Source organism: Xanthomonas hortorum, assembly GCF_040279205.1.
GTDB lineage: Bacteria > Pseudomonadota > Gammaproteobacteria > Xanthomonadales > Xanthomonadaceae > Xanthomonas > Xanthomonas hortorum_F.
In genome coordinates, this window is record NZ_JBEOLS010000045.1 from 1 (window position 1) to 43,370 (window position 43,370).

44 protein-coding genes, 1 tRNA gene and 2 pseudogenes are annotated in these 43,370 nt (G+C 63.0%); 25 read left to right on the forward strand and 22 right to left on the reverse strand.

Annotated elements, in window-relative coordinates; all coding sequences use genetic code 11:
* Positions 1-126 precede the first annotated feature (126 nt).
* Positions 127-246 (reverse strand): annotated as a pseudogene (locus tag ABS769_RS15980) (site-specific integrase); the annotation flags it as partial.
* An 85-nt stretch (positions 247-331) separates the two neighbouring features.
* Positions 332-407: transfer RNA gene (locus tag ABS769_RS15985), tRNA-Ile, on the reverse strand.
* Between the two features lie 539 nt (positions 408-946).
* Here ABS769_RS15985 and ABS769_RS15990 point away from each other — a divergent pair.
* The 6 genes and pseudogenes from ABS769_RS15990 (at position 947) to ABS769_RS16015 (ending at position 3,894) form a co-directional block, all read left to right on the forward strand.
* Positions 947-1,201: a type II toxin-antitoxin system Phd/YefM family antitoxin gene (locus tag ABS769_RS15990; RefSeq protein WP_317062364.1), complete on the forward strand. Its 255-nt coding sequence runs from the start codon at positions 947-949 to the stop codon at positions 1,199-1,201.
* Entirely contained in the window at positions 1,201-1,626 is a 426-nt protein-coding gene (locus tag ABS769_RS15995; protein ID WP_350498201.1) for a type II toxin-antitoxin system VapC family toxin, read from the forward strand. Before ABS769_RS15990 ends, ABS769_RS15995 begins: the two co-directional genes overlap by 1 nt.
* A gap of 185 nt (positions 1,627-1,811) precedes the next feature.
* Positions 1,812-2,972: a hypothetical protein gene (locus tag ABS769_RS16000; protein WP_317062362.1), complete on the forward strand. Its 1,161-nt coding sequence runs from the start codon at positions 1,812-1,814 to the stop codon at positions 2,970-2,972.
* Between the two features lie 99 nt (positions 2,973-3,071).
* A pseudogene (locus tag ABS769_RS16005) lies at positions 3,072-3,260 on the forward strand (hemolysin secretion protein D); the annotation flags it as partial.
* A gap of 3 nt (positions 3,261-3,263) precedes the next feature.
* Positions 3,264-3,650: a hypothetical protein gene (locus ABS769_RS16010; protein ID WP_317062360.1), complete on the forward strand. Its 387-nt coding sequence runs from the start codon at positions 3,264-3,266 to the stop codon at positions 3,648-3,650.
* A gap of 67 nt (positions 3,651-3,717) precedes the next feature.
* Positions 3,718-3,894: a hypothetical protein gene (locus ABS769_RS16015; RefSeq protein WP_317062359.1), complete on the forward strand. Its 177-nt coding sequence runs from the start codon at positions 3,718-3,720 to the stop codon at positions 3,892-3,894.
* A 286-nt stretch (positions 3,895-4,180) separates the two neighbouring features.
* On the opposite strand, the gene ABS769_RS16020 is transcribed toward ABS769_RS16015, so the two are convergent.
* From ABS769_RS16020 to ABS769_RS16035, 4 genes are all read right to left on the reverse strand, one after another.
* Positions 4,181-5,194 carry a hypothetical protein gene (locus ABS769_RS16020; protein ID WP_317062357.1) on the reverse strand — a complete coding sequence of 338 codons (1,014 nt, stop codon included), beginning with the start codon at positions 5,192-5,194 and terminating at the stop codon, positions 4,181-4,183.
* A 346-nt stretch (positions 5,195-5,540) separates the two neighbouring features.
* On the reverse strand, positions 5,541-5,819 hold the full coding sequence (locus ABS769_RS16025) for a hypothetical protein (RefSeq protein ID WP_317062356.1): 279 nt from the start codon (positions 5,817-5,819) through the stop codon (positions 5,541-5,543).
* Entirely contained in the window at positions 5,816-6,031 is a 216-nt protein-coding gene (locus tag ABS769_RS16030; protein ID WP_317062355.1) for a hypothetical protein, read from the reverse strand. The genes ABS769_RS16025 and ABS769_RS16030 overlap by 4 nt, the downstream gene beginning before the upstream one ends.
* Positions 6,032-6,765: 734 nt before the next feature.
* The gene (locus ABS769_RS16035) at positions 6,766-7,869 is read right to left on the reverse strand and encodes an alkene reductase (protein WP_317062353.1); all 1,104 of its coding nucleotides are present in this window, start codon (positions 7,867-7,869) and stop codon (positions 6,766-6,768) included.
* 68 nt (positions 7,870-7,937) lie between these two features.
* On the opposite strand from ABS769_RS16035, the gene ABS769_RS16040 reads away from it, so the two are divergent.
* Positions 7,938-8,891, forward strand: a complete 954-nt coding sequence (locus ABS769_RS16040) for a LysR family transcriptional regulator (RefSeq protein ID WP_317062352.1) — start codon at positions 7,938-7,940, stop codon at positions 8,889-8,891.
* 196 nt (positions 8,892-9,087) lie between these two features.
* On the opposite strand, the gene ABS769_RS16045 is transcribed toward ABS769_RS16040, so the two are convergent.
* On the reverse strand, positions 9,088-9,699 hold the full coding sequence (locus ABS769_RS16045) for a TetR/AcrR family transcriptional regulator (protein WP_317062351.1): 612 nt from the start codon (positions 9,697-9,699) through the stop codon (positions 9,088-9,090).
* A 296-nt stretch (positions 9,700-9,995) separates the two neighbouring features.
* Between ABS769_RS16045 and ABS769_RS16050 the strand changes: the two genes are divergently transcribed.
* From ABS769_RS16050 to ABS769_RS16060, 3 genes are all read left to right on the forward strand, one after another.
* Entirely contained in the window at positions 9,996-11,132 is a 1,137-nt protein-coding gene (locus ABS769_RS16050) for an MFS transporter (protein ID WP_430544177.1), read from the forward strand.
* A 248-nt stretch (positions 11,133-11,380) separates the two neighbouring features.
* Positions 11,381-11,581: a hypothetical protein gene (locus tag ABS769_RS16055; protein ID WP_317062349.1), complete on the forward strand. Its 201-nt coding sequence runs from the start codon at positions 11,381-11,383 to the stop codon at positions 11,579-11,581.
* A gap of 107 nt (positions 11,582-11,688) precedes the next feature.
* The gene (locus tag ABS769_RS16060) at positions 11,689-11,952 is read left to right on the forward strand and encodes a helix-turn-helix domain-containing protein (RefSeq protein WP_317062348.1); all 264 of its coding nucleotides are present in this window, start codon (positions 11,689-11,691) and stop codon (positions 11,950-11,952) included.
* A gap of 95 nt (positions 11,953-12,047) precedes the next feature.
* On the opposite strand, the gene ABS769_RS16065 is transcribed toward ABS769_RS16060, so the two are convergent.
* On the reverse strand, positions 12,048-13,118 hold the full coding sequence (locus ABS769_RS16065; protein ID WP_317062347.1) for an acyltransferase family protein: 1,071 nt from the start codon (positions 13,116-13,118) through the stop codon (positions 12,048-12,050).
* 272 nt (positions 13,119-13,390) lie between these two features.
* Here ABS769_RS16065 and ABS769_RS16070 point away from each other — a divergent pair, with 272 nt between their 5' ends.
* From ABS769_RS16070 to ABS769_RS16085, 4 genes are all read left to right on the forward strand, one after another.
* The gene (locus ABS769_RS16070) at positions 13,391-13,603 is read left to right on the forward strand and encodes a ParD-like family protein (protein ID WP_023905360.1); all 213 of its coding nucleotides are present in this window, start codon (positions 13,391-13,393) and stop codon (positions 13,601-13,603) included.
* Positions 13,600-14,376: a type I methionyl aminopeptidase gene (map, locus tag ABS769_RS16075; RefSeq protein WP_317062346.1), complete on the forward strand. Its 777-nt coding sequence runs from the start codon at positions 13,600-13,602 to the stop codon at positions 14,374-14,376. Before ABS769_RS16070 ends, map begins: the two co-directional genes overlap by 4 nt.
* A 166-nt stretch (positions 14,377-14,542) precedes the next feature.
* Positions 14,543-16,342, forward strand: a complete 1,800-nt coding sequence (locus ABS769_RS16080) for a chloride channel protein (protein WP_317062345.1) — start codon at positions 14,543-14,545, stop codon at positions 16,340-16,342.
* Positions 16,343-16,754: 412 nt separating this feature from the next.
* Positions 16,755-18,233 carry a SulP family inorganic anion transporter gene (locus tag ABS769_RS16085; RefSeq protein WP_317062344.1) on the forward strand — a complete coding sequence of 493 codons (1,479 nt, stop codon included), beginning with the start codon at positions 16,755-16,757 and terminating at the stop codon, positions 18,231-18,233.
* On the opposite strand, the gene ABS769_RS16090 is transcribed toward ABS769_RS16085, so the two are convergent.
* The gene (locus ABS769_RS16090; protein ID WP_317062343.1) at positions 18,186-18,431 is read right to left on the reverse strand and encodes a hypothetical protein; all 246 of its coding nucleotides are present in this window, start codon (positions 18,429-18,431) and stop codon (positions 18,186-18,188) included. The two genes, ABS769_RS16085 and ABS769_RS16090, sit on opposite strands and share 48 nt — an antisense overlap.
* A gap of 192 nt (positions 18,432-18,623) precedes the next feature.
* Here ABS769_RS16090 and ABS769_RS16095 point away from each other — a divergent pair, with 192 nt between their 5' ends.
* Both ABS769_RS16095 and ABS769_RS16100 read left to right on the forward strand, forming a co-directional pair.
* Complete coding sequence (locus tag ABS769_RS16095; protein ID WP_317062342.1) at positions 18,624-18,827, forward strand: hypothetical protein; 204 nt, start codon at positions 18,624-18,626, stop codon at positions 18,825-18,827.
* A 128-nt stretch (positions 18,828-18,955) separates the two neighbouring features.
* Entirely contained in the window at positions 18,956-19,186 is a 231-nt protein-coding gene (locus tag ABS769_RS16100) for a DUF1653 domain-containing protein (protein WP_317062341.1), read from the forward strand.
* Positions 19,187-19,318: 132 nt separating this feature from the next.
* Here ABS769_RS16100 and ABS769_RS16105 read toward each other — a convergent pair whose 3' ends face one another.
* The 5 genes from ABS769_RS16105 to ABS769_RS16125 form a co-directional block, all read right to left on the reverse strand.
* Positions 19,319-20,056: a DNA/RNA non-specific endonuclease gene (locus tag ABS769_RS16105; RefSeq protein WP_317062340.1), complete on the reverse strand. Its 738-nt coding sequence runs from the start codon at positions 20,054-20,056 to the stop codon at positions 19,319-19,321.
* A gap of 580 nt (positions 20,057-20,636) precedes the next feature.
* A complete protein-coding gene (locus ABS769_RS16110; RefSeq protein WP_317062339.1) occupies positions 20,637-22,769 on the reverse strand; it encodes a methyl-accepting chemotaxis protein in 2,133 nt (710 codons plus the stop codon).
* On the reverse strand, positions 22,766-23,194 hold the full coding sequence (locus ABS769_RS16115; RefSeq protein WP_168957270.1) for a substrate-binding domain-containing protein: 429 nt from the start codon (positions 23,192-23,194) through the stop codon (positions 22,766-22,768). Before ABS769_RS16115 ends, ABS769_RS16110 begins: the two co-directional genes overlap by 4 nt.
* 10 nt (positions 23,195-23,204) lie before the next feature.
* Entirely contained in the window at positions 23,205-24,395 is a 1,191-nt protein-coding gene (locus ABS769_RS16120; protein ID WP_317062365.1) for a hypothetical protein, read from the reverse strand.
* Positions 24,396-24,894: 499 nt separating this feature from the next.
* Positions 24,895-25,296: a Rid family hydrolase gene (locus ABS769_RS16125; RefSeq protein WP_115039619.1), complete on the reverse strand. Its 402-nt coding sequence runs from the start codon at positions 25,294-25,296 to the stop codon at positions 24,895-24,897.
* A 127-nt stretch (positions 25,297-25,423) separates the two neighbouring features.
* Here ABS769_RS16125 and ABS769_RS16130 point away from each other — a divergent pair, with 127 nt between their 5' ends.
* Positions 25,424-26,350 (forward strand): LysR family transcriptional regulator, encoded by a 927-nt coding sequence (locus tag ABS769_RS16130; protein ID WP_317062338.1) that lies wholly within the window; start codon positions 25,424-25,426, stop codon positions 26,348-26,350.
* A 69-nt stretch (positions 26,351-26,419) separates the two neighbouring features.
* On the opposite strand, the gene ABS769_RS16135 is transcribed toward ABS769_RS16130, so the two are convergent.
* Complete coding sequence (locus ABS769_RS16135) at positions 26,420-28,156, reverse strand: M14 family metallopeptidase (RefSeq protein WP_430544176.1); 1,737 nt, start codon at positions 28,154-28,156, stop codon at positions 26,420-26,422.
* Between the two features lie 226 nt (positions 28,157-28,382).
* Between ABS769_RS16135 and ABS769_RS16140 the strand changes: the two genes are divergently transcribed.
* The 4 genes from ABS769_RS16140 to ABS769_RS16155 all read left to right on the forward strand — a co-directional run bounded on the left by ABS769_RS16140 (position 28,383) and on the right by ABS769_RS16155 (position 34,075).
* Positions 28,383-29,123, forward strand: a complete 741-nt coding sequence (locus ABS769_RS16140; RefSeq protein ID WP_317062336.1) for an ABC transporter ATP-binding protein — start codon at positions 28,383-28,385, stop codon at positions 29,121-29,123.
* A gap of 10 nt (positions 29,124-29,133) precedes the next feature.
* Positions 29,134-30,570, forward strand: a complete 1,437-nt coding sequence (locus ABS769_RS16145; RefSeq protein ID WP_317062335.1) for an ABC transporter permease — start codon at positions 29,134-29,136, stop codon at positions 30,568-30,570.
* A complete protein-coding gene (locus ABS769_RS16150; protein WP_317062334.1) occupies positions 30,570-31,838 on the forward strand; it encodes a DUF3526 domain-containing protein in 1,269 nt (422 codons plus the stop codon). Before ABS769_RS16145 ends, ABS769_RS16150 begins: the two co-directional genes overlap by 1 nt.
* Positions 31,839-31,924: 86 nt before the next feature.
* Entirely contained in the window at positions 31,925-34,075 is a 2,151-nt protein-coding gene (locus tag ABS769_RS16155) for a TonB-dependent siderophore receptor (protein WP_317062333.1), read from the forward strand.
* 83 nt (positions 34,076-34,158) lie between these two features.
* Here ABS769_RS16155 and ABS769_RS16160 read toward each other — a convergent pair whose 3' ends face one another.
* From ABS769_RS16160 to ABS769_RS16180, 5 genes are all read right to left on the reverse strand, one after another.
* The gene (locus ABS769_RS16160; protein ID WP_317062331.1) at positions 34,159-34,812 is read right to left on the reverse strand and encodes a DUF2894 domain-containing protein; all 654 of its coding nucleotides are present in this window, start codon (positions 34,810-34,812) and stop codon (positions 34,159-34,161) included.
* Positions 34,809-35,483: an OmpA family protein gene (locus tag ABS769_RS16165; protein WP_317062330.1), complete on the reverse strand. Its 675-nt coding sequence runs from the start codon at positions 35,481-35,483 to the stop codon at positions 34,809-34,811. Before ABS769_RS16165 ends, ABS769_RS16160 begins: the two co-directional genes overlap by 4 nt.
* Entirely contained in the window at positions 35,480-38,143 is a 2,664-nt protein-coding gene (locus ABS769_RS16170) for a DUF802 domain-containing protein (RefSeq protein ID WP_317062328.1), read from the reverse strand. Before ABS769_RS16170 ends, ABS769_RS16165 begins: the two co-directional genes overlap by 4 nt.
* A gap of 10 nt (positions 38,144-38,153) precedes the next feature.
* Entirely contained in the window at positions 38,154-38,891 is a 738-nt protein-coding gene (locus tag ABS769_RS16175; RefSeq protein ID WP_317062327.1) for a DUF3348 domain-containing protein, read from the reverse strand.
* 346 nt (positions 38,892-39,237) lie between these two features.
* On the reverse strand, positions 39,238-40,434 hold the full coding sequence (locus ABS769_RS16180; protein WP_317062326.1) for an MFS transporter: 1,197 nt from the start codon (positions 40,432-40,434) through the stop codon (positions 39,238-39,240).
* A 103-nt stretch (positions 40,435-40,537) separates the two neighbouring features.
* Between ABS769_RS16180 and ABS769_RS16185 the strand changes: the two genes are divergently transcribed.
* The gene (locus ABS769_RS16185) at positions 40,538-41,449 is read left to right on the forward strand and encodes a LysR family transcriptional regulator (protein ID WP_317062323.1); all 912 of its coding nucleotides are present in this window, start codon (positions 40,538-40,540) and stop codon (positions 41,447-41,449) included.
* Positions 41,450-41,727: 278 nt separating this feature from the next.
* Positions 41,728-41,940, forward strand: a complete 213-nt coding sequence (locus ABS769_RS16190) for a hypothetical protein (protein WP_023905335.1) — start codon at positions 41,728-41,730, stop codon at positions 41,938-41,940.
* A gap of 182 nt (positions 41,941-42,122) precedes the next feature.
* Here the strand turns inward: ABS769_RS16190 and ABS769_RS16195 are convergent, their stop codons facing one another.
* Positions 42,123-42,395: a hypothetical protein gene (locus ABS769_RS16195; RefSeq protein WP_317062322.1), complete on the reverse strand. Its 273-nt coding sequence runs from the start codon at positions 42,393-42,395 to the stop codon at positions 42,123-42,125.
* A 9-nt stretch (positions 42,396-42,404) separates the two neighbouring features.
* Positions 42,405-42,656, reverse strand: a complete 252-nt coding sequence (locus ABS769_RS16200) for a YkgJ family cysteine cluster protein (protein WP_006449501.1) — start codon at positions 42,654-42,656, stop codon at positions 42,405-42,407.
* A gap of 322 nt (positions 42,657-42,978) precedes the next feature.
* Here ABS769_RS16200 and ABS769_RS16205 point away from each other — a divergent pair, with 322 nt between their 5' ends.
* The gene (locus ABS769_RS16205; protein WP_317062321.1) at positions 42,979-43,146 is read left to right on the forward strand and encodes a hypothetical protein; all 168 of its coding nucleotides are present in this window, start codon (positions 42,979-42,981) and stop codon (positions 43,144-43,146) included.
* Between the two features lie 67 nt (positions 43,147-43,213).
* The coding region (locus ABS769_RS16210) for a transposase (protein WP_233368074.1) at positions 43,214-43,370 on the forward strand (157 nt) is incomplete at its 3' end.

The following is a 43,370-nucleotide window of genomic DNA, read 5'->3' on the forward strand; positions in this document are numbered from 1 at the left end:
CCGCTTTCGGCTTCGCGCAGAAAGCCGATGACCTGCTCGTCAGTAAAACGTTTCTTCACGTCCAATCTCCTCGGGGTAGGGAATTGGACTCCAAACTGAGGCGCTACTCAAAATTGGGTGGACGTCGCGCCTAGCCCAGTCCTCGGCATCAGGCTTGGTGCGGAATGTCTTGATCGCAGGAGGCCATCCAGTCTTACGGATGACGGCCTTCCAAGAACCTGCGGGGGTTTTTACGAGTGTTGCCATAGGTCTCTACTTCCCGGACTGTACCGAAAATGTACCTTTGGCCTCTCTCTTAAGATGAGACGCGTCAGCAAATCATTGATTTAACTGGTGGGCCCACCAGGATTCGAACCTGGAACCAAAGGATTATGAGTCCTCTGCTCTAACCGTTGAGCTATAGGCCCGGCGTACTGGATTGCGAGATGCGCTGCATCTCGAACCGTCCGGCGACTCGAAAGTTTACCTGTCTGCGCGCGTCGCTGTCTGCTGCGGGATCTGGTTTCAATAAGGATCACTGATCGCGTCCTCGCCCACTTGCGTAGACAGGCATAGAAAACACCGGCACGAGTTGGGCGTTAGATTGTTGCGATCCATCTGTCTGCTGCGCTGTTCGCGCAACGTGACCACATCTTGGATGTCTCGCCTGCAATCCTGTGGTATCAGCAATCACGATGCGAAGACGCCCGTCGTAGTTCTTCTCAGTCAGTCAGCAGTGGTCCATGTGCACCGTTATTGCGACGGTTTCGATGCGCTCACACCTTTTTCTCCCATGGTCTTAGCAGTCCGGTGCTGCCTCTGGGTATTTCAAGACCCTATCGGCTTAAAACGGTTTTCGATCAGGCTGTTCGGTCATCGCTAGGATGACGATGACCTAGGCCCTCGCTTTCCACTTGATTAGTTCTGTAGTAACGTTACTACATTCGCTTGATTCCGGAGGTGTCCTATGGCCATCACAACCCTCTCTAGCCGTGAGCTCAACCAGGACGTGACACGAGCAAAGAAGGCCACCAAGGGCGGTCCAGTGTTTATCACCGATCGCGGCAAGCCTGCGCATGTGCTGTTGAGCTTCGAGGACTATCAGCGGCTGACCAAGCAGCGGCGCAACATTGCCGATGCGCTGGCGATGCCGGGCGTTGCGGAGATCGAGTTTGAGCCGCCGCGCGTGTCTATTGGAGCCCGGCCGGCTGATCTGGAATGATGTACGTGCTCGATACCAATGTGCTGTCGGAGCTGCGCAAAGTACGCCTGGGCAAGGCCGATGCGAATGTGACGGCGTGGAGTGAAAGTGTTGATGCCGCCGACCTTTTCGTATCGGTCATCACCATCATGGAGTTGGAGCTCGGCGTTCTGTCGATTGAACGCAAGGACGCGACGCAGGGGGCCATGCTGCGCTCCTGGTTTGAGCAGCATGTATTACCAGAATTCTCCGGGCGAACATTGCCTATCGATACCGCCGTGGCGCAGCGCTGCGCTCGGCTGCACGTACCAGACAAGCGCGGCGAGCGCGACGCGCTCATCGCGGCGACGGCGCTGGTGCACGGCATGGCGGTGGTTACGCGCAACGCGGCCGGCTTCAAGCCGACGGGAGTGAGCATCGTCAATCCGTGGGAGCCGTCGGCATGAACCACATCAGCGCGATGTCGTGGGGTGGCTTCGCGTAAGCAAGCGGGCTCCAAAATGACTCTGACCCCGATTCCCCGGGCTGGCGCAAGCGCCGACCCCTACCCTGGTCTGCGGCAGTTGGTCAGCCGTCCGGTCATCCTTCTCGCATGGCTATGATGGTGACTCCGACAATGAAGGTGGATCGTATGTCGCAGAGTACCGGAGAGTTTCAGGAGATCGCCCACTCCGGCGGCAAGTTGGTGGTCCGATTGCGCACCAATGATAGCGGCGGTAAGTCGTACCAGCTGCACTGGTCGAGCTCGCGGCCTAACCCGTCGACGCTCATTCAGCTCTTCGCCCTTCCGCAGGGAATTCCGCTGGAGCCGATTAGCGCAGTAGATATTGGGGTCCCCATTCCGGCCCCCTCGGTGCTTGGCGCCTACATGGTGATGGTCGCTTCCGATAGTACGGGGAAGTTCGGGCACCACTGCCCGGTGTGTAGGGAATACTGGCGTAGCGAACCATGGCCTTGGACTTGTCCCTACTGTCGCGTAGAGGTTCCAAGCCTCGACTTCCTTTCCGACGCGCAGCGTGCCTACGTGGACCAGTTTTGCCGCGCGCTCATGAACGCACTCGACGCCGACAACGATAGCGACATCGAAATCGACATGGATAAGGTCGCCGACGCGGTGGGATCCAGCACTCCCAAACCGGCATTCTATGTGTCGGAGCAAAGCCAGCAGCACCAGTTCCGCTGCGTGGCGTGCGGAACATTTAATGACATCCTCGGCACCTACGGTTACTGCTCTGGCTGTGGTACCCGGAATGACTTGGCGGTGTTCGAGAAGGAGACCGTGCCCGAGATCCGCAAGGCCCTGAACGGCGGTGGTCGTCCGGAAAATGCAATTCGCGATAGCGTTGCGGCATTCGATTCGTTTGTAGGGCAATACGCCAAGCAACTGGCGAAGTTGGTTCCGCTTACAACAGGTAGGAAGGACCGCCTACGGAAGCGCTTTCACGACTTCAGGGGAACGCTGGCATTGTTTCGCGAGATCTTCGACATCGATCTAGCGAAGGGCCTGAAGCCCGCCGACATCGACTTTCTTGCCCTGAGGTTTCAGCGCCGCCACGTGTTCGAGCACAAGGGTGGTGAGGCTGACGAGCATTACCTAGCAACCAGCGGCGATACTTCCGTGAAGTTGAAGCAGACTATTCGTGAGATGCAAGACGGAGCGCACGAACTATTGGGACTGCTGGTTCGCGCGGCGAACAACTTGCATGAAGGCTTCCACTCGCTGATTCCAGTGCGTGCCGAGCCCATCGAGTCGCATGCCACTCGCGTCAGCCAACGCCGCAGCCCGGGCTGAGCGGGCGATTTACTTCGCTGGCGGCGCAATCTCCGAGGGCACGAGGCCGTAAGACGGCTTCAAGCGACGAACGCATGATTGCCGGCATTCACCGCGCGCAAACCGGGTCTAGTGTTCCCTGCCCGGGTGAAGCTGGAGCGGGCCACGCTGAACATCGATGGTATACGTGTGCGTTTGAATGCCGGGATGAGCCTTAGTGCAGAGATCAAGACGGGCAAGCGCCGGGTCATCGACTACCTGCTTAGTCCTTTTCAACAGCACACCACTGAAGCCCTGCGCGAGCGCTGACACATGCTGACCCTTTCGCTGATCTATGTGGGCATCGTGTTCGTGTCCGGAATGCTTGGCTGCGGATGCCGGCTGCGGGTGGCTGCACACCGCCTGGCAACCGAGTCGATCGACAGCCCGGCGAAGGGCACGCGCTGGACCAATCGATACCTATTCTTCAGCTTCTGGCACCTGTTTGTCTCGCTCTTCTCGCTCGCTTTCATGCTGCCTTTGATGGATCTCCTCATCAACCACGGCGTACCCGGCAGGGCCCTGCCAGGCCTGTATCTGTTGTTATGCCTGCCGTTGGCCAGCGTCTGCTACTGCATTGACCTGCGGCTTACACGCCGCTGCGATCCCCGGAAGCGGGCAGGGCGGCTGGCGCTTCGCAAGCGGCTGAGAGGGTCCTGATCCTTTCTGGATGTCCAAGTGCTTCACGGGTTTCCACCTGAACTCCAACCGCAAGGAACGCGCCGCCATGACCACGTCCAACAAGACCATCTACTTCATTCAGGGCGACCTGGATGCGCCGCCTCCGCCGGAAAAGCCGGATTCGCCTGAAGCAATACTCTGGCTCCAGAAGCGTACCTGTTTGAGATATCGCACTTTCTGCCTGATCCGGGCAAGTTCCTGGGGGACCTGTGCTGAAACCTAATTAAGTACGGGCTCTTCCTTACCTCGGCCCGTTGCATGGCTACACAGGTGTAGAGGCGGTCCGGACCGCCGCCCGAGTGTAGGGATTCGCAGGCGTCGCTGCGCTCTAAGCATGCTCGCTCCCATCATTACGGCGCCGGCTGTCGGATTTGCCGGAGTGCAGAAGAACCCACCCGGCAAGTGCGGACAGCGAAATATTAGAGGCATCGCGACCCCTCCTGCGGTCAGGCTTTAGGCAAGGAAGCCGCGCCCTGACGGCTGGTTTGCGTGATACGCCGTTTAGTCGGTCAATGCTTGCTTTGCTTGGTCTCGACCATGTCTGAGCGATTCATGCCAAGGCTCAGGCCCGTAGGCAAATCTGAGGCTGTCGCAATGAGCATAGGAGTGCTCGTGATGATTCGCCCGCCGTCCAGCACAGCGTAGGATGGGAACCACCTAAGTGCTTTGGCGTCGAACTCGTACACTAGCTTGGAAGCCGGGGTTCCTCGCCGCGCTAGCGCAGAGATCAAGTTAGCCCCTTCAGTAGCAGCTTGGGATAGCGCTTCATGCGCAGCATAGTTCACTGAAATGTCATTTCCTCGAATTAAAAAAATGACATGGCAGTCCTGCTGATTGCTATCAATGCAGACTAGAGGGGCCTTACGCTTGCTAGCCCTAGCAATAAATTCTTTCAGCCAGTTGTTGAAGCTTGAGTAGGCGGCCTTTCCTGCCTCCGTCGCGAATCCTTTGACTAGAGGGTTCCACACCAAGAACGCAAAACCGATTCCGATTCGAACGAGCTCTTGAATTGATTCGCTGGCATTGAGTGATAGCTGAGTTTCCTCTACGGGAAGTGGAGCGTCTAGGACAGCATCCTCAACCCAGCCGTCAGGTAATTCCCGAGGATCCCAGGAAATCTCTATCCGTGTGTTCGCGTCCAATTCGTTCGATTCGCTTATATGGTCTCCAGGAAATTGATCCAATTGCAGATCGGAAAAAGTGACAGCTTGATCACGTGTGTAATAGCCTAGGATCGCTGCGACAAATCGCTGTCCTTCCTGCGCCTGAAAAGCTGCAGCCTCAAGTACGTGGCAAATAGGGCGGCCAGGGTCATGGTTATGTAGCAGCTGGAGTGGTTCCAGCGCTAACGCTCGTAATAAAGAGTCGGGACTCGCCTCCACGATGAGCGATCCGTCCGCAGCACGAGCATCTGTCCAGATCACTCCCGCAGCGATCAGCCCATAGATGCCACCCTCATGTCGAGCAGTGGCTCCGTGTGCCCACAAGCGTGCCTCAAGGGTGTCGGTTAGAAGATCTGACATGCGGCATAGCCTCTAAATGACTGACGGACATTGCCTTAGCATAGCGCTGGCGCCAGAGCTGCACATCCCGGGGTCTTGACTGTGCTCCAAAGGCGTGGCGCTGTACGACAACATGAAAGTCCTGACAGTAACTGTGGTGGTAACTGTCATTACTTAGATGGTCTAATCCTTGCAAATATAGGGATTCGGGCCGAAGTGTGGTTGAGGGTGGGCCAATAGAAAGCAGGCACTTGGACGCGCGTCCAAGTGCCTTTTTTGTGGCTCGGAAACTACCGGGACACGTCGTGTTCTTCTTCGCTGATTGCGTAGTTGGCGTCTTCTGGATAAGCGTTTGCGTGTGCGGTAGTCATCGTATCGCTCCGTTACGGTGCGCTTGCCTGCGCAGCCAGGTGAGGACGTCAACTGCCTGGTCTTCATGCATACAGACATGCAGCCGGCCCAGCACGATGCTCTGCGCATCGCCGCCCGGCAAGACGTCATCAAGGCCCGTGGCTTCGCAGGCGATCAGGATCGGCGGCAGACCAGGCTGCGCGTGGGAATGCAGCATGGCCAGCACATAGCCCTGCATCATTTCGAAGCTGAGGGTGACGCCGGTGCAGACGCGGAACTGTTTGCTAGTGCTCATGACCGCACCTGCGCGCACAAGGGATCAACTGCAGCGATCGCTGCTTTATTGTCGGCAAACGGGAGCGCGTGGATGGCTTTGCATGTGCTTACGAGGCGTGCCATCTGGTTCAGCCACGCATGACTGCATTCGAAAGCGTTGGCGATCAGATCGATATGGTGGCCGATCTGGCGCGCCACAGACGCGGGTGCTTGTTGGGTGTTGTAGAACATGGTGCTGACTCCAGTTCGATGAGCGAACCATCCACCACGCCGCCAAGCAGGGTGGACGACCGAACGGGGTTGGCGGACCGGGTCAGCGCCGGCAGGCTTTGCAGCCTCCCCGTCCGGCCGTCCATAAAAACAGACAACGCCGGGCACGAAAAAGCCGCAGAGCATGCTCAATGCGGCTTTCGCCGCTGACAGTCAGGCCGCCAAGCCCGGTCGCCGAATATGCGGCGACGCATGAATACTCGCTCCCGCTCACGGCCCGTGTCAACGGCAAAGCATTGGAGTTAAGGGAGCTCCTTTCGAGAACCTCCGGCAGCGCTTGGTCGTGCCTGCCGGATCTTCAGACTGGGCTCTAGTAGTCGGTGGGCGAGCAGACGCGTCGAAGGTCAAGGCAGGTAGCCATGTCGCCCAACCTCTAATGTCAGGTATTGGCCAACGCGCCCGTCTGACCGCATGCGGCTCTCACGCCGCCGCTTGTCGTGCTGTCATGTCCACGCTACCGAGGGTCATTGGAAGGTCCATCAAGGTTGGCTGGGGCAGGGTCGGTCGATGACGCGCCGCCGGCGATCACGCGTACCGCCAGCTCAATGGAAGACGCGTCACTCAAGCACACCTCCATACGCGGTGCAGCCTGGTGGAGGAGCATGCCGATGCGCGCTGCGATATCCCTCTGGAGGGGAATTCGCAGCGCGCAGCGTCAGCCGCCGGCGGATGCATCGAAAGTGGATGCTCGTGCTTCAGGTTGCGGCCGGATAGTCGGTGTAGCCCTCTGCGCCGCCGCCGTAGTAAGTGTCGCGATCCGGAGCTGCGAGCGGTGCGCCTGTCTGCAGGCGTGCCACAAGGTCCGGGTTTGCAATGAAGGGCTGGCCGAACGCGGCCAGGTCGATCACTGCCTGATCGATCAACCGAGCCGCGCGCTCCAGGTTCAATTTGCCCGCAAGGATCACGGTGCCGCCGTAGGTGCGCTTGAACGCTGCGAGGAATGTTTCGCTCATGTCCGGGGAGCCGTCTGCGTGGTTGTCGTTTAGATGCACATACGCAAGCTCGCGCTTGGCCAGTTCTTCGGCCAGGTAGAGGTAGCTGGCCTCGCTCTCCGCATACGCGGGCATGTCGAATTGGCGATTGTTCGGTGCAAGGCGGATCCCCACCTTGCGTGAGCCGATGCGTGCAGCCACCGCATCCACGGTCTCGAGAATGAGCCGCGCCCTGTTCTGCAGCGAACCACCGTAGGCGTCGACACGGTCATTGGTGATCGGGTTGAGGAACTGTTCGAAGAGGTAGCCATTGGCGGCATGGATCTCGATGCCGTCGAAGCCGGCGTCGATCGCGCGTTGTGCCGCCTGCTCGAAATCGCCGACGATGCCTGGCACTTCTTCGGTCTCGAGCGCACGTGCCGGGCTGGGCTCAGCCGTCCCGCGCGTTCCGTCTTCGCGGTAGATAAACGCAAAGCTCTTGGAGCTGGATGCCACCGGGCGCGTACTCGCGCTCACCGGATCGGCGCCATTGGGCTGCAGCGAGGTGTGCGACATGCGGCCCACATGCCACAACTGGGCGAAGATGTTGCCCTGTTGGGCATGCACTGCATCGGTCACCATCTTCCAGCCGGCGACCTGCTCCTGCGACCAGATGCCGGGCACATCGATGTAGCCCTGGCCTTGCTGCGAGACGGGAGTGCCCTCGCTGACGATCAGGCCTGCGCTCGCGCGTTGAGCGTAGTACGTGGCCGTCAATGCGTTCGCCACGCATCCCGGATTGCGCGCGCGGGTCATCGGTGCCATGACGATGCGGTTGCGCAGCCGGATGTCGCCGAGATCGAAGGGGTGGAAAATCGTTGATGTCATGGGGAGGGCGCTAGTTGGTGGGGACAGGCTAAAGAAGGTAAGGTTGACTTCGGCGCACATAAAGGCGCTTGGCGTCCCGCCATTGGGGACATCGATTCCCCAAAGAGCGGCTGATGATCCCTGTCGAGACACTCAATGGACTGGTCACCTTCGTCACTGCGGCACGTTCCAGGACGTTCACCGAGGCGGCCGAGTCGCTGGGGATCTCGCGCTCGGCGGTAGGCAAGGCGATCGCCCGCCTGGAGACGCGGCTGGGCGTGCGCCTGTTCCATCGCACCACGCGCCGCATCGCGCTCACTGCTGATGGCGAATCCTATTTCGCGACATGCGCTGCTGCGTTGGAAGAGATCGCCAGCGCAGAAGCCGGCCTTGCCTCTCAGTCGTCACTGCCCAGCGGCCGGTTGCGCGTGGACATGCCGTCGTCTTTCGGTCGCCACGTCATGCTGCCGATCCTGCTCCGCATCGGCGCAGCGCATCCCGCTCTCCACTACACGCTCTCCTTCAACGACCATCTGATCGATCCGGCTCAGGAAGGCATCGACTTGACGATTCGGTTTGGCGGCGTTGAAAGCTCCGGTGGCCTGGTTGCGCGCAAACTGGGGCGGCAGCGACTGGTGCTATGCGCCTCACCTGGGTATCTCGCTGCACACGGAACTCCCCGCACCATCAAGGACCTGCAGGCGCATCGCAGCATCGTCGGCTTCCGCAATGGCCAGCCTGTCGGCTGGCGGTTTGGCGACACGGTGAGCGCCGGCGATTTTGTGCCGCAAGGAACGCATCAATTGAATGACGGCGACGCGGTCATCGACGCCGCGATCGCAGGTCTGGGCATCTGCCAGATGCCGATCTCGCTGGTGCGCCCGCACATCCCGTCGGGCAGGCTGCAGCTCGTCCTGGAAGAGTGCACGGCCTATTGCATCGAAATCTTCGCGCTGTGGCCGCGCACGCGCCACTTGCGCCCGAAGGTGCGCTACGTGGTGGACGAGTTGGTGCGGCTTTCCGCTATCGGCACTTTCGACTAAAAAGTCACGCAATGCGCGCTGCCGCTACCATCGATACCTGTAACCAGGTCCGGCGGCTTGAGTCATTCACTGCGAAAGTTGACCCTGAGAGACAGGCGCAGCGAGGCAAGCGGGCTCTCAAACGAATCTAGCTCTGTCATCCCGCAGCGAACGCCATCCCGGCGTTCTGCGGCGCACGGGTTGAAGTGCTGCCTGCCTAGTGGGTCTGGGCGTCCCAGAACCCCATGAGCTGCGTAATGGCAGCATCCATCGCCTTGAAGCTCATGCCGTCCCTGGCGAGTGTGGATAGCCCAAGCAGGAAGCTGTCGAACACGCATGTGAGTGCAGCGGGGTCGGCATCCGGCCCAAGTTCTCCGTTGACGATGGCGCGTTCCACGCAGGCGCGGATGCCGCCGCGTGTGCGGGCACGCGAGCGCGTCAGTGGGGTGCAGAGCGCAGAAAGTTCGGGTGACGGCGCGCTCATCACTCCCAACGTGACCATGCAGCCCTTTGGGTGGCCGCGCTCGCATTGCATCTTGGCTGAGCGGCGCAGTGCAAGCTCCACCGCCTGCTTCGGACCGAGCGAGGTGTCCCACAAGCAGTGGGTCACCTTCGCGTAGTTCGCCAGGTAGCGTTCCATGCATTCCTTGAAGAGTGCCTCCTTGGAGCCGAACGCTGCGTAGAAGCTGGGCGCGGTGATGCCGCCGCCAATCGCCGCCTTGAGTTGGCTCAACGAGGTCGATTCGTAGCCCTGTTCCCAGAACAGGTGAAGCGCCTGCTCAACCGCGGTGTCGCGGTCGAAGCTACGTGGCCTTCCCATCTGTGCCATTGCACTCTCCGATACCTACATACAGACTAGTCGATACATATGTCGTTGACAATATGGTCGCTTCGTAATATACATACCGAGCGATACATATATGTTCCTTTCGATAGCAGGCACGGACAGGCTGTTCGGTAGATGGCCTGTTTCTTTTTGGCTTATATGTGTACCGATCGATACGGATCGGCGTGATCTGGCCCGAAACTTATCTCAACCAAGGACAGCATGTGACCTCTCCAAACACATCAACGGCCAGTGCGATTCCCGCGCCGTTACCCATCGCCGCCCTGTTGGCGCTGGCGATGACCGGTTTCATCTGCATCGTGACCGAAACCCTTCCTGCAGGACTGTTGCCGCACATGTCCGCAGGCCTTGGCATCACCCCCGCACTGGCTGGGCAGACGGTGACCGCTTATGCGTTGGGTTCGGTGGTGGCTGCAATCCCGCTGACCATTGCCACCCAGCAGTGGAGGCGACGTAACGTGCTGCTGCTCACCATTGTTGGCTTTCTGGTGTTCAACTCCATCACTGCACTCTCAACCAACTACAGCCTGACGTTGGTGGCGCGTTTGTTTGCTGGCGCAGCCGCGGGCCTGGCCTGGAGCCTGCTGGCCGGTTACGCCCGGCGCATGGTGCAGCCGGAACAGCAAGGCAGGGCGATGGCGATTGCGATGGTGGGCACACCGATTGCGCTCTCCCTGGGCGTGCCGCTGGGCACCTGGATGGGCGGCATGCTGGGCTGGCGGAGTGCGTTTGCCGCGATGTCGGTTCTGACAGTCGTTTTGATCGTCTGGGTGCTGGTGAAGGTGCCCGATTATCCCGGCCAATCGGCAGCGCAGCGTGTGCCGCTGCGCAAGGTGCTTGGCACTCCTGGCGTGCGTCCCGTGCTCGCCACCGTGATGGCGTGGATGTTGGCCCACAACATCCTCTACACCTATGTGGCGCCGTTCGCCGCACACGCTGGGCTGGGCCATCGTGTGGACGTGCTGCTGTTGGTGTTCGGCGCAGCCGCACTGGTTGGTATCGGCGTGGCAGCAAAGCTGGTGGAGCATCACCTCCGCCGCACTGTATTGATCTCGCTGGCGACGTTCTTCGCACTCTCTGTGGTGCTGGCGCTACTGCAGGACATGCAGCCCGTCGTTTACGGGTGTGTGGCGGTGTGGGGTCTGACGTTCGGTGGAGCGGCGACGCTGCTGCAGACTGCACTTGCCGATAGCGCAGGAGAAGGGGCCGATGTCGCGCTGTCGCTCAATGTCGTTGCCTGGAACAGTGTCATCGCCGGTGGTGGTGTGGTGGGCGGCGTGCTGCTGGACCAATGGGGCGCGCAGACCTTTCCGGCGGCCATGGCCTTGTTGCTGGCGGTTGGATTTTGCATTGCATGGCGCGCTCGAAGTCACGGGTTTGCTGCGGGCACACGCGCGCCAGTCGTCGGCCATTAGCCGGCTAGCCGTGGCAGTAGATGACGGGTCAGCGACATTGCCGACAGCAGGTTGTGGCTGAAGAATCAGCAGATATCTCCTCTGCGGCATCGCCGTGGCCCCCTTGCGTTTCACCGCGTTATCCGTCGCGCTGCCTGGGCCGCGTGCATGATCCTTGGCGGGTGTGCCGAGCCGGCGGCGCGGCCTGCACTGCCGGCGCGCGGCGCCCCGGATATGTCGCGGATGGAACGTGGATCTCTACCGCAGGCGTGAGCGCCGCGATCCCGGCATCGATCGCGTTGGTTGAGGCCATCAGCGGGCATGCGAAGGCGCAGGAACTGGCATGGACGCTCGGTGCAAAGGATTGGTCGCCGCAGCACGACAGTGATGCATTCCGTCCCCGCCTTGGCACAACCGCGTGGCCGCTGGCGAAGGTGCTGTATACCAACCGATGGCTGCACAGTGGCTAGCAGATCGATGTGCTGGGCGCACCCGGGATGGATGAGGCGACACTTGCGCTGACCGTGGATGCGTACTCCACCACGGGGAGAAGCCGCGCGTCCGTCGTCTCTACCAGATGTCGCCGCGCACGTTCGCACGCGTCTACCGCAGCACATGCGGTGTCACCCCAGCCAAGGCGGTGGAAACGCTACGCGTGGAAGCGGCGCGCCGCCTGCTGGAATCCGGAAACGCGCCGATCAAGCGCATTGCGGCGCTGACCGGTCTATCGGACGAACAGACACTGCGTCGCACCTTCCTGCGTGTCTTGGGCGTAGCCCCGGGCGACTACCGGGATTGCTTCCAGGGCACCGCAGCGGGCGAGCGTTTCGCCATCGCCTGATGCATCCATCGTTGCGAGTACGCGATGCGAGAACGTCGGGAAGAGCCGCGGCCACGACGCTCCCAACGCACGGCTACTTCAAACAAAGCGGTAGGTTATTTGATGGTATCGGTCGCTTCGGTACGCGCAGGAGCCACTAACGGACGCGATTCGAAAAGCCTGGTTCCAATGCGCCGCAACAGCGTGTTACCGGGCAGCTCGATGACGCGATACATCAGCCATGCCAGCAGGAAAACCACCAAGGTGATCAGCGCGGCCATGGCCGGGGTATGCGCGTGGTCGCCCAGTAATTTCATGGCGACATAGATCACCGGAATGTTCAGCAGATACATCGAAAAGCTGAACTCGCCACACATCATGATCGGCCGATAGCCGAATAGCAGCTTGCTCAGTGGTGTATCGAAGGAGAACATGAACACGAAGATGCCCGAGAACAACGCGCCTTCCAGATAGTTGTAGAACTCGCGCTTGCTGCCGAATTCCACCGGAAGGATGCGTGCGATGACCAAGCCGATAACGATCAGCGTCAGGCCTTGCAGCAACGCAAGCGTGCGCATGCCCTTGTCGGACCAGGCTTGATTGCGGAACAACCCGAACAGCACGCCCGAGAAGAAGTACTGCATCTTGGAGCCGACAAAGGTACCGGGCAGTTGGTCGCGGTAGGAGATCAGCAGAAAAATCGCGGTCAGCACGATTGCAAGCACGGAGGCGTTGCCTTGGTTTCTGAATTTCCACAGTGCGAACCACAGGCCCACGAACACCGCGTAGAACTGCACCTCCGGCGGAATGCTCCACAGCGCGGACACGTTGCCGGAGAACAACAGGTGACGCAGCAGGTTCTGATGGGTGATCGCGTAGACGAAGGATGGGTCGATCAGGTTGTAGATCAGATAGGAACCGATCACCACAAACAGATAGGCCGGAGCGATCCGCGAGAAACGCGAGATGCCGTAGCGCACCACGGAAGAGTAGTCGAATTGCTTGTGGCCGTAGAGAAAGGCCATCAGGAACCCGCTCAGGGTGAAGAACACCATGACGCCCACTTCGCCCGGATACAGATGGCTGCGCGAGAAGAATCCGTCTTCCGCAAGATGCGAATAGACCACCAGCAACGCGGCCAGTCCGCGAATTCCGGTGAGCGCATCGATGCGCTGTGCGGAGCTCATCGATCGTTCCTGCTGATCGGGAGTTGCGGAAAACAGGGGGTTGCGTGGGGCATGGATGGTTTGTCTTTGGCGGCCGGGGGAGCTTCTCGCGTGAGTGCGCCTATGTGACAAATTGGTTGCATCCAGCTGTTGGCGTTATGAATGCCGATTCAGTTGCGTGAAAGCAAAGTCGGTGGGGCGATCGGTCGCGCATTTCATCTTCGAGAGAAATGAAATTGTGCGGCCATATATGTTTCGTATATGATTCGTATGTCGTTACTTTCGGAGTAGTCATGGGTATCGTCAACATCGACGACGAGCTTCACGATCAGTTGCGTCGCGCGTGCACGGTGACCAGCCGCTCGATCAATGCGCAGGCCAATTTCTGGATCAAGGTCGGCATGTTGTGCGAGATGAATCCGGAGGCGTCGTTTCAGCAGATCGTGGCGCAGGAGTTGCGTGCGGCGGGGGTGCGGCCGCAAGCCTTGAAGCCAGCACGGGCATGATCAAGTCGCCGGACGAAGTTGCCTTGATGGCTGCCTCCGGTCAGCTGCTGGCGCAGGTGTTTCATGCGCTGGATCAGCTGCCGCTGGAAGGCCGCAGCACGCTGGAACTCAACGACTTCGTCGAGCGGATGATTGTCGATGAGTTGGATGCGCGACCGGCCAGCAAGGGCCAGTACGATTTTCCATTCGTGCTCAACGCCTCGATCGACGATGTGGTTTGCCATGGTGTGCCGTCGGCCGATGATGTGCTGCGCAGCGGGCAGATCGTCAATCTGGATATCACGCTGGAAAAGAACGGGTTTATTGCCGATTCCAGCACCACGTATCTGGTTGGTGAGGTGGCGTATCCGGCACGGCGGTTGGTGCAAACCACGTATCAGGCGATGTGGAAAGGGATCGCGGCGGTGCGCCCCGGGGCGCGATTAGGCGACATCGGCCATGCAATTGCGCGGCATGCGCGCGAGCACGGCTATAGCGTGGTGAAGGAATATTGCGGGCACGGCATCGGGCGTGAGATGCATGAAGACCCGCAGATTCTGCATTACGGCCACGCCTGCACCGGGATGGAGCTGCAGGAAGGCATGGTGTTCACCATCGAGCCGATGATCAATCAAGGCCGGGCGGCGATTCGCGCCGAGCCGGATCAATGGCCGGTGCATACGCGCGATGGCAAGTTGTCCGCACAGTTCGAGCACACCGTGGCGGTGACGCGCACCGGCGTGCGTGTGCTGACGCTGCGGCCTGGAGAAAAGCCGCTATGTGTACTGGGATGAGCGCGTCGTTCCCAGGCGTGCGACCCGCACCAGCTGCCGCTCCTTGTTCGTTGCTTGCCCTGCCGCAGCCAGACTGCGGCAGGTCAGCAAGACTGCTGCACACTAGGTCGCATCGCTGACGTCTCCCGTGCGCCGGCACCCTGATCCGGCGGAGCGCTGGTCTTCCATGCAGCCACTTCCTCACAACCCCACGCATGTCTTGCATCCGGCGGTCGCACCCTGGCGACGGCCGCTGGAGTGGTTGCGCAGGCAGTTGCGCGCCAACGATCTTTGGTTCATCGGGTTGGCAGCGGTGGTCGGGCTGATCGCCGCGGCACTGATGGTGGTGCAGGCCGGCATTGCGCACGCGCTGCAGGCCTGGCTGTACGCGCTTGAGCCGGGCGAGCGGCTCAGTACCGCCGAATCGATCACCGCCACCCAGTTGCTGGTGTTGCCGTTGGGCGGCCTGCTGGTGGGCCTGGTGGCATTGCTGGCGCGGCGGCGCAAGCGGCCGCTGGTGGACGCGGTGGAAGCCAACGCCCTGCACGGCGGGCGCATGTCGATGCGCGACAACCTGATCGTTGCGGTGCAGACGCTGCTGTCCAACGGCTTTGGCGCATCGGTGGGGCTGGAGGCGACCTATACGCAGATGGGCGCGGGCGCCGGTTCGCAGCTGGGCCGTGTCCTGCGGGTACGCCGGGCTGACATACGCACGCTGGTCGGTGCCGGCGCGGCAGGCGCGATCGCCGGTGCGTTCGGGGCGCCGCTGGCCGGTGCGTTCTACGCGTTCGAGATCGTGATCGGCGCCTATACGCCCTCGGCGCTTGCGCCGGTGGCTGCGGCGGCGCTGGCCGGCGCGTTCATGGCCAATGCGCTCGGTGCCGCGCCGTATTCGTTGCCGGCGGCGGTCGCCTATCAATTGCAGCCGCGTGACTATGCGATCTACATCGCGTTGGGGCTGACCTGCGCGTTGATCGGCATCGCGGTGATGCGGCTGGTAGCCGGTATCGAACGCGCCGTGGGGCGGATCGAGCTGCCGCTCTGGGGGCGCCCGGTGGTGGGCGGGTTGCTGCTGATTCCGCTGGCGATGTATTCGCCGCAAGTGCTGTCGTCGGGACATGGCGCCCTGCATCTGGACCTGACCAGCAGCAGCACGCTGCAGGTATTGGCCGGTTTGCTGGTGCTCAAATGCATCGCGTCGGGCATCTCGCTGGGTTTCGGCTTCCGTGGCGGCCTGTTCTTCGCTTCGTTATTCATGGGCTCGCTGGTGGGCAGCCTGTTTGCGGTGTTCCTGAACCTGCTGGTCGGCGCTGCGGCGGTGGACATCACCAGCGCTTCGTTGGTGGGCATGGCCGCGTTGGCGGCAGCCATTGTCGGTGCGCCGATGACGATGGCCATGCTGATCCTGGAAGGCACGCACGACTTTGTGCTGGCGAGCGCGGTGATGGTGGCGGTGCTGGTGGCCAACACCGTGGTGCGCCAGGTGTTTGGCTATTCGTTCTCCACCTGGCGCCTGCATCTGCGTGGCGAGAACATCCGCAGCGCACGCGACGTGGGGTGGGTGCGCAATCTGTCGGCCGGCAAGATGATGCGCAAGGACGCCAACCACACTGCGCACGACACCACGGTGAGCGAGTTTCGCCGGCGGTTTCCATTGGGGTCCACGCAGCGCGTGGTGCTGGAAGACGCTGCCGGTCATTACGCCGGTGTGGTGCCGTTGGCAGTGCTGTATGCGGACAACGTGCAGGCCGATGCGCCGGTGAGCGACTACGCCAAGCACCGCGATGCGGCGTTGCTGGCAGACACCGACATCGTGGCGGTCATGAAGGTCTTCGATGCCACGCAGGCCGACGAGTTGGCGGTGATCGACGCACAACGCAAGGTGCTGGGCGTGCTGTCGGAAGGCTTCGTGCGCAAGCGCTATGCCGAGGAGCTGGAAAAGCGCGAGCGCGAACTGATGGGCGAGCGTGTGCTCGGCGATGACTGAGCCACGCGCTGCCGGCAGCGGCTGAAGCGACAGGGCGCGTGCTGGCCCGGCACATCCACCGCGTGCAGCCGGTGTTTAACGCAACGCCCTGCGCCCGCGACGCATGCAGTTTGCCCCTCGCCAGCGGCACCATGCGATGCCAGCACGCATCTTCTAACGGCCTGCGCGTTGGCGGCGCTCACGCATCGGCTTTGATCTTCGTCGGGTGTTCGAGGCGCGTGTGCAGCATGCTATCGGGTTGTGCAGACCCGTATCAGCGCGTTAGCATCGACATTCGTCTACAGCGATCTCCTCCGACACCATGACGCCACCCTGACCTGACGCATCACGCGCTCGCAGTCTCTGCGAAGGTCCAGGTGTTCGACATTCATGTATTCGCGCCGTGTGTTTGCCGGTGCGCGGAGTCGTTTCAATGTCCAGATTTTTCTCGTTGCGCCAGCAATGGCTCGGCAATGTGCGTGGCGATGTGCTCGCCGGCATCGTGGTCGCGCTTGCGCTGATTCCCGAAGCCATCGCCTTTTCGATCATTGCCGGCGTCGACCCCAAGGTCGGGCTCTACGCTGCGTTCTGTATTGCGGTGGTGACCTCCATCGCCGGTGGCCGCCCTGGCATGATTTCCGCAGCGACCGGTGCGATGGCGCTATTGATGGTGGAGTTGGTCAAGGATCACGGGGTGCAGTATCTGTTGGCGGCTACCGTGCTGGCGGGTGCGCTGCAGCTGATCGCAGCGGCGTTTCGGCTTGGTGCATTGATGCGTTTTGTGTCGCGCTCGGTGATCACCGGCTTCGTCAATGCGTTGGCAATCCTGATCTTTCTTGCGCAGTTGCCGGAGCTGATCGGCATGCCATGGCCGGTCTATGCGGTGTGTGCAGCGGCCTTGGCCATCATCTATCTGCTTCCGCGCCTCACCACGGCGATTCCCTCGCCGCTGGTTGCCATCGTGGTGCTCACCGTGGCATGTGCGTACTGGCAGATCGATATCCGCAGCGTGGGCGATATGGGCCGTCTGCCCGACAGTTTGCCGGTGTTTTTGCTGCCGAATGTGCCGCTGAGCTGGGAGACGTTGCGCATCCTGCTGCCGGTGTCGACGACGCTGGCAGTGGTGGGCTTGTTGGAGTCGTTGATGACCGCGCAGATCGTCGAAGACATGACCGATACGCCGTCGCAACGCAACCGCGAATGCGCCGGCCAGGGGTTGGCGAACATGCTTGCCGGCTGCTTCGGTGGCATGGCCGGTTGCGCGATGATCGGGCAATCGGTGATCAACGTGCGCTCCGGCGGGCGTGGGCGCCTGTCGTGCATGGTGGCCGGCGTGGTGCTGTTGCTGATGGTGGTCTACGGTGCCAACTGGGTGCGGCAGATTCCGATGGCGGCGTTGGTGGCGGTGATGATCATGGTCAGCATCGGCACCTTCAGCTGGGAATCGCTACGCGATCTGCGCACGCACCCCAAAAGTTCGTCGGTGGTGATGCTCGGCACCGTCGTGGTCACGGTATGGACGCACGACCTGGCCAAAGGCGTGTTTGCGGGGGTGTTGCTGTCGGCGCTGTTCTTCGCGCGCAAGGTCGGGCGCATGTTGCAGGTGCAGGAGATCGATCACGACGACGGTGTGCGGGTCTATGCCGTGCGCGGGCAGGTGTTCTTTGCCTCGGCCGGGCAGTTCGCCGCCAGCTTCGATGTGTTGCGTACGCCGCCCAAGGTGCTGATCGATCTCACCCACGCGCACTTTTGGGATATCAGCGCGGTGGCAGCGCTGGATCGGGTGGTGCTCAAACTGCGCGCGCACGGCGCCACAGTCGACATCGTCGGCTTGAATCAGGCCAGCGACACGCTGATCGAGCGCTTAGGAACCCACCGGCGCGCTGGCGCGCGCTTGCGGGTGGGTCACTGAGGTCTGTCGCTCATGCGCGGCGGTGGCGGCGCCCAGCGCAGTTGTAGGAGGCGCATGCTCGCCGAGCAGCGCGCTGAGGCGGCGGTGGCACTGCCGGAAGGCGAGCGCAGAGGCTGGCATGTCGCAGGCGTCGAACGTTTGCGCCTCGGCCTTCCAGGATGCGAGCAGGTCGTGCAGATCGTGGATCAGGCTCGGCATGGTGTTTCCTTTGTAGGCGTAATGGTAGCTACGGACGGAAGCGCGGGCCGGATGCAGTGCCGGCGAGACGGCCTCATGCGTCACCGGATGACGTGGCTGCGACGAGCGGTCCGGCCGGTGCGCAGGACACACGTGCGCGTCACATGGCCGGGAGGAGGGTGGCTTTGCGGTCTTTTGCCGCTGGAGCTGATCATGAGCAGTTACGAAAACGGCATAGACGACCCGACCACACCGCCTAACGGCGTCAAGGCACCCGGCAAGGATCATGCAGCGATCCAGGACGGGCCTGCGCAGGACAGCGAGATCGACGACGACGATGCCATCGAAGACGAAGTGGATGCCGAGGTGGATCTGGACGATGACGACAAAGACAAAGACGAAGAGGATGACCAGTAGCCGCTCTGAGTAAGCGTGAGCACTGGTGCGTTGCTGAGGTCACGAAGATGCCGCGCGCCTCGCGGCATCTTCTGGCTGTGGTCGCGCTGGCTGCTTAAACTGCATGGCCCTCGATCACGTTGACGTCCATGGATCATTTGCCGCCACTGCCTTCCATTGCGCTCGGGCAGTACCGCCACTTCAAGGGTGGCCGTTACGAGGTGCTGGGTGTCGTGCGCAGTAGCGAAACGCTTGAGCCGCTGGTGCTCTACCGCCCGTTGGACAGCGACATCGGTATGTGGGTGCGGCCTTATGCGATGTTTGTCGAGCAGGTCGAAGTGAAGGGAATTGAACGCCCGCGGTTTGAGTTTGTGGAGTAACGGGCGCCTGCAACTCACTACGCTACGAGCCGATCTTTTAACTGATCTTTCGTCCAGCATGGCGATGGTGTGAAGCCAATCAAAAAGCCCGGGCATGCCCGGGCTTTTCTACATCGCGTCCTTGACCGGTGATCAGCTCAGATCGCAATTGCTCGGCTGCGGCCAGGTGGTGGCGGGCAGCATGGCCTTGACGGCGGCCGGTGCGGTGATGCCGATGGTGCTGGCGCCGTAGAGGTCTTCCAGTTCGTCGATGCTGACGATGTAGCTATCAAGCGAACCGAGCGTGGCGCTGTTGGGAATCAGCCAGCTGATGGCGCGCGTGCCGCCGCCCGGGTTGGCGGTGATGATCGTCTTCCAGAAGAAATCCGGGGTGCGGATGCCGTGGCTGGTGAGGAAGTAATCGTTGGTGGTGTCGCTGTAGATCACCCCGCCGTAGACCTGCACGCTGGCGATGTCGCGGTAACACTCGGCCACGTTTTCGGCACGCACCCAGATGCCCTGATTGAAGCTGGCTACCTGCGGCACGATGTTGGACATCAGGTTGGCGCGACGGATGTAGGTCGCGTTGTAGTCCATGTGGTTGGAGGTCACCAGGTGGCCGCGATCGTAGCCGGTGCGCACGCTGGCATAGGAGGCAGTGGAGGTCTGGCCGGCGCAGCCGCTGGGCAGTTCGGTGTCCAGATTGAAACTGGACGGACGCGCGGCCGAGCCGGTATCGGCCTGCAGGACGTATTCGTAACGCAGCGCGGTGTGGTTGGTGCAGTCGTAGCTCAGGGTGTAACCGCCCTTGTTGAGGGTGACGACCTGTGCATTTGCGGTGGCACTGAAAGCGGTGAGAAGCAGAACGGCGAAGAAGGTCCTGAAGCGCATGGGAGTGAATCTCCTTGGAATCATTCGGACGCACGAAGCCACCGCCGGCTGCCGGTGAGCAGATCGACGTTCAGCGGAACGCGCGCTGGAAGGGGGACAGGTTGGCTCGGTGGTTAGCGAGCGCAACAGCTATCTCACGCAAATGTTTCTTGGTGGTGACGTAGGCGTGAGGAATGTGCACTCGCACCATTTTTTTCGATAAAAAGTGTGATGTTTATCGGGATTTTTCGTGCATACGGCGCGCAGGTGATAAGCGATTGGTTATGCCCGGAGCGGGCAGATGCGCGTCTGAACCACGCTTTTGTAGTGGCGCGCAATCAGCAATCCGCTGTGGGTAACGTCCGAGGACCACTGAGGTGAAGGTCAGGAAGTACGCCAGCTTCGGCTGGCCCTGCCGGCAACGCAGGGCACTCCTCGATGGGAAAGGGGATGGCTCGCCGGGCAACACTGCCGGATCACCGCATCGCCTCAGCTTTGCATTCGCATGATCCCAAAACGAAAAACCCCTCGTCTGCAGTGCGTGCAGAGAGGGGTGTCGAGCGCGTGGTGAGGCGTTCGGGTCGATCGATCGAACGACCCGCTATGCGACGTGTCGTACCAGCTGCTGTTCGGTGGCAGGCGCCAGTTGGAACTGCGAGACCAACTGCGTGAGCGTGCTGGATTGCTTCTCCATCGCCCGTGCCGCGGCCATGGCTTCTTCCACCAATGCGGCATTCTGCTGCGTGGTCTCGTCCATCTGGATGACGGTCTGGTTGACCTGCTCGATGCCGGCCGATTGTTCGCTGGAAGCGGCGGTGATCTCGCCCATGATGTCGGTGACGCGATTCACGCTGGCAACGATCTCGGTCATGGTGGTGCCTGCCTTGCGCACCAGTGCCGAGCCTTCGGCCACCTTGCCCACCGATGCATCGATGAGCCCCTTGATCTCCTTGGCCGCCCCGGACGAGCGCTGTGCCAAGGTGCGCACCTCGCTTGCCACCACGGCAAAACCGCGGCCCTGCTCGCCGGCACGTGCGGCTTCCACCGCCGCGTTCAAGGCCAGGATATTGGTCTGGAACGCGATGCCGTCGATGACGCTGATGATCTCGGCGATCTTCTTGGACGAGGTTTCGATACCCGACATGGTGCCGACCACCAGGCTGACTACCTCGCCACCTTGCGAGGCCACCCCGGCAGCGCTGCGTGCAAGCGCATTGGCTTGACGGGCGTGTTCGGCGTTCTGCTTGACGGTGGCGGTGAGTTCTTCCATCGAGGCAGCGGTTTCTTCCAGGTTGGCGGCCTGCAACTCGGTACGCCGCGACAGATCCTGATTGCCGGCTGCAATTTCACCGGCAGCGGTATCGATCTCCGAGGACGAATGCTGGATGCGCCCGACGATATCGGTCAGGCGGTCCACCGTGGTGTTGGCATCGTCGCGCATGCGCGCAAAGACGCCGGAAGAGGTGCCGTGCATGCGTGTAGTCAGATCGCCGCTGGCAATGGCCTGCAATACCTGCGACACCTCGCCAAGACTCTTGTCCGAGGTGCTCATCAAGTGATTGAGATCCACCACGATCTGGCGGAAATCATGTTCGAATGCGGTCTCGTCGCCACGTGCGCTGAAGTCGCCCGCCGCCGCCGCCGCGGCCAGCCGTTTGATCTCGCCGTTGATCGACAACAGGCTGGTCCGCACATCGTTGATCGATTGGCTGATCACCGCTTTTTCGCCAGGCAACGGCGCCAGCTGTTGCGACAGATCGCCTGCGGCATAGCGTTCGGTCAACGCGACGATCTGCATGGTCACTGCGAGATGGCTGGACACCAGCGTGTTGCTGGCGCGCACCATGCTGCCGAATTCGCCGGGAAATTCCTGCTCGGCAATACGGTGACTGACCATGCCGGCCTCGTGCTTGTCGCCCATCTCCGTCTGCGCCTGGATCACGCGACGCAGCTGACGCTGCATGCTGTCCATCGCCTGCAGCAGTTGGCCGACTTCGTCGTTGCGGTCGATCGAGATGGTGTTCTCCAACTTGCCGGAGGACACCGCGTGTGCAATGCCGATGGCACGATTGAGCGGCTGGGTGATGGCACGTGCCACGATCCAGCCAAAACCAATGCACACCACCGCGCCGACCAGGCCCAGGATCAGGCCGCCCATGCTTGCGGTGACGGAGCTGTCCAGCGCTTCCTGCACGGTGCCGCGGAAGCGTGCATCGGCGCGCTTCTGCATGGCGGTCAGGGTGGTGCGATAGGTCTCCAGTGCCGGCGCCATCGCGCTCATCTGCTGCGCATCGGGTTCGCGCTGCTCTACAAACGCCGCAGCCACGCCATGCGCCAGGCTGTAGTACTGATCGAACTCCTTGCCCAGGCGTGCCAGCTCTTTTGCATTGGCCGGGTCAGCCTTTTGCAATTTTACGTACGAGCCGTGGATCTCGTCGGCCACCGGCTTGGTGGCCGCCAACATATCGGCATCGCCCGCAGCGGCGGCGCCATTGAGCCCGTTGATGAGCTTGTCCAGCGCCGCCACGTTGCGCGTCATCGCATCGAGCATGGGGAAATGCACGTCGCGCACCGCTTCCAGGCGGTCGTTGTTGCGGTGAAACACCAGCGTACTGAAGGCCACATAGCTCGATAGGCAAAGGATCGCCACCGCTGCCGGCATCAGGATTTTCCAGAACAACGGTAGCGACAGAATACGTTTCATGACTTGAGTCTCGAGCAGGTGGCGGGTCACGGCTTCAGGACGACCTTGACGCTGGCGTCCACTGCACTGGCACTGATGTAACCGATGGCGCCGGGTGTGGCCGCAACCGCCTTCTTGACCGCGTCATCGCCGCTGACACGCTTGGGACGCTGCGCCTTGCCGGTGAACATCAGCTGCGACCAATACGACTTCAGCTGCGCCGAATCGCGCGAGGCCACTTTCTTGTAGAACTCATCGCGGGTGGCGACGCCTTCTTCCTGGTCGATCGGCACGGCCGCGCCGCCGCCGGGCAGGCTGTTGGATTTGGCCAGAAAGATCTGCGACACCTGCGCAGCGCTCAGGCTGTCCGGGCCGCCCTTGGCCGACATCACCACCACGACATCGGCATTGGCACAGAACGCAGTCAGCGACAACGCAGCAAGCAGGGAGGCTGCAAAACACTTGGAAATGGTCATGGGGGCTCTCTTAGAACACGAAGTCGACGGACGCCGACAGCAGGTTGTAGCTGCCGCCCGGACGGAAGCCCGGCTGAATGTTGTTCAACGACCCGAACGAGCCCGCGTTGTTGTTGATGTGGCTGGCCTGCAGCTTGAATGCGACGCTTTCACGCGCGTCCCAACGCAGCGATGCGGTAAAGCTGTGACGGCCGCTTTCGGCCTGCGCCAGTGCGCGGGTCATCACGCTGACCGGATCCTGGCCGGGGGCGATGGTCGGGCCCTTGCGATCGACATTGGCATAGGTGAGCGACGGCGTCAGCGTGCCGAAACGCCCGCCCACACTGAGATAGCCGGAGGTGGTCTTGCCGTTGAGCGAAGGCGAGTAATCGGCGCGAATCACTTCGCTGCGCAGGAACCAGCTGCCCGGATCGTAGGCGTAGCCAACGCTGGCAAAGCTGCCGTCCACGCCGTAGGTGGTCAGGCGATCGGCCAGCGCAGGATTGATGCGCTGATAGGCCGAGAACAGGCGGTCCAGCTGCGGGGTGTCGAAATCGGTGGTGCCCACGATGTAGGCGGCGCGGAACGTCGACGCACCCGATTCCAGGCCCAGCGCCAGGCCGCGCATGGCGTACACATCGGCCTTCTTCGAATTGATGCGGCCGTAAAAGCCCTGCACGCTGACCACGCTCTCGCCCGCATTGATGGTGTACACGCCTTCGACGCCGTCCATCGGCAGCAGGTAGTTGTAGACCTCGTAGGGCGGACGCACCCACGGGGTGGCGTAGCCGACGCGCTGGTACTCCGAAAGCATGTACAGCGGCGCAGTGATGCGGCCCAGGCGGGCGGCGAACTGCGGGCCGAACTGGTACTTCACATGCGCCAGCGTGACCTTCGGATCGTAATCGCCACGTTCGGCGTATTCGCTGGTCACCTGCAACACGCCGGTGAACGTCTCGGTGAAGTTGGCATTGACCTGGCCGGCGATGCGCGAGTCCGGACGGGCCGAGGTGGAGTGACTGGCGCCTGCGCCTTCTTCGGTCTGGATGTCGGGCGTGAAGTCGGCCTGATCTTCGGTCGAATGCACCACGCCCAGCGTGCCGAAGCCGCTGAAGGAAAACATCGCGTCCTGCTGCGCATAGGCGCAGGTCGACGAAACCAGGGCAATGGCGCCACTGAGAAGCTTGACGGTCACCTCATTGAAATCTCGGCTGTGTGTGATGGACGCAGCGCCATGGCGACGCGCGGGCAGAACGGTGATGGGCGTCGCAACACCCTGGATTGCGGTAGCGGCCGTCTGCATCGTTGCTTTAGCGAGATTTTTACAATTCAAATTGACTGGTTAAGATTTCGAAGTGCTGTAGAAATTGACGATAGTTATGCTCTATCGAGACGCCTGATTCACGGGTTTGAAACAGCTTGCGTCAGTATGTGCGGACATAATCGTCCGCAGTTGTGGCCTGTCGGTTGTCGGCGCGATAAGTGATGGCGTGAGAACGCCAAGGCCGTCTTTTATGCAGTCGAAATGGACAGTGCTGCTGTTGCCTTGAGCGCGCGCGATAACAAAATCGCCACGCACTGGCAAGCCAGGCGTGGCGATTCTTCGAGTTACTTCGATCGACCGTGTTAGTGACTGATCGCTAGTGGGAATTTCGCCATCAAAGACTTTTCAGCAGCACCCAGGAGCAACGAAGTAACCACCGACGAGTTACTGAAACCGGTTACTGCTGCTGTGCCGGCAGTTTGACCACCACCTTGATCTCGAACCGAAAACCAGCCAGCCAGGTCACGCCCACTGCGGTGACGGTGGGGTAGGGCGCCGGGCCCCAGTAGCTGACCCACTTTTCCCACATGGCCTCGAAGACCACTTCCGGGTTGACCATGAACAAGGTGACGTCGACGACGTCCTGCGAGGTGCAACCGGCCGCTGCGAGGATGGCGTCCAGATTGTCGAAAGCGCGGGCGATCTCTGCGGCCAGCTCCGGTTCCGGCGAGCCGTCTTCGCGGCTGCCGACCTGGCCGGCGACGAACAACAAGCCCTCGGCGCGCACCGCCGGGGAATAGCGATGGCGCTCATACAGGGCGTGGCGCCCTTGCGGAAAAACAACGTCACGTGTTGCCATGGGGATCTCCATCAAGCGTCTAGTCGGAACAGACAGCCACGGTAGGCGCTTGCGCGCCTGCGATAAATCGGCAACCCCGGCCAACACTATTTGTAGAATCCAAACAATCTTTGGGTTGGGAGCGGCGATGGATCGGTTCGACGCGATGCAGGCGTTTGCGCGTGTGGTTGAGACCGGCAGCTTTACCAAGGCGGCCGAGACCTTGCACATGAGCCGGGCCAGCGTGACCCAAGTGGTGCAGCAGCTGGAGGCACGCCTGCGCGTGACCTTGCTCAACCGCACCACGCGCCGGGTGCATGTGACCGCCGATGGCGCGGCGTACTACGAGCGTGTGCTGCGGCTGCTGGCAGACATGGACGATGCGGAGACCAGCCTGTCGGATGCATCGGCGCTGCCGCGCGGGCGCTTGCGCGTGGATGTGCCCAGCCCGTTGGCGCGCTTGATCCTGATGCCGGCGCTGCCGACATTTCATGCGCGCTATCCGGATATCCAGCTGGATATGGGCGTGAGCGATCGTCGCGTGGATCTGATTGGCGAGAACGTGGATTGCGTGGTGCGCGGCGGCATCATCACCGATCAATCGTTGATTGCACGCCGTGTGGGCGACCTGCAGGCGGGTGTGTATGCGGCGCCTTCGTATCTGCAGCGGCTGGGCACGCCGGCGCACCCGCAGGAGCTGGAAAACACCCAGCATCGCTGTGTCGGTTTCATGCGTTGGAGCAACAACAAGACCGTGCCCTATGTCATGCAGCGCGGCAATGAAGCGGTGAATCTGCAGGGGCGTTACGTGGTGGCGTCCGACGATGGCAACGCCTATCTGGCCGCAGGCCTGGCCGGCATGGGCGTGCTGTGGTTGCCGGTGTACATGGCCAAGGCGCATGTCGCCAGTGGCGAGCTGGTGCAACTGTTCGACGACTGGTCACAGGAGCCGATGCCACTGTCGATCGCGTTCCCGCCCAACCGGCATGTCAGCACCAAGCTGCGGGTGTTTATCGATTGGGTGATTGCGTTGATGGCCGAGCATGCACCGGTGGGGGCGCCTGCACTGCGGTAACGGGGTGATGCGACAGAACTGCGCACTGCATTGCCGATCCCACACGATGGAATCGGCAATGCCGATGAATCATTCTGCCAGCTGACGCCGCACTGGATAACGCCAGCCGTTGATCGCTGCATACGGCGAGCGTGCATAGATCCATTGCAGGCGTGCATCGCCATCGGTGCGGAAGGCGGCATCGTTGGCGAGCTTGCGTTCGAACGCGTCGCGCAGGGCCGCATCGCTGCGCAATACGCGCTCGGTGAAGTCCACCAGCTCGGTGCCGTACAGGCCACTGTCGGGGCTGCCGGCATTGCGGAAACGTCCGCTGGCCAGCAGCGAATCGCTGCTCTGCGGCTCCAGCAACGCGGCCGCCAACATGCGCATCGGTTGATCGGCAGGCACTCGGATGCTGCCGGCGGCGAAGGTTTCGTGCATGTGGTCGGTGTGCGGCGTCTGGGTGCCGGCTTCCTTCACCACGCGGATCTGCTGCACGTTGATCTGGCGCGGTTGCTGCAAGCGTTCGAAGGTAATGCCGTGCGCCTTGAGCAGTTCGACCACATCGTCGTTGCCGGGCGGAATCCACCACGCGAGCGGGTAGCGCACCGCCTGGGTCTGCCGATAGCCAATCACCGGCATGGTCCAGGTTTCGTCGCGGCCTTCCCAACGCAGCTCCTGCCGGCCGGACACCGGCGACAGCGCGCGGGTGTAGCTCACGCCCTTGAACGGCACCTGGGCGATCGGCTGTTGCAGGCGTTCCCAGGCAACCATCAGTTCCTGCGGGCGTGCGGCGCGATCGGCGCGCTTGGCTGCATCGATTTTCCTGGCATCGCGGCCGACCACGCGCAGCGCTTCTTCCAGCAACACGTAGTCGCCGAGCACGCGCTGCCGGTACGACTTCAAACGATGGTTCTCCACCAGCACGGTGGGAATGCCGGCGAAGTCGCCATACCCGGTGGAATAGCGCGGGCCTTCCGGTGCGTAACGCAGGCCCGAGCGCGGATCGTCTTCGTCGATCAGGCTCGGGTAGATGGCCGGCTCGTGACCCTGGCTGCGCAGCGCGGTGTTCATTGCCGGCGTGAAGCGCTGCTGCAACCAATCGGCGGTCGCGCGCGAGCGTGCATAGGTGCCCCAACCGGCGAAGGTAAAGGTGATGTCGTACTGATGATCCAGCCCGCCGCTGACATGCAGGTCGATGTAAAGCGCCGGATCCAGCGTGTGCAACAAGGCGACCATCGCGCGCGTTTCCGGCGCTTCCAGGTTGAGGTAATCGCGGTTGAGGTTGATGCCGCGTGTGGTGGTGTTCCAGCCCATCTGTTGCGGGCCGCGCAGGGCGGCGCCGATCAGCGGGCCGCGTTGTTCGTGACCATCGGCATTGAAGATCGGCACGAACACGAAATCGACCTGGTCGAGCAGGTGGTCCTTGCCGCGTTGGGCGATATCGCGCAGCAACATCAAGCCTGCGTCCTTGCCGTCGATTTCGCCGGCATGGATGGCCGCCTGCGCCAGCACCACCGGCTTGCCGGGTGCGCCCTTGTGCGCGCGTACCAGCAACAGATCGCGGCCCTCGCTGCTCTTGCCGAATACTTCCAACGACAGCAGCGGCGAGGCGGCGACCAGGCGTTCCAGCCATGCGCGCGTTTCGTCATAGCTGGGCGTGCTGGCGAAATCGTTGCGCTCCACCGGCGTGCTCCACGGATCGTCCGGCTTGACGATCAATGCCTCGCTGGCGCCATGCCAAGCGCGCACCGGCGGCAGCGGCGCGCTGGTGTCGACGGACTGCGCGTTGACCTGTGCGACGGTGAACAACGTTACTGCGAGCAAGCTGGCGCAGGCGTGCCGGTAAGTACGGGCTGCGTGGGCGGTTGCAGCGTTTGCGGGCGTGTATTGATTGCGTGGAGGGGCAGGTGAGCCGTGCAGGCAGGAGGGACGCGTATCGGAGGTCATGTGCGGCGTAGGGGTCTTGATCGAAGGGGAAACGTGCTGGCGCTGCGTAGGCGCCTGCATCTAATGTGATAACATATCATTTCAGCAGGCGAGCTTCCTTATCATGCCCTTCAGCGCTACACCGACCCCCGCGATTTCCGTCAGCAACCTCCACGTGGCCTACCGCGGCCGCGCCGTGTTGCAGGGGCTGAATCTGCAGGTCGCGCCGGGCAGTGTCTACGCCTTATTGGGCGGCAACGGCGCCGGTAAATCCTCCACGCTTTCCACCCTGCTCGGTTTCGTCAAACCCAGCTCCGGCAGCTTGCTGGTGGATGGCATCGACCCGGTCGCCACTCCCGGCGCTGCGCGTGCGCGGCTGGCCTATCTGCCGGAAAACGTCGCGCTCTACGAGCATCTGAGCGCAATCGAAAATGCCGACTATCTGCTTGCGCTGGCCGGCCAACGCCGCAGCCAAACCGAGATCGGCCAGGCGTTCGCCGCTGCCGGTCTGCAACGCGAAGCCTGGAGCCAGCGGCTGGCGGGATTTTCCAAAGGCATGCGCCAGAAAGTGGCGATCGCGGTCGCCACCTTGCGCCAGGTGCCGGTGCTGCTGCTGGACGAGCCCACCTCCGGTCTGGATCCGCGCGCCATCGCCGATTTCAACCGCCTGGTCAGCAGCGTGCGCGAGCGCGGCGGTGCGGTGCTGATGGTCACCCACGACCTGCTTGGTGCGGTGGATGTGGCCGACCGGATTGGGTTTCTGGAAAACGGACGTATTGCCGAAGAAATCGGCGCCGGCGACAGCGGCTTCGATGTGCGCACCTTGCATGCACGCTTCGCGCGCCCGCAGGATCAGGCTGCATGAGCGTTGCCGCATGAGTCCTGTGCTGTTGGTCGCGCGCGAAGAACTGCGCTTCATGGCGCGCAACCGTTCCGCCGCCATCGGTGTGGTGTTGCTGATGCTGCTCACGCTGGTGGCGGCGTTGACCGCCGCGCATCATCAGCGCGAGGTCGCCGAGTTCCGCGCGCGCCAGCAACTGGCTGCGCAACAGGCCTTCGAAGCGCAGCCGGACCGCCACCCACATCGGGTGGTGCATTACGGTCACTTCATCTATCGCCCGCTGCCGGCTTTGGCCGCGTTCGATGCGGGCGTGGATGCGTTTACCGGCAACAGCATGTTTCTGGAAGGCCATCGCCAGAACACCGCCAACTTCGGCGATGTGCGTCAGAGCTCGCTGCTGGTGCGTTTCGGTCAATTGACGCCTGCCTTTGTGCTGCAGGTCTTGGCGCCGCTGATGCTGGTGTTTCTGGGCTATGGCGCGGTGGCGCGCGAGCAGGAAACCGGAACGCTGCGTGCGTTGTTGTTGCAGGGCGCGACGCGTCGACAATTGTTCGGCGGCAAATATCTCGCGCTCGCCGCGGTAGCCGCTGCGTGCCTGTTGCCGGCCTTGGTCGGGCTGGTGCCCATCGCGTTGTTGCCGGGCCAGGCGCTGCGGGTCGCACTGCTGGTGCTGGCGTATGCGGTCTATCTGCTGGTGTGGTGCGCGCTGGTGCTGTCGGTGTCGATGCTGTGCCGGCGCAGCCGCGATGCGTTGCTGGTGTCGCTGGCGGTGTGGGTGTGGCTGGCTTTGCTGGTGCCGCGTGTGGCACCGGATGTGGCCAGTGCCGCGTATCGATTGCCCACGCGACTGGAAACCGACGTGGCGATCCAGCGCGATCTGCGCACGCTCGGCGACAGCCATAACCCGGACGATCCGCACTTTGCGCAGTTCAAGCAGCAAACGCTCGCGCGCTATGGCGTGCAGCGCGTGGAAGACCTGCCGGTGAACTACAAGGGCCTGCTCGCACTGGAAGGCGAGCGGCTCACCTCCAGTCTGTTCGAACGGTATGCCGCACGCGATTCGGCCATCCAGCAGGAACAGAATCTGCTGGTGCGTACGTTCGCCCTGCTGAGCCCAACGGTTGCCCTGCGCGAACTCTCGATGACGTTGGCGGAAACCGATCTGCGCGCACATGAGCGCTTTATCATCCAGGCTGAGCGCTACCGTTACACGCTGGTGCAGCAGCTCAATCAACTGCAGGCCGATTCCGTGAGCATGGCCGACGACACCGCCCAGGATGCCGGCGCCGACCAGCGCAAGCGCATCTCCTCCGCGCATTGGCATGAGATTCCGGTGTTCGCCTTCCAGCCCCCGGCCACGACAGAGGTGCTGCGTGCCGCAGGCGCTGCGCTCGGCCTGGTCGGTGCATGGCTGCTGGCTGCGCTGTGCATGCTGATCGCAGCCGGCCGACGTGTGGGAGTGGCGCGCTGATGGTGCTGTGGAAGTACGAACTGCTGTTGTTGCTGCGCGCACGTGCCGCGGTGGCCGGATTGCTGTTGCTTGCCCTGTTGACGGTGTGCAGCCTGCTCTCCGGCCAGCACGTCATCGCTGCGCAGCGCGACAACATCGCAGGCATCGCAGCGCTGCAGCAGGAAGACATCGCAGCGGTGGAGGACTATGTGGCGCGCACCAACGACGCTGGCAGCGCGGCTTACTACAGCTTCCACCCGACCTGGGATGTACCTTCGCCATTGGCGTTCGCCGCGGTGGGCATGCGCGATGTCTCGCCGTACATCCTGCGTGTTCGCGCGCTGGGGCTGGAAGCGCAGATCCACGATGGCGACAGCTACAACCCGGAGCTGGCATTGGCCGGGCGTTTCGACTATGCCTTTGTGCTGGTGTTTTTGCTGCCGTTGTTCGTCATCGCGTTGCTGTTCGATCTGCGCTCGGGCGAACGCGAGGCCGGGCGCGCACGCATGCTGGCCGCGCTGCCGGGTGCCGGAGCCGCGTTGCTGGTACGGCGCGTGGTGGTACGTGCCGCTGCGGTGCTGGTGTGCCTGAGCGTGCCGTTTGCCATTGCCGCGACCCTCAATGCGGTGCCGCTGCTGCAACAACTCGCGGTGTTGGCACTGAGCTGTGCCTATCTGCTGTTCTGGGTGTTGCTGGCGGTGCTGGTCGGGCGCATCCACTGGCGCCCCGCAGCGCACGCCACCGCCTTGGCCAGCTGCTGGGTGGTGCTGGCATTGGTCGCACCGGCGCTGGCGCATGTGGCGATCAATCAGGCGGTGCCGGTCAACCAAGGCAGCGAGATCGCGCGGCTGCAGCGCGAGGCGGTCAACCACGCTTGGGATATTCCGCGCCAGGACACCATGCGGGCCTTCTACGCGCAGAACCCGCAGTGGGCAGATTCTGCGCCGCTGACCAGCGCGTTCCATTACAAGTGGTATTTCGCCTTCCACGAGAACGGCGATCAGCAGGTGGCGCCGCAGGTCGCGGCGTATCGGCAAGGCCTGCAACGACGCGAAGCGCTGGCGCAGCGCGTGGCCAGCGTATTGCCGCCGGTTGCATTGCAGGCTGCGTTGACGCGCCTGGCAGGTACCGATCTGCGTGCGCAATTGGCCTATCAAGATCGCATTCGCGCCTATCACCGGGCGTTGCGGACGTTCTACTACGGCTATCTGTTTCGCGACCGGCCATTTACGCGCGAGGACTTCGGGCGCGCGCCGCGTTTCGATGCAAGGGCCGATCCCGCGTCATAGCGGCAGTTGCGTTTCACCCATCACCTTTGGTTCTTTCACTTGCGACCCGGGCATTGCGTGCCGGGGTCCTTCAGGAGTCCTGTCCGATGTCCGTGTTCTCGTCGCGCCAACGCATGCCACACCCCGTGCCGTTGCTCAGCATGCTGGCCTGCGCATGCGTCATTGCCTGCGTCGACGCCGACGCCGCCGAGCCGCAGGCGCGCGATCTGGATGCGGTACAGGTGCGCAGCCAGTACACGCCGTACCGCGCATTGAGCGTCACCGGCGCCACCAAGACCGATGCACCGTTGCGCGATCTGCCGATCAGTGCGCGCGTACTCGATCAGACCTTGCTGGAGGATGCCGGCGTCAACGATCTGGCCGGCGCGCTGGAGATGGCCAGCGGCATCACCAAGGCCAATAACCTGGGCGGTCTGTGGGATAGCTACTCGATGCGCGGCTTCACCGGCGACCCGAATTTCAGTTCGGATTACATGGTCAACGGCTTCAATGCCAGCCGCGGTTACAACGGTCTGCGCGATGCGGCCAACACGCAAAGCATCGAAGTGATCAAGGGCCCGGCCTCGGCGTTGTACGGGCGCGGCGAGCCGGGTGGGGCAGTCAATATCGTCACCAAAAAGCCCTTGTTCCAGCCGCAGCACAGTGTGGATCTGTCCGCAGGGCGCTTCGACAGTTATCGCGCTGCGGTCGACAGCACCGGCCCGCTGGGCGAGAACCTGGCCTATCGCTTGAATGCGATGTACAAGGATCAGCACAGCTTCCGCGACACCGTCGATAGCGATAACACGCTGCTGGCGCCGTCGTTGTTATGGATGCCCACGCCCGATACCACGGTGTCGTACGAGCTGGAATTCGTGCGCATCCATGCGCCGTTCGATCGTGGCGTCACCGCCATCGATGGCGATGCCAATCGCCTGCCGGCGTCGCGTTTTCTGGGCGAGCCGCGCGATGGCGATATCGATCTGCATTCCACCGGGCACCAGCTGTTTGTGGTGCACGGCTTGAATCAGACCTGGTCGTTGCAGGGCGGGGCGACCTATCGCGACAGCGGCATGCGCGGTTTTTCCACCGAGCCGTGGACGCTGCAGGCCGACGACCGCACGCTGCGCCGCGAGCGTCGCTACCGCGATTACCAGGGTCGCGATATCGCCGGGCGTGCCGAATTGCTCGGCACCTTGCAGGCGGGCAGCGTCACCCACAACGTGTTGTTCGGTGTCGACGGCAATCGCTTCGACGACAGCCGTTTTCAGCAGCGTGCCCGCTCGGCGGCCACGCCGTACAGCATTGATGTGCTCGCACCGCAGTACGGCGTGGCTCAGCCGGGGCGGCTGGCCACGATCACCGATACCGAAGAGCGCCAGCAGGTGTGGGGCGTGTACGCGCAGGATCAGATCGATCTCGGCGCGCGCTGGAAGGCCTTGCTCGGCCTGCGCTACGACCACTATCAGCAGGATCTCGACAACAAATTGCGCGGCACCACGCAGCGCGCCTCAGATGGCGTGGTCAGCCCACGCGCGGGCGTGATCTTCCATGTCGACGATGCATTGTCGCTGTATGCAAGTGCGGCGGCGGGCTTTCGTCCCAACAGCGGCGTGGGCGCGGACGGGCAGAGTTTTGCGCCGGAGAAAAGCCGTTCGTTGGAAACCGGCTTGAAATACGTGCAGCCTGGCGATGGCCTGGAAGCGACGCTGGCGGCATTCCGCATCGACAAGAAAAACGTGCTGAGCCTGGATCCGGCCGACACCAGTTTTTCGCTGCCAGTGGGCGAGATGCGCAGCCAGGGTGTGGAGCTGGATCTGCTCGGGCGGCTGACCCCGCGCCTGGCCGCGTCGGTGGGCCTGGCCTATACCGATTCGCAGGTGACGCGTAGCAGTGAGGCTGCCGCCGGTACCGGCCTGGCCGAGGGACGACGTTTTCCGAATGTGCCGCGCTTCAGTGGCAATGCCTTCGTCAACTACGAACAGCCGTTGACCGGCAAGCGCAGTGCGGCGGTGGGCGTGGGTGTCTCGCATACCGGTGAGCGGCTGGGGTCGGTGGATAGCAATACCGATTTCGTGCTGCCTGCGTACACCGTGTGGCGCCTGGTCGGCCACTACGATCTGAGCGAGCGGCTGCGCCTGTATGCCAAGGTCGAAAACCTGACCGACCGCCGCTACGCCGCGTTCTCGTACAGCGAGCAATGGGTGTATCCCGGTGCGCCGCGCAGCTGGACGGTGGGTGTGCGGTTGCGGTTCTGAGACGGACCGTGGGTTCGATCGGTTGCTCTTAGAGCGGCTGACAAAACGTAGCGAGCGGTCGTCAGTCGTTTTGTTAGTCGCTCTTAGTTGCGACGCGTGGACGGACGCTTGCTGCGCTTCTTGCCCGGCGCGGCGGATGCGGCGTCATCGCTGGCCAACGCGCCGCCGCTGTGTAGTTGCTCCAGCCACGACAGCGCGTCGACATAGCCGAGGAAGTGCTGCAGGTAGCCCGGTGAGCACTCGCGCATCAGGCTGATGCAGCGATGCACCAGCACGCTGGAATTGAGCGGGCCGGCGTCCTTGGGTGCGTCCTGCAGCGATTGCCGCACCTGGCTGGCGGTGCGTACGGTGGTCCAGGTGCGGCGGAAATCCTCCAGCGCCGGCAGCTCGGGAAACAGCGTGGCATCGGGTGTCGCGGTCTTTCTGCTGTCCACCTCCATCAACGCCGCATGGCCTGCCATCTGGTCGGCCAACGCGCCCAGCGCGCTGCGTTGCAACGCACTTGGAGCGACATCGCTAGCTGCACGACGGCGCGCAGCTTTCTTGATTGCCACCGCATACGCATCGATCAAGGTGCCCAGCTTTTCTTCCAGCACTTCGCGCACCGCATCCGCCTGCGTGCCGGCACGCGCGGCCAGCGTTTCCATCAGATGGAAACGCACCGGATCCAGCTGATCGGCACCTTGCTCGCGCCAGCGCTCAAGGCGCGCGTGTGCGGATGTCGCCTGCGTGCTCATCGCGTGGTTGCGGCCGGCGTTGGCTGTGACGTGGCGGAAGCGCGCGAGGTGGAAGGACGCGCAATCGGTGCGATCTCCACACGCCGATTTTTGGCGCGGCGCGTTTCATCGGCATTGGAATCCACCGGCTGTTGCGAGCCGAACGCTGCAGCGAACACTGACGACGCCGGCACGCCTTCGGCGATCAGGGCACGGGTCACGGTGAGCGCGCGTTGCGCGGACAGTTCCCAGTTGTCGGCGTAGCGGCGATTGCCACCCAGCACCGGGCGGTCGTCGGTAAAGCCGCTGACCATCAGGATCTCTTCGCGTGAGCTCAGGTACTCCTTCAACGGTGCGGCCAGCGTCTTCAGCACCTCGCGGCCCTCCGGCTGCAATTGGTCGGAATTGAAGGCGAACAACACATTGCCGCGGATGCCGATGCGGCCATCGACCAGGGTCACGCGGCCGGCCGCCAGCGGTGCGGCCAGGGCTTGTTCCAGCGTCTTGCGGCGTTGCGCTTCGACCTGACGCTGCTTGACCTCTTCGTCCAGGCGGCTGGAAAGCTGCAATTGCACGCCGATCACCCCGACCAGAATCAGCACGAACGCGCCCAGCAGCACCGACATCAGGTCGCCGAAGGCGGCCCAGATCGGTGTGCCCGATTCGCCGTCGATGTCGATCTCATCGCTCATGCGGTTGTGGCCTGGCCGGCATCGGTATCGCTGCGACCGCGATCAAGCTGACGCAGTTCTTCGATGATCTGCTTTTGCGAGAGCATGCTGAGGTCGACCACCTCGCGCGCCTGCGCCACGTAATAGGCCAGTTGGTCGTCGCTGCGGGCCAGCGAGGCATCCAGTGCGCTGGCCACGTGTTGCAGGCGCTCGTTGAGCTCACTGGTGGAGCCGCTGAACAGCTGCACCGCCATGCCGAAGGCTTCGCCCAGGCTGGCCACTTCCACCGCGCTGCCGCTGACATGTGCGGCCACTGCACCGAGCTTACCGGTCTCGCTGCCGATCTGTTCGGTGAGCTGGGTGCCCACGCGTTGCAGCAGATCGGCCGAGGTGGTGACCAGCGCATCCACCGCTTCGCGTTGTTCGGTGGAGGCGTGATTGACCGCGTTGAGCAAGGTGTCCAGCGTGGCGAGCAGCTTGCTGCGTTCTTCCAGCATGGCGGTGTCGCGCACCATGCTCTCGGACAGGTTCTGGCGCAGCTCGGCCACCACGTCGGCGGCGGCCTTGGGCGCTTCGGAGGCGATCTGCATCAGCCGCGACACTTCGGCAATGGTGGCGCTGGCCTGCGCCTGCGCCTGCGTGGACAGCTCGCTGGCGGTGCTGGCCAGGGTGTCGCAGATCGCCTGTTGTTGCTGGGTCACGCGCTCGCCGGTGCGTTCCCACTGCGTGCTCAGGTCCGCGCTCATTGCGGTAAAACGCTCGCTCCACAGCGCCAGGCGCTGGGTGTCGCGGGCTTCCAATGCGGCCTGCAGGTCGGTATGCGATTGCTGCAAGGTGCCGACCAGGGCAGCGGCGTGCGTATCGAAGCTGGCGGTGGCGGCAGCGAGTGCGTTCTGGTGTTGGCTTGCCAATGCCGCGCTGGCGTCTTGTTGCTGTGCCAGTGCGTCGGTCCATGCACTGGCTGTCTCGTTGCTGGACTGATCCATGCGCTTGGACACCGCATCGACCAAGGCGCTGGAGCGTGCATCGAAGGTGCTGGCGAACTGCGTGAGCGTGGTCTGCAATTCCTGCGTGAGCACGTGATTCGAACGTTGCTGTTCGGCCACTGCCGCGGTCCACGTGGCGGCTGCAGCGGCAGTGCTGGTTTCCAGGCCGCTGCTCAGCCCATCGAGTTGTTGCTGCACGGCCTGCTGCACGCCGTCCTGCAGCGCCGTGGTCTGCTGCGCAAGTTGCTCAAACGTGGCGTGCAATTGCGTGCTCAATACTGCGCTTGCGCGTTGCTGCTCGGCCAGCACCGACGCCCAGTTGTCTGCAGTGGCGGCGTTGCTGCGTTCAAACCCGTCATTGAGTGCGCTCAACTGCTGCTGCACCGCCTGCGTCACGCCGTCCTGCACAGCGATGCTGCGCTGATCGATCTGTTCCAGCGTGTGCTGCAACTGCTCGGTGAGCGCTTGCTGCGCACGGTCCTGTGCGGCCAATGCGGTTTGCCACTGCTCGGCTGCGCTTTGCGCACCAGCCTGGAAGCCTGCGTTGATGCCGTGCAACTGCTGCTGCACGGCCGTGCTCACGCCATCCTGCAATGCGGTGGTCTGCTGGGCGATCTGCTCCAGCGTGGTCTGCAGCTGCGCATTGAGCGCGTGCTGCGCGCGTTCCTGTGCGGCCAGGGCGGTGGTCCAGTGCTCGGCCGCTGTGCTGGCGCTGTGCTGGAAGCCGCTGGTGATGCCGTCCAGCTGCTGCTGCACGGCGTGCGTGACGCGCTCCTGCAGCGCGGCGGTGTCGCGCGCGATGCTGGCCATGGTGGCTTCCATCACCGGCTGCAAGGCCGCGCCTACCGCGCGTGCGCTCTCTGCCACGCCAGCCTGCAGCGATTGCTCCATCGCCGTGGCCAGGCGCGCATACGCCGCTTCGCTTCTGGCGTGGAACTCGGCCTGCTGTGCGGCCAGGCGTTCATCGGCGGCGATGCTTTGCTGTTCGATGGTGCTCATCAGCGTTTGCAGGCGATCGATCAGCGTCGGCATCAAGGCGCTTTGCTGCTGCTGCAGCTTGAACACTTCGCCACGCTGATGCGCGTCCGAGTGCGGGTGCAGTTCGGATGCGATCTTCAGATCCAGCCGCTGCACAACCTGCAGCCGCTCGCGCCGGCACAGCGCCGACAACAGCCCCAGCATCGCCGAGGTCGCAACGCCGGCAATCGAAGTGCCGAACGCGAACGCCAGGCCTTCCACCGGTGCCGCCAACGAGCCACGAATGGCCTGCAGGTCGGTGGCGCTCTGCAAGGCGAAGCCGGTGCCCTTGAGCGTGGCCATCATGCCGAGCAGGGTGCCGAGCATGCCCAGCAACACCAGCAGGCCGACCAGATACGGCGTCAGCACCGGTGCGGACAAGGCGACGCGCTCGCCCTTGATGCGCAGGCGCACCGCATTGCGCAGGCTTGGGTGCAGGCGCTCCAGCCATTCGCTCAATGCCGATGGCGCGGTGGTCAGCGCCGCAACGGCTTCGTCCAGCGTCGCGCTGGCCTGGCGATAGCGGTACAGCTCCAATGCGCCGGCCACATAACAGGCGCCGATCACCGCTGCGATGCAGGCGCCCAGCGGATTGGAGCCGAGATAGCCGATGCCGACCCAGCAAACCGCCAACAGGCCGACGAGAAACACACACACGTGTACGAGAGATCTGAACATGAGGTCCCAGTTAGCGGGTACGAAGCGCTGCAAGCAGGCCTTCGATCGGGTGAAAACGAACATCCAGCTCGGCGAGCAACACGCTCTGCATGTCTTTGCGAAACACATCCAGCCAGCCATCGGAGACGGCGCGTGGTGTGGCATCGCTATCGGCTGGCGAATGTTGGGTTTGCGCGGCATCGCGCAGACGTTCGAAATGTGCACCGAGCAGGCTTGGCACGGTGTTCAACAAGCTCTGCTCGCGCGGGCTCAGGGTGAGTTCCATCACCGCATCCACTTCGGCCAGCCGCGCCATCTCGCTGGACGTCAGCGCCAGCATGTCGCGCAGACGGCCACGCAGATCGCCGGTGGCGGTGCGCATCGCGCGTTGCATGGCGAGGTAATGCTGCCGGAAGGGTGCGTAGTCGGGCATTGGTGCGAGCGCGTCGAGATCGGCGGCGTTGCGCGCCTCGGCACGCAGACGCACGACCAGCGCGTCCAGATCGGCCACGCTGCTGGTCGCCAATCCGGCGCGCACGCGGGCGCAGGCCTGGGCATCGGCAGGACGCGGCTCGGGGAGATCGTCGGTATCGGGCAGCTTGCCATCCAGCGCTTTGGACACCGCCACCGCGCGCGTCCAGTCGATCCACTGGCTCAGCCGGTCGGCAAGCGCGTGGTTGGACTGGGCAACGTGGACGTCGCTGAGGCGAGCAAGCAGGCGAATGAACGCCGGGCCCGAGAGGGGCGCCCGTGGAGAAACTTTCGCCATTCTTCCGGTCAAAGACCGCGCATTTTACACGGGAATGTGCGCCATTCGGCGCTTTGCTCGGCAGTTACGGGCCTGCCCGCAGGGCCGACCCTGGCGGCATTCAGCCGGCCTGGTGTGGAGGCGGGCGTGGGATTTCAGTGCGCAGCGCGGCGATAGAAAGGATGCACAGCACTCGAACAGAGGTCCATCTGCAGCGATATCTGGCTCGGCACGCGCTCGCGGTCATGCATATCGAGCGAACCCACGGTTGCGGGCCAGACATCGCCTGGCCCGCAACGCACCGATCCCGGCAAACAAGTCGTCACGCTCGCCCGGCGTGGTGGAGACCATTACCGGGGCTGACATCTCAGCGCCGGGCGCGATGCACCAACGGAATCAGCACCACGCCCAGCAGCGCCACCGCAGCGGCCACATAGCCGATGCTGCCCAGCCCCCAGGCCGGAATCACCAGCCCGCCGATGATCGCGCCGATGCCGATGCCGGCATTGGCTGCCGACACATTGGTGGTGCCGGCCAGCGCCTGCGAGTGGGTCACCGAGTTCATCACCCGCACCTGGCTGATCGGAAACAGCGCGGTGTAGGCAATGCCCCAGACCGCCAGGGTCAGATAGAGCAGCACGCCGGTCTTGGCCACCGGCACGCACAAGGCCATGCCCAGCGCCAGCAGCAGGAACACCGCCGTGGCACGCAGCGGCGAGCGATCCACCACCCGCCCGCCCAGCCAATTGCCGATCAGGCCGATCGCGCCGAAGCCCATTAGCCACCAGCCCACATTCGCCGCCGGCACGCCCACGCTGCGTTCCAGCAGGTCGGCCAGATAGGTGTAGGCGGTGAACATGGCAGTGAAGACCACCACCGACAGCGCCACATTAGCCAGGAAGAAGCGCTCGCCGAAGATGCCGGCCTGCTGGCGCAGGTTCACCCGTTCGCTGCGGGCCACCGTCGGCATCCACACCGCCAGCGCCGCGGCCATCGCCAGCGACAGGGCGGCCAGGATCCAGAACGCGCCACGCCAGCCGATGCTGTTGGCCGCCACCGTGCCCAGCGGAATGCCGAACAGCAGCGCCGCCGAAATGCCCAGATACACCCGCGACACCGCCCGCCCGGCGTGCTGCGGCCCGGCCAGTTGCCCGGCGGTCTCGCTGGCGGTTCCCCAGAACACCGGCAGCGCCAATGCCGGCACGAAGCGGGCGAAAGCCAGCACCCAGATATTGGGCGCCAGCGCGGCCACCGCGTTGGAGACCGCAAACACCAGCAGGATCAAGACAAACAGGCGCTTGCGATCCAGATGCGACAGCCACACGGTCAGCGGCGGGCCGAACAGCATCACGGTGAAGGCGAACAACGTCACCAGCTGGCCGGCCGCGGAGATGGAAATTTCCATGTCGCGTGCAAGGCCGGGCAGCAGCCCGACGATCAGGTACTCGGTGGTGACGATCACGAACGCGGCAAACGCCAGGATGAAGATCGCCAGGCCGCTGCGTGCAGCGGCCGGTGCCGCGGTGGCGGAAACGGGGGAGGTGGTGGAGCCGACAGCAGACATGGCATGCGCCGCAGTGTGGGCTGGTCATCATAGGAAAGAATTAAGGTCGTATATCGGGAGTATTTTCCGTACATTGCGGACTTCAGTTCTTGAATTTATGCCCATGCATCCCTCCGAACGCGTCAAAGGCATCGATCTCTTCGTCAGCGCCGCCGATGCCGGCAGCTTCACGGCCGCCGCCGAGCGGCTCAGCCTGACCAGCTCGGCAGTGGGCAAGGCCATCGCACGCCTGGAGACGCGCCTGGGCGTGCGCCTGTTCGCACGCACCACCCGGCGGCTGGCGCTGACCGATGCCGGCGCGGCGTTCTACCGGGTCTGCGTCAAGGTGCTCGACGAGCTGGAAGAGGCCGAGCACGTCCTGCGCGCCGAAGGCCAGGCGCCCACCGGCCGGCTGCGGCTGGACCTGCCGGTAAGCTTCGGCCGGCGCAAGGTGTTGCCGGTGTTGCTGCCGTTCTTTCAGCGCTATCCCGGCCTGCAGCCAAGCATTTCGTTCACCGATCGCTTCGTCGACATGGCCGAAGAAGGCATCGACATCGCAGTGCGCATCGGTGGGCCGGATCAGTGGCACAGCAGTCTGGGGCATCGCTATCTGGGCCATGAAAAACGCGTGTTCTGCGCCGCGCCGCAGTATCTGGCGCACCGTGGCACCCCCGACAGCATCGCTGCATTGCTGGCGCACGACGCGGTGCTGTATGGCAAGGCCGATGGCAGCAGTAGCCCGTGGATGCTGCGGCATGGCGCAGGACCGGTGGAACAACGCGCGATGGACGCGCGGGTGGTGTTCGGCAATGCAGAAGCGCAGGTGGATGCGGTGGTGGCCGGGCTGGGTATCGCGCAACTGCCGACCTGGTTGATCGATCACCATCTGCAGCGCGGCAGCCTGGTGGCAGTGCTGCCGCAGTGCGATACCGAAGGCCTGCCGCTGCATCTGGTGTGGATGCGCGCGCGCCAGTTGTTGCCCAAGCTGAGCCGCTTGCTGGAATGCCTGCAGCAGGGCTTGCAGGATGCGGCGTGATGGCCGTGCCTTGCGCGCTGAGGCGTGCGCTGCATCGGGTTGTGCACCCTATGCATCCACTAGCGTTGGTTGCAGCGCAATTCAAGGTGCGCGTTGGTAAGCGCGTCATTACACGCAGCGGCACGTTGCAGCACGCCAGATCGAGCCACTCACGCCGGTGTGCGCATGCTCTCTAACCAATTCAGTTTCAAATCCACTGTCTTGCGGTCTACCCTGTTTTGTAAGGTGAACGCGTGTAGGCTGCGGGCCGGGGACGACTCCCCAACGAGGTGACCGCAATGGATCGCTCCGACATGCAAGTGTCCGATCTCATGGTCCTGGAGTTGCAAGGGTTCCACGATGCCTATGGCAATGGACCGGACTTCTGGGACGCGTATCAACGCATCATGACCAGTGCTGCGCAAGCCGGCGGCGACGTGATCGCGCTGGCCAATGAAATGGCGTCCCTGGCGCAGGGGCTTGGCGTGATCAAGCACGCGCAGCTGCTGTAATTGCGCAATGGCGCTGCGGGCCGGCGGCGCCGGTTTGCCTGCCGGGCACCGGCCATTGTCGAGATGACGATGGCTGGCGCTGTTCTTCCAGCGGCTGCGGTGTGTGCACGCAGCGCGCTCTCCATCGCCCAACTCAGCAGCGACAGCCACACCGCAGGTGCGTTGCCACTGCGATGCGCCGCTTATTCGGCGTCGCTTGCTTCGGTTGTCGCTGTCTCTGTCGCTTCAGCTGCGTCGTTTTTCTTGACGGCCGGCTTTGCGGCGACGGCTGCAGCCGGTGCAGCGTCGGATTCGCCGCGCTTCTTGTCACGCCGCAGCGGCGTGTCGCCCAGACGCTCGATCGCGCCACCGGACTGCTGAAACGCTTCCAGATCAGCAGCCAGGCGCTGTTCGGACAAGCGCGGCTTGCCTGGTTGATTGCTCACGGTCATCGACTGGCGGCGGGAATTATTCATCGCGAATCCTCATGCGTTGTAGAGCGTCAAGGGAATGCCCCGGCGGCGCTGATCGTCGTAGGTGGCACGCACGTCGCGGCAATATGGGCCGGACATGACGAAACGGCGGCAGATGGCCGGCCGTGTGTCGTAGATCGAGCAACACATGCGCGCAGCATCGATGGCCACGCACCAACCTTCCTCGTCACGCGCCATCACGTGCCAGCCTTGCGGCGTCACGGTGGTCAGATGGTTTGGAATGCGGTCGGTTGAGTCGACCATGACGGTGAGCCGGCAACAGACGGCGTCGCAGCGTTCGCAGAGATTCTTGATGGAGAAGGCCAGATAGTAGTGAAGGCGACACCGGGCTCCGGCCGCCTCTGCACCATACACCCTGGGCGTGCCGGGGTGTGAACCGTGCCCTCGGATTCGCTTTGCACGGCTTGGCGGTTACGCCGCGGTGCAAGCGATGCAGGCGCGCGCGCAGCGGGCTTGTGGAATGCGTTGCCTTTGTCGCCTCGATGCGAAGACCGCTTTCACCTGCATCATCGCTGCGTCGCCGTAGCGTGGCGCAGTCTGCATCCACCTAGCCAGGAAACCCTCGATGAGCACCTCGAATCAAACCTTGTCCACACCCGACCACATCAGCGATCACGACGACCAGCGTAGCGAGAAAGAAAAGCAGGATGCGCTGCAGGACGATGCGCTGGAAGAAACCTTCCCGGCCAGCGATCCGGTGTCACCGTTCGTACCGGCAAAGCCGCTGGATTGATCTGCATTCCAGGCGACTGAGCTAGGGCCTGTTAACACTAATGGCCCGAGCGATTAAACTATCGTGCATGGAGATCACGCCAGCACAATTTTCTCTGATCGAACACTGCCTGCCGGCGCAGCGCGGCAATGTCAGCATGACCAACCTGCAAGTGGTCAACGCCATCCTTTACGTTGCCGAGCATGGCTGCAAATGGCGCGGCCTACCCAAGCGCTTTGGCAACT

Bases quoted from the DNA above. Each gene is read 5' to 3' on its own strand.
- ABS769_RS15990 (WP_317062364.1), top strand. From the start codon at position 947: ATGGCCATCACAACCCTCTCTAGCCGTGAGCTCAACCAGGACGTGACA.
- ABS769_RS15995 (WP_350498201.1), top strand. From the start codon at position 1,201: ATGTACGTGCTCGATACCAATGTGCTGTCGGAGCTGCGCAAAGTACGC.
- ABS769_RS16000 (WP_317062362.1), top strand. From the start codon at position 1,812: ATGTCGCAGAGTACCGGAGAGTTTCAGGAGATCGCCCACTCCGGCGGC.
- ABS769_RS16010 (WP_317062360.1), top strand. From the start codon at position 3,264: ATGCTGACCCTTTCGCTGATCTATGTGGGCATCGTGTTCGTGTCCGGA.
- ABS769_RS16015 (WP_317062359.1), top strand. From the start codon at position 3,718: ATGACCACGTCCAACAAGACCATCTACTTCATTCAGGGCGACCTGGAT.
- ABS769_RS16020 (WP_317062357.1), bottom strand. From the start codon at position 5,194: ATGTCAGATCTTCTAACCGACACCCTTGAGGCACGCTTGTGGGCACAC.
- ABS769_RS16025 (WP_317062356.1), bottom strand. From the start codon at position 5,819: ATGAGCACTAGCAAACAGTTCCGCGTCTGCACCGGCGTCACCCTCAGC.
- ABS769_RS16030 (WP_317062355.1), bottom strand. From the start codon at position 6,031: ATGTTCTACAACACCCAACAAGCACCCGCGTCTGTGGCGCGCCAGATC.
- ABS769_RS16035 (WP_317062353.1), bottom strand. From the start codon at position 7,869: ATGACATCAACGATTTTCCACCCCTTCGATCTCGGCGACATCCGGCTG.
- ABS769_RS16045 (WP_317062351.1), bottom strand. From the start codon at position 9,699: ATGGCACAGATGGGAAGGCCACGTAGCTTCGACCGCGACACCGCGGTT.
- ABS769_RS16050 (WP_430544177.1), top strand. From the start codon at position 9,996: ATGACCGGTTTCATCTGCATCGTGACCGAAACCCTTCCTGCAGGACTG.
- ABS769_RS16060 (WP_317062348.1), top strand. From the start codon at position 11,689: ATGTCGCCGCGCACGTTCGCACGCGTCTACCGCAGCACATGCGGTGTC.
- ABS769_RS16065 (WP_317062347.1), bottom strand. From the start codon at position 13,118: ATGAGCTCCGCACAGCGCATCGATGCGCTCACCGGAATTCGCGGACTG.
- ABS769_RS16070 (WP_023905360.1), top strand. From the start codon at position 13,391: ATGGGTATCGTCAACATCGACGACGAGCTTCACGATCAGTTGCGTCGC.
- map (WP_317062346.1), top strand. From the start codon at position 13,600: ATGATCAAGTCGCCGGACGAAGTTGCCTTGATGGCTGCCTCCGGTCAG.
- ABS769_RS16080 (WP_317062345.1), top strand. From the start codon at position 14,543: ATGCAGCCACTTCCTCACAACCCCACGCATGTCTTGCATCCGGCGGTC.
- ABS769_RS16085 (WP_317062344.1), top strand. From the start codon at position 16,755: ATGTCCAGATTTTTCTCGTTGCGCCAGCAATGGCTCGGCAATGTGCGT.
- ABS769_RS16090 (WP_317062343.1), bottom strand. From the start codon at position 18,431: ATGCCGAGCCTGATCCACGATCTGCACGACCTGCTCGCATCCTGGAAG.
- ABS769_RS16095 (WP_317062342.1), top strand. From the start codon at position 18,624: ATGAGCAGTTACGAAAACGGCATAGACGACCCGACCACACCGCCTAAC.
- ABS769_RS16100 (WP_317062341.1), top strand. From the start codon at position 18,956: ATGGATCATTTGCCGCCACTGCCTTCCATTGCGCTCGGGCAGTACCGC.
- ABS769_RS16105 (WP_317062340.1), bottom strand. From the start codon at position 20,056: ATGCGCTTCAGGACCTTCTTCGCCGTTCTGCTTCTCACCGCTTTCAGT.
- ABS769_RS16115 (WP_168957270.1), bottom strand. From the start codon at position 23,194: ATGACCATTTCCAAGTGTTTTGCAGCCTCCCTGCTTGCTGCGTTGTCG.
- ABS769_RS16125 (WP_115039619.1), bottom strand. From the start codon at position 25,296: ATGGCAACACGTGACGTTGTTTTTCCGCAAGGGCGCCACGCCCTGTAT.
- ABS769_RS16130 (WP_317062338.1), top strand. From the start codon at position 25,424: ATGGATCGGTTCGACGCGATGCAGGCGTTTGCGCGTGTGGTTGAGACC.
- ABS769_RS16140 (WP_317062336.1), top strand. From the start codon at position 28,383: ATGCCCTTCAGCGCTACACCGACCCCCGCGATTTCCGTCAGCAACCTC.
- ABS769_RS16145 (WP_317062335.1), top strand. From the start codon at position 29,134: ATGAGTCCTGTGCTGTTGGTCGCGCGCGAAGAACTGCGCTTCATGGCG.
- ABS769_RS16150 (WP_317062334.1), top strand. From the start codon at position 30,570: ATGGTGCTGTGGAAGTACGAACTGCTGTTGTTGCTGCGCGCACGTGCC.
- ABS769_RS16155 (WP_317062333.1), top strand. From the start codon at position 31,925: ATGTCCGTGTTCTCGTCGCGCCAACGCATGCCACACCCCGTGCCGTTG.
- ABS769_RS16160 (WP_317062331.1), bottom strand. From the start codon at position 34,812: ATGAGCACGCAGGCGACATCCGCACACGCGCGCCTTGAGCGCTGGCGC.
- ABS769_RS16165 (WP_317062330.1), bottom strand. From the start codon at position 35,483: ATGAGCGATGAGATCGACATCGACGGCGAATCGGGCACACCGATCTGG.
- ABS769_RS16170 (WP_317062328.1), bottom strand. From the start codon at position 38,143: ATGTTCAGATCTCTCGTACACGTGTGTGTGTTTCTCGTCGGCCTGTTG.
- ABS769_RS16175 (WP_317062327.1), bottom strand. From the start codon at position 38,891: ATGGCGAAAGTTTCTCCACGGGCGCCCCTCTCGGGCCCGGCGTTCATT.
- ABS769_RS16180 (WP_317062326.1), bottom strand. From the start codon at position 40,434: ATGTCTGCTGTCGGCTCCACCACCTCCCCCGTTTCCGCCACCGCGGCA.
- ABS769_RS16185 (WP_317062323.1), top strand. From the start codon at position 40,538: ATGCATCCCTCCGAACGCGTCAAAGGCATCGATCTCTTCGTCAGCGCC.
- ABS769_RS16190 (WP_023905335.1), top strand. From the start codon at position 41,728: ATGGATCGCTCCGACATGCAAGTGTCCGATCTCATGGTCCTGGAGTTG.
- ABS769_RS16195 (WP_317062322.1), bottom strand. From the start codon at position 42,395: ATGAATAATTCCCGCCGCCAGTCGATGACCGTGAGCAATCAACCAGGC.
- ABS769_RS16200 (WP_006449501.1), bottom strand. From the start codon at position 42,656: ATGGTCGACTCAACCGACCGCATTCCAAACCATCTGACCACCGTGACG.
- ABS769_RS16205 (WP_317062321.1), top strand. From the start codon at position 42,979: ATGAGCACCTCGAATCAAACCTTGTCCACACCCGACCACATCAGCGAT.